Origin of the sequence: Amycolatopsis ponsaeliensis, assembly GCF_030182635.1 — a bacterium.
In the GTDB taxonomy this organism is placed as follows: Bacteria; Actinomycetota; Actinomycetes; order Mycobacteriales; family Pseudonocardiaceae; genus Amycolatopsis; species Amycolatopsis ponsaeliensis.
On the sequence record NZ_JAPZLD010000009.1, the window covers coordinates 1 to 57,671 of the forward strand.

The window sequence follows — 57,671 nt, forward strand, 5'->3', positions numbered from 1 at the left end:
TACGTCTCCACCGTCGGCAAGAACGGCCTCAACGTCATCACCGCACTCCGCGACGCCATCACCGGAAACCCCTGGCTTCCAACCAGCCCCGCAACCACCTGACTAGTTACCCCTGTTTCTCACTCACGACAGTCTTGCGCCGATCGCGCGGCGAGCCAGGGCGTAGGCGTGGGTGCCGCCGTTGAGCACCGCGTCCGCGTTGGCCGCGCGGCCCAGCGCGTGCAGCTCGAACGCCAGGACTTCCGCGTCCGCGTCCAAATGGCCGAGAGTGACGGCTTCGACCGCCGTCTCACGGATGAAGGCCGCGAACGAGCCGCTCGCCGCCGCCACCGCGTCGTGCACCCGGCCCGGGCGGGCGTCGACCTCCGCGCCGACGTTGAAGAAGAAACAGCCGCCCGGGAAAACCCGCTTTTCCGAGTAGTCCAGCCAGCTCTCGCAGACCGCCCGCAGCCGCGGCAGCCCCGGCGCGACGTCGAGAGACGGCGTCACGACGTACGAGCGGAAGATCCCCAAAGCGGCCTCGACCGTCGCGAGCTGCAGCTCTTCTTTGGAGCCGAACAGCGCGAACACGCCGCTCTTGCTCAGCTCCAGCTCGGTGGCCAGCCGGCCGAGCGACAGGCCTTCGAGGCCGTCGACCGACGCGACGTCCACCGCCCGGCGCAGCACCACGCGCCGGGTCGCGTCGCCGCGGGCGACCCGGCCGTCACCCGGCATGCCGCGTCCGCCAGCGGTCCACAGTGGACTGGATGCCGGCGCTCCACTGCTCCGCCAGCGCGGGCGTCGCCAGGACGCGGTCGGCGAAGTCCAGCGCCGCCTCGATCTTCTCCGGCGGCAGCTGACCGTAGTTCGCGAACGAGACCACGTACACCTCGGCGATCGTCGGCGCGTCCGCGCGCTCGACCAGCTCCAGCGCCCCGGCCGTCGGCACGGTGCCCGGCCGCAGCACGCGCAGGTACCACCCGCAGCGCAGGGAGTCGATCATCAGCGGGGCGACGTCCCTGCGGCCGGTCTTCATGGCGAGCTTGTAGCACGGCGACCGCGGTTGGGAGACCTGCACGAGCGCGTCACCCCAGGCCCAGACGTCTCCGATCCGGACGTCGTCCTCGGTGACCCCGGTCAGCGAGATGTTCTCCCCGAAGTCGGCTGCCGAAGCCTCGAAGCCGTCCGCGGCCCAGGCCGGGTAGTGCTCGGCCGGGTAGACGTAGACCGCTTTGTCCGGCCCGCCGTGCACGGTGAGGTCGGCCTGCCGGTCGCCGTCGAGGTTCAGCTCGGTCAGGGTCAGCTCCGGCACCGTGACCGGCGCTTTCGTGATCGCGCTCAGCACCGGCCGCTCCCGCCGGTACCCGAGCACACTCGGTTCGCCCACGTACACACCCGCCAGCTCCATACCCAGAAGATAGCACGACCGTTCGTATTGTTTTCCACCTCTAAGGTGGCGAGCATGGAGCTGCTCGATCAGGCCCGCGCCCACGTCGACTCCGGCGCCTTCTTCACCGAACTGGCCCGGCTGGTCGCCTACCCCACGGTGAGCGACGCACCCGAGGGCCGCGCCGCGATCCAGGCCTACCTCGACGAGGTCCTGACGCCCGCGTTGACCGCGCTCGGCTGCGACGTCACCCAGCACGCCAACCCCGACCCGGCGGGCGGCCCGTTCCTGGTCGGCGTCCGCGCCGAGTCACCCGAGCTGCCGACGCTGCTCTGCTACGGCCACGCCGACGTCGTCGGGGAAGCCGGGCAGTGGAGCGACGGCCTCGACCCGTGGACGCTGACCGCCGTCGGCGACCGCTGGTACGGCCGCGGCACCGCCGACAACAAGGGCCAGCACCTGGTCAACCTCACGGCGTTGCGCCTGCTGCTGGCCGAACGCGGGAAGCTCGGCTTCAACCTCAAGTTCCTCTTCGAGACCGGCGAGGAGATCGGCTCACCAGGCCTCGACGAGTTCGCGTCGCAGCAACGCGAGCTGCTCGGCGCCGACGTCCTCATCGCCTCCGACGGCCCGCGCCTCGACGCGGCCACCCCGACGCTGTTCCTCGGCGCGCGCGGCGGCGTCCGCATCACCCTGGAAGCCGACCTGCGCCCGGACGCCTACCACTCCGGCAACTGGGGCGGCATCCTGCGCAACCCGGCGACGACGCTCACCGGCGCGATCGCGAGCCTGGTCGACGGCCACGGCCGCATCCAGGTACCGGCCCTGCTGCCGCCCGAGCTGCCGGACACCGTGCGGGCCGCGTTGAACGACGTCCTCGTCGGCACCACGCCGGGCGACCCGGCACTGGACGAGAGCTGGGGCGACCCACGGCTGACGCCCGCCGAACGGCTCTACGGCTGGAACACCCTGGAGGTCCTCGCCCTCGGCGCGGCCGACGCCGACCGCCCGGTCAACGCGATCCCCGGCCGGGCCCGCGCGGTGCTGCAGCTGCGATACGTGGCCGGCACCGACGTCGACGGCGTCGCACCGGCCATCCGCGAACACCTTGCCGCACAAGGGTTCTCGATGGTCGAGGTGACCGCCGATGCCAGTTTCCGCGCCAGCCGGACACCCGTCGACAACCCGTGGGTCAGCTGGGCCAAGTCCACTTTGGACGCGGTCGCGGACCGACCCGTCGCGCTCCTGCCCAACTTCGGCGGCGGCCTGCCCAACCACGTCTTCACGGACATCCTGGGACTGGCGACGCTGTGGCTGCCGCACTCCTACCCCGGCTGCCTGCAGCACGCGCCGGACGAGCACCTGCTCGCCCCGGTCGCCCGGGAGGGGCTGGTGCTCGCCACGGCGTTGTTCGGCGCCTTCAGTTCAGCGCCGCCGACTCTTCGTCGGTGAGCAGCCGGGAGCGGATCAGGAAGCGCACGCCTTCGGGCGCCTCCAAGGAAAACCCGCTGCCCCGGCCGGGCACGACGTCGATCGTCAGGTGGGTGTGCTTCCAGTACTCGAACTGCGGACCGGACATCCACACCGGCACGTCCTCGATGCCCTCGACCTCGAGGTCTCCCAACCGGACGTCCGAGACGCCGGTCTTGAACTCGCCTTCCGGGTAACACATCGGGGCACTGCCGTCGCAGCACCCGCCGGACTGGTGGAACATCACCGGCCCGTGGAGCGACACCAGCCGCCGCAGCAGGTCCGCGGCGGCCGGTGTCAGATCGACGCGCTCGGTCATCAGAAGAACCCGAGCGCCTGGTCGGAGTAGGAGACGAGCATGTTCTTCGTCTGCTGGTAGTGGTCCAGCATCATCTTGTGGTTCTCGCGGCCGATGCCGGACGCCTTGTAGCCGCCGAAGGCCGCGTGCGCCGGGTAGGCGTGGTAGTTGTTCACCCAGACGCGGCCCGCCTGGATGTCGCGGCCGGCGCGGTAGGCGGTGTTGCCGTCCCGCGACCAGACGCCGGCGCCGAGGCCGTACAGCGTGTCGTTCGCGATCTTGATCGCGTCGGCGTAGTCGTCGAACTTCGCCACGGACACGACCGGGCCGAAGATCTCCTCCTGGAAGATGCGCATCTTGTTGTCACCGGCGAACACCGTCGGCTCGACGTAGTAGCCGCCCGCCAGGTCGCCGCCGAGGTCGCTGCGCACGCCACCGGTGAGGATCTCGGCGCCCTCCTGCTTGCCGATGTCGATGTAGGACAGGATCTTCTCGAGCTGGTCGTTCGACGCCTGGGCGCCGATCATCGTCTCGGTGTCGAGCGGGTTGCCCTGCTTGATCCGGCGGACCCGCTCGACGCCGTCGCCGAGGAACCGGTCGTAGATGCCCGACTGGACCAGCGCCCGCGACGGGCAGGTGCAGACCTCGCCCTGGTTCAGCGCGAAGAGCGCGAAGCCCTCCTGCGCCTTGTTGTAGAAGTCGTCGTTCTGCGCGGCGACGTCGTCGAAGAAGATGTTCGGGCTCTTGCCGCCGAGCTCGACGGTCACCGGGATGATGTTTTCGCTGGCGTACTGCAGGATCAGCCGGCCGGTGGTGGTCTCGCCGGTGAAGGCGACCTTCCGCACGCGGTTGCTGGACGCCAGCGGCTTGCCGGCCTCGACGCCGAAGCCGTTGACGATGTTGACCACGCCCGGCGGGATCAGGTCGCCGATGATCGAGAACAGCAGGTGGATCGACGCCGGTGTCTGCTCGGCCGGCTTGAGCACGATCGCGTTGCCCGCGGCCAGCGCCGGGGCGAGCTTCCAGACCGCCATCAGGATCGGGAAGTTCCACGGGATGATCTGCGCGACCACGCCGAGCGGCTCGTGGAAGTGGTAGGCGACGGTGTTCTCGTCGATCTGCGAGATGCCGCCCTCCTGGGCGCGCAGCGCGCCGGCGAAGTAGCGGAAGTGGTCGATGGCCAGCGGGATGTCGGCGGCGAGCGTCTCGCGGACGGCCTTGCCGTTCTCCCACGCCTCGGCGACCGCGATCTTCTCGAGGTTCTGTTCCATCCGGTCGGCGATCTTCAGCAGGATGTTCGCCCGTTCCTCGACCGACGTCCGGCCCCAGGCCGGCGCGGCGCCGTGGGCGGCGTCCAGCGCCTTCTCGACGTCTTCGGCGGTGCCGCGGGCGATCTCGCAGAAGGTCTTCCCGGTGACGGGGGTCGGGTTCTCGAAGTACTGCCCGCCGGCCGGTGGCACGTACTCGCCGCCGATGTAGTGGTCGTAGCGCGACTCGTAGCTGACGACGCTGCCTTCGGTGTTCGGTGCGGCGTACTGGACCATCTTCCCTGCCTCGTTGCTCGGAGTGACGGTGTGCTGGTGGCGGCGAACGTAAGCGGGGCGACGTTGCACGAGCGTTGCACCGCCGCCGACCGGCTATCTACGCTGGTGGACGTGGCAGAGGCGCCCGAACCGGAGCTGCTGCGCGACCCCGAGTCGTACGCGCGGCTACTGGAGCATGTCCGCGAGGCGGTGCTCCAGGGCGTTCCCGGGCCCCGGTCACCACGCTCGGTCGTCTCCGACTCGTGGAACCGCTCGCTCGCGGCCCTCGTCGACCCGGACGAGGGCGAGGCACCGTTCGTGTACTCGTCGGCGGATCTTTCGTCGCTGCGGGAAGCCCATCCATTGGCGCCGGTGCTGCCCGTGCTGCGGCAGATGCTGGTGAGCATCGCCGACGACGCCGAGCACGTGATGATCGTGACCGACGCGGACGGCCTGATCCTCTGGCGCGAGGGCGAAACGGCCCAGCTGCTGCGCGGCGACCGCGTCGGCCTCGTCGAGGGCACTCGCTGGAGCGAAGCGGCGATCGGCACGAACGCCATGGGCACGGCGCTCGCGACCGGCGAGCCGGTGCAGATCTACTCGGCCGAACACCTGGTCCGGCGCTACCACACGTGGACGTGCGCGGCGGCACCCGTGCGCGACCCCGAGACCGGCGTGCTGCTCGGCTCGATCGACGTCAGCGGGCCGCTGCGGACGGTCCACCCGGCGATGATTTCGCTGGTCACGGCGACAGCGCAGCTCGCCGAAGGCCAGCTGCGCGCCCACCTCGCGGTCCGCGAGGAACGCCTGCGGCGCGCCAACATGCCGCACCTGGAAGCCCTGCACGGCCGGCCCGGCGCCCTGCTCTCGGCGGGCGGCCGGGTGCTCGCGGCCCAGGCGTGCCTACTTCCGTCCACAGTGGACGTCCGGCGCGGCGGCGGGACGGTCGCCCTGCCCGACGGCCGCCTCGCCACGGTGGAGCCCCTGGAAGAGGGCTACCTGCTCCGGCTCTCTTCTCCGAGTGCCGGCAGCCAGCGCTCCCGGCTTCGGCTCGAATACCTTTCCGACGGCGCGCAGACGACCACTGTGGACGGACGCGAGGTGCCGCTGACGTTGCGCCACGCGGAAATCCTGACACTCCTGGCCCTGCACCCGAACGGCCTCTCCGCGGAACGGCTGGCCCTGCAGCTCTACGGCGAAACGGGCAACCCGGTGACGGTCCGCGCGGAGATCCACCGCCTGCGCTCCCAGCTGGGCGCGCAGGTGGTGCAGACCCGCCCGTACCGCCTGGCGGCCGACGTCGACGCGGACTTCGCCCGCGCGCGAACGGCGTTGCGCGGCGGTTCCCCGGCCGAGGTCCTGCGCGTCTTCCGCGGGCCGCTGCTCCCGGAGTCGGAAGCGCCCGCGATCCGCGAAGAACGCGAGTCCCTCACCGCCCAGGTCCGCCAGGTGGCGTTGAACAGCGACGACCCGGGCGTGCTGTGGTCGTTCTGGGAGACGGCGTGCGGGGTCGACGACTTCGCGGTGCTGGACGCGCTGCTGACGACGCTCCCGGCGGCCGACCCGCGGCGGGCCGCCGTCTCGGCCCACCGCGCCCGGCTCGCCTGAGGCGTCAGGGCCGCAGGTCGGTCACGCCCCGGCCGGTCGCGATGTCGAACGGCACCGAGGCCTGGTCGTGGACGATCTTCCAGGCGCCGCCGAGCTTCCGGAAGCAGAAGGTGGCCCGGACCCACATCCCGTCGACCGCCGTCCCGTCGCGCAGGATCCCGCTGACCCGGCCGAAGCCGTGCCCGACGGCGAGATCGGCGCGCACGGTGAGGGTCAGGTCGCGGAGCTCGTAGTCCACCTTTTCGAAGAAGGTGAACACCTTGGCCCAGTTCGCGAGCTTGGCGTCGAGCCCGACGTGCTGCAGCGGCGGCTCGACGTCGAACGACACGACGTCCTCGGCGTAGATCCCCTTCAGGACCTCGAGATCCTTGGCCCGCAGCCCTTCGATGATCAGGCCCATCTGGGCCCTGATCTCGGCTTCTGCATCCCCGGTCCGCAACGGCGCGAGGGCGGTGCTCCAGGCGACGACGTGGTCCAGCAGCGTGTCGAGCGCGGCGAGCTGGTACTCGCCCGGCTTGAAGACCGTGAAGTTCTCGAACTCCGTGGCGAGCGGCAACGTGACCTGCGGGGAAACGTCGGCCAGCTGCAGCGCACCGCAGACCAGCCGCAGCTGCTCGACGGCGCGGGCGCCCCCGGCACTGCCGTAGGAGACGAAGCCGGCCGCCTTGCCGGCCCACTCCGCGTGGAGGTGGTCGAAGGCGGTCTTGAGCGCGCCGGAGACGGAGTGGTTGTACTCGGGCGTGACGAAGACGAACCCGTCGCACGCGCCGACGGCTTCCGCCCAGCGCTCGGTGTGCTCGTCCGGGAAGCGGCCCGGGTTCGCCATCGGCGGCTCCGCCAAGGGCGGCAGCGGGTGGTCGAGCAGGTCGATCAGCTCGAACTCCACCTCCGCCCGGTCGGCGGCCCGCTCGTGCACCCACCGCGCGACCTGCTCACCCCGGCGGCCGGGACGGGTGCTGCCCAGCACGATTCCGATCTTGATCATCGTTCTCCCCTGTTCGTCGGTTCCGATCAGTTCGACGAAATCGGCCGGTGAGATGTCAGGCGCCCGAGTGCCCGACCGACGAGGTGGCCCCGGCAAACGTCTTGAATGAGTCATTCAGGACCTCCCAAGACCTGAATGACTCATTCAAGACACTCCGCACGGCGATCCCACTCAAGCGCCCGATGTAGACAGCGTCTACAGAAGTTTGATAGACAGTGTCTACAAGGTGAACCGCAGGTTACGGAGATCGGGATGAGCCACCACCGTTTCGTCGTCCTCGGCGACAGCTGCGCCGAAGGTCTCGACGACCCGTACCCGGACCAGCGCGCCTACCGGGGCTGGGCCGACTTCGTCGCGGCTCGCCTCGCTCAGGACGAGCCCGGCTTCCGCTACGCCAACCTCGCCGTCCGCGGGCGGCGGCTCGACCAGATCGTCCCCGAGCAGGTCCCCGCCGCCACGCGCCTCGAACCCGATCTCGTCGCGCTCTTCGGCGGCGGCAACGACGTCATGAGCCGCGGCTGGGACGCGCGGACCGTCGCCCGGCGGGTCGACGCCGCGATCCGGGCCTGCACCGAGATCTCGCCCGTCGTCGTCACCTTCACCCTCAGCGACATCTCCCACCGGATGCCGCTCGGACACCGCATGCGGCCGCGGATCGTCGCGCTCAACGAGGCCATCCGCGAGGCCGCCGTCAGCTACGGCGCGCTGCTCATCGACCTGTGGCCCGACCAGGCCGTCACCGACTCGCGGTACTTCGGCGCCGACCGGCTGCACCTCTCCGCCCACGGCCACCGCCGGCTCGCCGCGTACGTCCTCGGCCGGCTCGGCGTCAGCCACGACCCCGCCTGGCTCGAGCCCCTGCCCGGCGTCGCGGCCGCGGGCGGCTGGCGCGCCGACGCGCACTGGCTGCTGCGCGAGGTCCTGCCGGTCGCCGTGACGCGCACGCGCAACCGGCTGATCGGCCGCCAGCCCGGCGACGGCTTCTTCCCGAAGCGCCCGGACCTGCTCCCCATGACCCGGGACGAGGCATGGGCACCCGGCAACGCCTGATCGACACCGCGTCCGAGCTGCTGGCCGGCGAAGGCGTCGACGCGGTGACGCTGCGCGGGATCGCGAAGGCCGCCGGCGTTTCGCACGGCGCCCCGCTGCGGCACTTCTCCGGCCGCGCCGAACTGCTGTCCGCCGTGGCGACGCGCGGGTACGCCGACCTGCTCGCCCGCCGGGAGACGCTGCCGGGGACCTCGCCGCGAGAGCGGCTGACCGCCGCGTGCCACAGCTACCTCGACTTCGCGCTGACCAACCCCGCGATGTTCGAGCTGATGTTCCGCCGCGACCTGGTCGACGCGGACGACCCGGCGCTCTCGGCGGCGGCGAGCGCGGTGTTCGACACCTTCGCCGTGCTGGTGGCGGCCGTGCCGACGCGGATCGCGCGGTCGGGCGCCGATCTGCGGCTGGTCGCCGCGTCGCTGTGGGCCGCGTTGCACGGCCTCGCGCAGCTGTGGCTGTGGGGCGGATTGGCCGGCGCGAGCTTCGCGCCGTCGCCGGAGTCGGCGCTGGCCGTCACGCTCGACGCGTACCTCGGATAGGAGCCCGGCGAAGAGAGCGCACCAAAGCCCTCCCCCTTGCCTTGGGTTGGGACCCCCTCTCCACCGAGCCGGGTGAGGTTAGCGACGAGCGGCCACGCAGCGGAAGCAACCGGCGACGCAGTGCTGGGTAAACCTTCGCGGTACGCCACGGGCTCCGCCTGCCGCGCCGGGTTGACCAGGTAGCTTCGCAGGCGTGCCGGGACTCCTTCGCGCGCGGCCGCGGCTCGCCGACGCCGTGCTCGCGCTCGTCGTCGCGGCGTACCAGCTCGTCGGCGCGACCGACCTCGGCGGGCACTTCGGCGACCACGCGCGGCCGCTCGGCCTGGTCCTCGCCGTCGTGAGCGCGCTGCCGCTGGCCCTGCGCCGCCGGTTCCCGATCTCCGCGCTGATCGCGTGCGTCGTCCTGATGGGCCTGTTCTACGGCCTCGGCTTCCGGTCGCAGCTCGGCCAGCTCAGCGTGGTCGTGGCCGCGTACACGGTGTGGGCGCACTGCCGGCTCCGCGACGCGCTGCTCGTGACGGTGCCCGGCCTGGCCGCCTACGAGACGTCGATGCTGGTCGGCAGCCCGGTCTCCCCCGTCGGCGACTCGCTCCTGGCGCTGCTGCTCACCACCGGCGTCGCGGCGATCGGGCGTGCCGCCTACGTGCGCAGCCACCGCCTGCGCGACGCCGAGCACGAAGCCGAGCAGGCCGTCGCCGAGGAACGCGTCCGGATCGCGCACGAGCTGCACGACGTCGTCTCGCACCACCTCTCGGTGATCTCGGTGCAGGCCAACCTCGCGCGGTACGTCTTCGAGTCGGCGCCGGACACCGCGCGGACGGCCCTGGACACGATCACCGGCACGACGACCGAAGCGCTCGACGAGCTGCGACGCCTCCTCAGCGTCCTTCGCCCGCCGCAGCACGCGCCGGCGGAGTACCGGCCGCAGCCCGGGCTCGCCGACCTGGACGCGCTCGCCGCGCGGCTCCGCGACGCCGGGATCCCGGTCGACGTGCGCGTGACCGGCGAGCCCCGGACGTTGCCGCCGGGCCAGCAGCTGTGCGCGTACCGCGTCGCGCAGGAGGCACTGACCAACGTGCTCAAGCACGCCGGCTCCCCGGCTTCGCTGCTGCTCGACTACCGGCCGGCCGAGCTGGTGCTCAGCGTGACCGACGCGGGTGGCCGCGCGGTCGTGCCGAACCCGGGCGGGCACGGGCTGGTCGGCATGCGCGAACGCGCCCGGATGTACGGTGGTGTGATCACCATCGGCCCCCGTGACCCGGCCGGGTTCGCCGTCGTGCTGACCCTGCCGTACCCGAGCCGCCCGTCGCCCGAACCGCAGGAGCCCGAGTGACCAGCGTGCTGGTGGTCGACGACCAGGACCTCGTCCGCGCCGGGTTCGCCGCGTTGCTCGGCGCGGTGCCGGGCATCGACGTCATCGGCGAAGCGCGTGACGGGCTCGAGGCCGTCGCGAAGGCGGCGGCGCTGCGTCCCGACGTCGTCCTGATGGACATCCGGCTGCCCGAGCTGGACGGCGTGCGGGCGACCGAGCGGATCCTCGCGTCGGCGCCGCCGCGGCCCAGCGTGCTCATGCTGACGGTGTTCGACCTCGACGAGTACGTCTACGCGGCGTTGCGCGCGGGCGCGTCGGGCTTCCTGCTCAAGGACAGCCCGCCGGAGACACTGATCGCGGGCATCCACGCGGCCGCCCGCGGCGACATGCTGTCCGGCCCGGCGATCACCCGCCGGCTGGTGGAGGCGTTCACCGCGACGCGGCCTGCCGCCGAGCCGGAGCTGCCGGGGCTGACCGACCGCGAGCGGGAGGTGCTGCGGTCCGTCGGCACGGGCGCGACGAACGGCGACATCGCGGCCGAGCTGCGCGTCAGCGAGGCGACGGTGAAGACGCACCTCAACCGGCTGATGGCGAAGCTGGGCATTTCGAGCCGGGCGCAGGCGGTCGTCGTGGCGTACGAAACCGGTCTCGTGTGGCCGGGCGACACGCGCACCCGGTGCACGCGTCCGAACACCTGATCGAATACCCTGCCTCCCATGACCGAGTCAGACCCGCAGCTCGAGCGCATCCGCAAGCTGCTGGCCAAGGCCGAGGACCCGGCGGTGACCGAGGCGGAGGCCGAGGCCTACAACACGAAGGCCGCCGAGCTGGTCGCGCGCTACGGGATCGACCAGGCGATGCTCGCCGCGTCCGGCGCGAGCACCGACGAGATCGGCACGCTGAAGATCCCGATGAACGACCCGTACAGCCGCGACAAGGCGAGCCTGCTGACGTCGGTCGCGTACCCGCTGCGCTGCCGGACGCTGCTGCACCGCTACGGCCAGAAGGTCGAGAGCGTCACGGTGTTCGGCTACCGGTCCGACCTCGGCCGGGTCGAGCTGCTGTTCACGAGCCTGCTGCTGCAGGCGAGCACGCAGCTGACACGCGTGCGCCCGGACGGCTTCTTCCCCGGCGAGTCGCTCGCCGCCTACCGCCGCACGTGGCTGCACGGCTTCGCCCGCGCGGTGCACGAGCGGCTGACTCACGCCGAGCAGGAAGCGGTCCGCACGGCGGCGCCCGGCGAGCGGTCGGCGGAGCTGGTGGTCCGCGACCGCGCCCAGCTGGTGCAGCACGCGTTCGACTCCGAGTACGGCGACCTGCGTTCGGCGGCACCCCGCCGGCTGTCCGGCAGCGGCTACCTCGACGGCCACGACGCCGGCACGCGGGCCAACCTCGACCCGTCCGCCTTGACCCGCCGCCAGAAGGCCCTGCGCTGAGCGTCGCCCGGATGCCGGTGTCCGGGCGGTGATCTTTTCGCTTCACTGGGTCGCATGCGCGTTGTCGATCTTGCCGAGCGCCCCGACCTGCTCGACGCCGCCCTGAACCTCGGCGACGTCGGCGGCCAGTTCATCTACCAGGGCGCGAGCGGCCGGATGATCACCGGTGAGCGCTTCCTGCGCCACTGGGCGCGGTACTTCCTGATCGCGCTGGACGACGACGGCGTGCCGATGGCGCGGGCGCTGTCGGTTCCCCTGACGTTCCCGGCGCACGACCGCACGGAACTGCCGGACCACGGCTGGGACCAGGCGATCGAGTGGGCGGCCCAGGACGTCATGGACGGCCGCGAGCCGAACGCGTTGTGCGCGTTGGAAGTCGTCATCGCGCCACACCTGCGCGGCAGCGGGCTGTCCGCGCCGATGCTCAAAGCGTTGAAGGCACGCGCCGCGGAAGACCGGCTGCGGAAGCTGATCGTGTCGGTCCGCCCGATCGGCAAGGAGGCCGAGCCCGCGGTCCCGATGCCGGAGTACGCGGCCCGCCGCCGCGAAGACGGCCTGCTCGCCGACCGCTGGCTGCGCACCCACGAACGCCTCGGCGCGCGGGTCGTCAAGGTGTGCCCGTTCGCGGTGACGCTGGCCGGTTCGCTCGCCGACTGGCGCGACTGGACCGGCGTGAAACTGCGGGACGGCGAGAACTTCGTCCCGGGCGGCATCGCGCCGGTGTACGCGTCGACGGCCCACGACACGGCCACCTACGTCGAGCCGAACGTCTGGCTGGAGCACCCGATGTGATCTCGGGGATCACCCCGATACCCCCTCGCCCCACCACCTGCTAACTTTTGTTGGCATGTGGACCACGGGCGACGAGCTCCTGCGGCAGCTGGGTGCCCTCGGCAACCCGCACCGGCTGCGGATCGTCGCCGCCCTGCGGGCCGAGCGCACCTACGTCAGCAAGCTCGCGCGCGAGCTGCGGATCAGCCGTGCGCTCCTGCAGGTCCACCTGCGCAAGCTCGAAGCCGCGGGCCTGGTCGAGGCCAGTTTCGAGGTCGGCGAAGACGGCAAGACGCTGCGGTTCTACGAGCTCACGCCGTTTTCCGTCGTCCTGACGCCCGAAACCATCGCGGCCGCCGTGCCGACGCTGACCACACCGGAATCCGTCCAGGGGGACGGCCAGGAGGGACGGACATGAATTGGCACCAGTGGCAGGAGATCATCGGCGTGACCGGGGTCTTCGTCCTGATCACCGTCGTGCTGTCGATCGCGATCGTGCAGCTGGCCTCGACGTGGCGCGCGAAGGCCGCGCTCGCCCGCGAGGACGAATACCGGAGCCTCGCCGAGAAAGCCGTGCGGACACAGGAAGAAACCGAACGGCAGCTGCGGGACGTCCAGGATCGCCTGCGGTCCATCGAACACGTGCTCAAGGAGGTCGACTGACCTGAGGCCCTGGACCGCCGAGCGGCAACTCGGCGGCCCAGGAAGAAGAAGCACCCACTCGCCCGAGGGCGAGCTCTCATCGGATCACTCCTTCACGGAAGGACCTTAGTTCATGCTGCCCGCACCCACGCCCGTGGTCGAACGCGTGACGAACTGGTCGCTGCGCCACCGCGCCGCCGCGATCCTCGGCTGGCTGGCGCTCGTCGCACTCTCCTGGGCCATCGGCACCTTGGTGCCCGGCACGGACGCGCACTCGAGCCCCGCCGGCGACGCCGGCACCGGCCAAGCCGTCCTCGACCGCCAGGCCGCCCGCGAACCGTTCTGGGAGAACGTCCTCGTCCCCCGCGACGCCACCGCCGTCGTCACCGACCTGGTGACGACGTTGACGACGTCCGGTGCGGTCGCGGACATCCGCTCCCCGCTCGACGACCCGGCGCAGGTCTCCGCCGACGGCCGATCCGGCCTCGTCACCTTCCGGATCCTCGGTACCGGCACGGAAATCCGGGCGAACCTCGCGACGGCGACCGCCGCCGTCGCCACGGTCGCCGCCCGCCACCCGGACGCCCGGCTCGCGCAAGCCGGCGACCTCAGCGTGTCCGGCGCGGTCGACCAGAGCATCAAGGAGGACATCAAGCGCTCCGAAACCCGTTCGCTGCCACTGACCCTGCTGATCCTGCTGGCCGTGTTCGGCTCGCTGGTCGCGGCCGCGATCCCGGTGCTGCTCGCGGGCACCACGGTGGTCGCGACCTTCGGGCTGCTGTCCGCGGTGGACAACTGGATTCCGGTCAACAGCGCCACTTCCTCGATGACGTTGCTGATCGGCATGGCGGTGGGCGTCGACTATTCACTGTTCTTCCTGCGCCGGGCCAAGGAAGAACGCGCGCACGGCGTCGACGAGTCGCTCCGGATCGCCGCCCGGACGTCCGGGCACGTCATCGTCGTGTCGGGGCTGACCGTCGTGCTGTGCGTGACCGGCCTGCTGTTCACCGGCCTCGACAACCTCCGCGGCCTGACCGTGAGCACGGTCCTCGTCGTCGGCCTCGCCGTGCTGGCCGCGGTGACCGTGCTGCCCGCGACGCTCTCGCTGCTCGGAACCCGTGTCGACCGCCTCCGGATCCCGTTGCTGGGCAAGCGAAGCACGCGCTCGCGGTGCTGGGCGGCGGTAGCGGGCGTCGTCACCCGGCGGCCCGCGCTGTGGAGCGGGATCGCCGCCGGGCTACTGGTCCTGCTCGCCCTGCCCGCGGCCGGGATCCGGCTGCAGGACCCGGTTCCGACCGAAAGCCTGCCGCGCAGCGTCCCGGTGATCGACGCGGCCGCGCGCGTGCAGGAAGCGTTTCCCGGCGTGACGATGCCCGCGCACGTCGTCGTCTGGAGCGACCGGGGCCCGGTCGACACCCCCGCGGTCCGCCGGGCGATCGGCGAACTCACCGCCGAGACGCCGAAACCGACCGTGGTGGTTCCGGTGGACAACGCACTTGTCGTGCGGATCCCGCTCGGCGGCACCGGAAACGACGAAGCGGCCGACCGGACGTTGACGACGTTGCGGGAAACCCTGCTGCCGCGGACGATCGGCAGGCTGGACGGCGTCCACCTCGCCGTCGCGGGCCGGACCGCGGAGGCGCACGACTTCACCGCGCAGGTGCTCGCGCGAGCGCCGTACGTCTTCGGGTTCATCCTGCTGCTCGCGTTCGTGCTGCTGCTCGTCGTGTTCCGCTCGGTCGCGGTGCCGGCGGTGTCGATCCTGCTCAACCTGCTCTCGGTCGGCGCGGCGTACGGCGTGCTCACGCTGGTCTTCCAGGACGGCTTTCTCGCACCACTACTGGGTTTCACGCCCTACGGCGGCGTGCTGGGCTGGCTGCCGATGTTCCTGTTCGTGCTGTTGTTCGGGCTGAGCACGGACTACCACGTCTTCATCCTCAGCCGGATCCGCGAACGACGGCGGGCCGGCGGCGACGCGCGCGAGGCGATCGTCGAAGGGACCGCGCGCAGCTCCGGCGTCGTGACCAGCGCCGCTCTGATCATGACCGGGGTGTTCAGCATCTTCCTGAGCCTCGCGGCGATCGAGTACAAGATGCTGGGCCTGGGCATGGCCTTCGCGATCCTGCTCGACGCGACGCTCGTGCGCGGGGTGCTGCTGCCCGCGGCGCTGGCCTTGTTCGGCGACCGGCTCTGGCGACCCGAAGCTGTAGCAGACCTTAAAGATCACTCCAGAACTCTTCACTTGTCCTGACAGATCACTTTCGGCACCGTGGACAGCGTGACTGGATGGGTGCGCATCGCCGTACTGGCCCTGCTGTGGGGCTCGGGTTTTCTGTGGATCAAGCTGGCCCTGACCGGGCTGAGCCCGGTCCACCTCACGCTGGTCCGCTGCGCGCTCGGCGCGGTGACGCTGCTGGCCATGGCCTTCGCGACCGGCCAGCGCCTGCCGCGCGACCGCCGGACGTGGGGGCGGCTGGTCGTCGCCGCGTTCTTCTGCAACGCCCTGCCATTCGCGCTCTTCGGGATCGGGGAACGCACGGTGGACTCCGGCGTCGCGGGTGTCATGAACGCCACGACACCGTTGTGGTCACTACTGATCGGCGTCCTGCTCGGCACCGACCGCCGCCTGGGGCCGGCCCGGCTGCTCGGGCTGGCCCTCGGTTTCGCCGGCGTGCTGGTGATCTTCGCGCCGTGGCAGCAGGCCGGCCTGCTGAGCGGGGGCGCGCTCGCGCTGCTCGGGGCCGGACTCAGCTACGCGATCGCGTTCGCTTACATGGCAAGGAAACTGCCACCCGGCGGCGCGCCGCTCGCCCTCTCGGCCGCCCAGCTGACGACGGCCACCGCGTTGACCGCGCTGGCTCTCCCCGTGTCCGGTGCGGCTCCGCACCTGAACCTGACCGCGCTGTCGGCAGTGACGGTCCTCGGCGTCTTCGGGACCGGCATCACCTTCTACCTCAACTACCGGATCCTCACCGAAGAAGGCCCGACGGCCGCCGCGACCGTCGGCTACCTGCTCCCGGTGGTGTCGGTCGCGCTCGGCGCGCTCGTCCTCGGCGAACCGCTGACGCCCCGGGTCGTCGGCGGCATGGTGATCGTGCTCGCCGCCGTCGGCCTGACGCGGTGGCCGGCTCAGGCGAAGGTGGCGGCGAGTTCGCCAGGCGGCATCGCGGCCCCGAAGTAGTCGCCCGTGCCCAGCTCCGCGCCGGCCTTGCCCCACCAGCTCGCCTGGTCCTCGGTGTGGATCCCGTCGACGACGAGCGTGGCGCCGACCTGCCGGACGAGCGGCACCAGCGCGCCGAGGAACGTCGAGTCCGACCACGCCTGCCACTGCGCGAGCCGGCGGTCGACGCGGACGATGTCGACCGGCAGGTCCTCGACCGCCCGCAGGTCGTCCGCCCCGAGCCCGAACTCGTCGAGCATGACGCGGACCCCGAGATCGGCGAGCGCGGTGACGTTCTCGAGGACCCCGGACACCGGCAGCGCGCCGACCGGGACGCCGAGCATCAGCTGCTCCGGCGGCAGGCCGGTGTCCGCGAGCAGCCGCGTCACGCGGGTGCCGAGGGCGTCGTCGGACACCTGGTGCCCGGTGAGCCCGGCGACCACCGGCAGCTCGGAACCCGCGCGCTGCCGCCACCATTCGCCCTGCCGGCTCGCCGCGCGCAGCAGCCAATCCCCGAGCGGCAGCGCGAGCCCGGTCGACTCGGCGAGCTCCGCGCAGCGTTCGTGCGCCAGCGGCTGCGCGCCCGGCCGGTCCCAGTGCAGGCGGGCCTCGAACCCGGCGACCTCGCCGTCGGCCAGCCGCGCCAGCGGCCGGTAGCGCACGCCGATCTCGCCGCGCTCCCAGGCGCCGGCCATCCCGACGGCCAGCGCCTGCGTCCGCCGGTCCTGGGCGTCGGTGTCCCGGTCGAACACCTTCCACTGACCGCGCCGGCGCACCTTGGCGCGCCGCAGCGTCTGGTCGGCCGCGCGCAGCAGTTCCGCCGGGTCGATGCCCTTGTCCGGCCGGTGCACCACGCCCGCGCTGGCCGACAGCGCGAGCCCGTGGCCGCCGACGAAGAACGGCTCGGCGAGCTCGTCGTTGATCGCGCGCACGATGGAGTCGATGTCCGGCGTCGTCGCCGAGTTCTCGACGAGGATGCCGAACTCGTCGGCGTGGAACCGCGCGATCATGGACCGCTCGCGGGCCATGACGGCCTTCAGCCGCTGGGCGAAGTGCACCAGCAGCTGCTCGCCGACGCGGGTGCCGAGGCTGTTGCAGACCATGCCGAACGCGTCGAGGTCGACGTGGAAGAGGGTGACGCCGTACTCCGGGTCGGCGCGCCGCAGCGCCGCCTCGAGGTAGGTGCCGAAGTACTGGCGGTTCGGCAGGCCGGTCAGCACGTCGTGCAGGGCCTGACGGCTCAGTTCACCCTGCAGCAGCATCAGCTCGGTGCCGTCCTCCACCACGACGACGAAGTGACCGGGCCGGTCTTCGGCGTCGCGCAGCAGCGACGCGGAGAGCGAGATGCGGGCGACGTCGCCGTCCTTGCGCAGCAGCCGCTGGGACTGCCGGACCCGCTCCTTGCCGCCGCAGGCCAGCGCGCTCATCGCCTCGCGGAAGACCTCGACGTTGTCCGGGTGCACGTGCTCGTCCACCAGCGTCCCGGTGAGCTCGCCGGCCTGGTGCCCCAGCATCTCGGCCAGCGCGGCGTTCGCGCGCACGATCCGGCCGTCGAGGCCGACCAGCGCGATGCCGCTCGCGGACGACGTCACCACCTCGTCGAAGCGCGCTTCGCTCTGCTTGAGGTTCCACTGCGCGTCCCGCACCGCCTTGAGCAGCGAGAGGTGCATGATCTCCTGCTGGTCGAGGACGCTGCGCTCGTGCGCGACCAAGAAGCCGCAAGAGAGTGTTCCCAGCGCCAGCGCGATCCGCTCGGTGAAGCGGTCCGCCGGCTGCAGTTCGGGCAGCCCCGGCAGGCCCTTCCCGAGGACGTCGAGCGTGCACCGCAGCCCCGGCTCGCCGACGTAGCCGAGCCCGACCAGCCGCCCGCCGATCCGCTCGGCGGGTGCCGTGTCCGCGGCCGCGCCGCCCAGCGAGTCGACCAGCGTGTCGAGCATTCCGCGCAGTTCTTCGTCGAGCAGCTCCCGGCTCAGCGAAACGACGGTCACGCCGCTGAGCAGGTAGGCCCATTTCCGGGCGAGCACGGTCCGCGCGCGTCCGGGGTCCGGACTCGTCGGCTGCTCCGGCAGTTTTTCGATCATCGGCATCCGCGACGTCCGCTCAGCTCTTGCGGCCGATTCCGGCGTAAACGAGCATGTTCATCTCGGCCGCGGCGGCGATGTCCGCCGGCCCGGACGGCCGCCATTCCCCGCAGCCGACCAGCCCCGGTTCGACGATTTCGAAACCGGTGAAGAGTTCGGCCACCTGGGCGTACGTGCGCAGCGTCACTTGATCGGGACTGCGGCTTTCCTTGATCACTTCGGTCGCTTCTCCGAGATTTTCGCCTTGGTGGTCGCCGGTCACATGGGTGATCGCGAGAAAACTTCCCGGCGCCAATACCGAACTGTAGCGCGCCACGAGGTCGAGCGGATCGTATTCGTCCGGGACCCAATGCAGCATCAACAACATCATGAGTCCGACGGGTTTTTCGAAGTCGAGTAAACCGCGCACCGACGGTGCATCGAAAATCTTTTCGGGGTCCCGCATATCGGCCTGCACAATCGCTGCACGATCGTTGCCGGCGAGCAGCAGTTCACTGTGCGCGACCGCCACCGGGTCGCGATCGACGTAGACCACCCGGCAGTCCGGATCCTGGTCCTGGGCGACCTCGTGCACGTTGGCCACGGTGGGGATGCCGGAGCCGATGTCGAGGAACTGCCGGATCCCCTGACCGGTCATGAACCGCACCGCGCGCCCGAGAAACGCGCGGTTGACGCGCGCCGCGTCGCGCAGCCCGGGCATCGCGTGTTCGATCTGCTCGCCCACCGCGCGATCGACGGCGAAGTTGTGGCCGCCGCCGAGCATGAAGTCGTAAGTGCGCGCCATGCTGGGCACGGAGATATCGACGCCCGGCGGAACCCATTCCGGTGATCGAGTCACGGAAAACACCTTCTCAGCCGTTTCGGATCGGAAAGAGCTTAGCGATTCGTGATGGTGCGGTGACTGCGCCATCCGCGTGAGCACACACCACCCGATCGGGCACTGTCCCGTTCGGCCGGACGCGCCTACCGTAGGCCGTCTCCTTGGGAAATCCACACAATGGCGTAACGAGGAGTCCGCATGACCGTGCCGGTGGCCCCGGGTCGGTGGCCTTTTCTCGGGCACAGTCCGGCACTGCTGCGACGACGCTCCGCATTCACCGACGCCTTGCACGAACACGGGGAAATCGTCGAAATCCACCTCGGCCCGATGCCCGCGTACTTCGTCACCAGCCCCCGGCTGGCCCACGAAGTGCTGGTCACGGCCGGGCCGAAGTTCCGCAAGGGCGCCATGTTCGACAAGTTCAAGCCGTTCGTCGGAAATGGCTTGGTGCTTTCGAACGGTGACTTCCACCTCCGGCAGCGCCGACTGATGCAGCCGGCGTTCCACCGCGACCGCCTGGCCGCGTACGCCGGGATCATGACGCGCGCGGCGGCGGAACTGAGCGACTCGTGGCAGCCGGGCGAAGTGCGGCCGCTCGACGAAGACCTGCAGGGGCTCGCGGTGACGATCGTCGGCGAGGCCTTGTTCTCCACGGAAATCGGGAAAGCGGCGGTCGAGGAAGCCCGCCGGTCCATCTACCTCATCATCCAGCAGGGAATGATTCGCGCGCTGTCCCCGAAGTTCGTGGAAAAGCTGCCGGTGCCCGGCAACCGGCGGTTCGACGAGGCCATCAAGCGGATGCAGGACATCGTCGTCGAAGTCATCCGCGACTGGCGCACCGAAAGTGTCGACCGCGGCGACCTGCTGTCGACGCTCCTGCTCGCCGGCATGACCGACGAGCAGGCCCGCGACGAGGTGCTCACCCTGCTCACCGCGGGCATCGAGACGACCGCGCTGGCGCTGTCCTGGACGTTCCACGAGCTCGGCCGGCACCCGGACGTCGAGGCGCGGGTGCACGCCGAGGTCGACGAGGTACTGGACGGGCGTCCCGTCACGATCGACGACATCGCCCGGCTGACCTACGTCCGGCAGGTGGTCGACGAAGTCCTGCGCTGCTACCCGCTGTGGATGCTGATGCGCCGCACGCTCGAGGAGGTCGACCTCGGCGGCACGCGGATCCCGGAGGGCGCCGAGGTGATCGTCAGCCCGCACGCCCTGCACCACGATCCCGCGTCGTTCCCCGACCCGGACCGGTTCGACCCCGGCCGCTGGGCACCGGAGCGGGTGGCGTCGCTGCCCAAGGGCGCGTTCGTCCCGTTCGGCGCGGGCGGGCGGCAGTGCATCGGAAACCGCTTCGCCCAGAACGAAATCGTCATCACGGTGGCCACGGTGGCCGCGCGCTGGCGGCTGGTCCCGGTCCCGGGCCGGCCGGTGCGCGTGAAGTTCACCTCCGCCGCTTACCCGGACAGCCTGCCGATGACGGCTGTCCCCCGTCACCAGTAGGAGGCTTTTCCCCGTGCTACGCCGATTTTGTGCTGTCTTCGTGCTGTTCGCGGCCACGTTGTTGGTGCCCGCCCCGGCCCAGGCGGCCACCGTCTGCGAGGACCTGTACGTCCCGGTCACGGTGGCGCTCCTGCCGCAGACCGTGCACGGCAGGCTGTGCACCCCGGCCGGCGCGTCGACCGTCGTGGTCCTCATTCCCGGCGGCACGTACAACGCGTCCTATTGGGACATCGGCTACACGCCGGAGACCCGGTCGTTCCGCCTGGCGGTGAACGCGGCGGGGATCGCGACGCTCGCCCTCGACCGGCTAGGCACCGGGCAGAGCTCGAAGCCGTTGAGCGCGCTGCTGAGCGCGTCGGTCCAGGCGACCGCGGCGCACCAGGTGGTCCAGGCGGTGCGCCCGCGGTTCGCGAAGGTGGTCATCGGCGGCCACTCGATCGGTTCGGCGATGGCGATGATCGAGGCGGGCCGCTACCGCGACGTCGACGGCGTGCTCGTCACCGGGATGACGCACCGGATGAACCTGGTGTCGGTGATCCCCACACTGGCCCAGATGATCCCGGCCCCGCTGGACCCGGCCGTGCCCGGCCGCGACGCGGGCTACCTGACGACCGACCCGGGCACCCGCTACGCGGCCTTCCACACCCCGGGCCCCTACGACACCGGCGCGATCGCCTACGACGAGTCCACAAAGGACGTCTTCGCGGCGACCGAGGCGGTGGACAGCCTGACGCTGACGACGGTGGTCACCCCGGCGTCCCAGCAGATCACGGCGCCGGTCCTGCTGGTGGTGGGCGACGACCCGAACTTCTGCGGGCTCTTGGGCAGCGACTGTTCGTCCCCGCAGGCGTTGCGGGCCTCCGAAGCGCCGTTCTTCGGCACTTCGCAGCTGCAGACGTACATCCTGAACGGCTACGGCCACGCGATCAACTACGCCCCGAACGCGCCGGTGTACTTCGGCGTGGTGGGAAACTGGCTGAAAACGCTGCCGTAACGGTTGCCCGGACGAGCGCGACCCTCATGCGCCGACGAGGGGAGCGTTCGACATGATCGACTACGCCCACCAGCACCATGTCCTGGACGAACACGTCCGCGGCGAGCACCGCGAGGAGTCGGTGAAGGCCCTCCGCCGCTACTTCGGCCAGCGCCGTTACCCGGGCCGCTGGTTCGAGCGTTTCGCCGGCGGCGGAGACGGCCCATCGGTGGTCAACACGGTGACCGAAGCGGACGTCCTGGCACTGAACTTCCTCAGCATCACAAGCCTGGCGGAGGTCGCGATCGACACGACGATGACCTACGCCCACCAGATCAGGGAGCTGCTGGAACAGATCCCGCCGAACATCCCGATGCACTCGGCCCCGTGGTCGACGTACGAGCCGGGAGCACCGGCCCACCGGCTGTGGGAGCTGTTCAGGCAATGCGGCGGCAACCACCGCCCAGTGACGGCGTCCAAGCTCCTGGCCCGCAAGCGCCCCCGCCTGACCCCGGTGTACGACAGCCGGGTCAAGGCGGTGTTGAAGGCGCCGGCGAGCCCGTGGAACTGCCTGTGGAGCTGGTTCCACACGGATTCGTCGAGAGCATCGGCGCTGGCGGATCTGCGCAAGGAGGCGGGCGGGATCGAGGACATCAGCTTGCTGCGCTGCCTCGACGTCGTGCTGTGGATGCGGGCCGGGAAAGGGCCGTGACACGCGTTCCCGCGTGCCACGGCCCCGAAGCTCACCAGGTGACCGGCAGTTCGTGAACACCGTAGATGTTCATGTCGGTCCGGAGCTTCACCTCTCCGGCGGGGATGGCGAGCCGGAGAGTCGGGAAACGGCGCAGCAGCCCCTCGAACCCCGCGCGCATCTCGATGCGCGCCAGCTGCTGCCCCAAGCACTGGTGCACGCCGTGGCCGAAGGACAACAGACCACGCGCGTTGCGCCGGATGTCCAAGACGTCCGGATCCGGGAAGCGCTGCGGGTCGCGGTTGGCAGCGAGCAGCGAAACGACCACAGTGGACCCCTTCGGAATCGTCTCGCCGCCCAGCGAAAGGTCCTCCGTCGCGTAGCGGAAGAAGATGTCGGCGACGGACAGGTACCGCAGCAGCTCCTCGACCGCACCCGGCATCAACGAAGGATCGGCAGCGAGCGAAGCGAGTTCCGAAGGGTGCTCCAGCAGCGCGAAAGTACCCAGGGACAGCATGTTCGCCGTCGTCTCGTGCCCCGCGATCAGCATCAGGAACGCGGCCCCGGTCAGCTCCTCGATCGTGAGGTCCTCGTGGCCGGCCAGGTCGGAAAGGATGTCTTCACCCGGCGAAGAACGCTTGCGCGTGACCAGCTCGGACAGGTACGTGTTCAGCGCGATGTACGCGCCCATCTTCTCTTCGAGCGTCTGGTCCCGGACCATGAACTGCGCCGAGTTGGCCTGGAAGCTGTCCCGGTCCTCGTACGGGACGCCGAGCAGTTCGCAGATCACCAGCGACGGCACCGGCAGCGCGAACTCCTTGACCAGGTCGACCGGCGGCGCGAGCCGCGCCAGGTGGTCCAGCTGCTGCTCGACGATCTCCGCGATGTGTTCTTCGAGCTGCTTCATCCGCTTCACCGTGAAGGCGCCGGTGAGCCGCTTGCGCAGCCGGCCGTGGTCCGGCGGGTCCATCGCGATGAACATGCCCGGCAGCTGCGGGGACGGTTCGGTCGCCACCGGCATCCCCGGCGTCTCGTACGGCACGTGGACGACGTCGAGGTCCAGCCGCGAGCTGAACCGCGTGTCGGCCATCATCTCGCGCACCGCCTCGTAGCCGGTGACGAGCCAGCCCTCGTGCCCGTCGGGGAACGTCATCGGGCTGACCGGGCGAGCGTCGCGCAGCCGGGTGATCTCGCGAGGCGGGTCGAACGGACCCGCGTCGCGCTCCATCGGGAGTCCCTGCGGGATGTCCATCGGAGGTCCTTTCGTGGTGGGTGTGCCGACCACGATCGCCGGGAGACCTGACATGGCGCTGACACGGCCCGGACACCCCGGGGACCGTGGCATGATCGGCCGCGTGCAGATCGGGATACTGGGGTCATTCGAAGTTCGCGCGGACGACGGCGTCGTGGCCGACGTGCCGGGCGCCCGGCTGCGCGGACTGCTGATCGCTCTCGCGCTCGAGCCGGGTCGCGTGGTGCCGAAGGCGACGCTCGTCGACTGGATCTGGGGCGAGAACCCGCCCGCCGACGCGGCGAACGCGTTGCAGCGCTTGGTTTCCCGGCTGCGGAAGGTGCTGCCGGACGGCGCCGTCGAGGGCCGGCCCGCCGGCTACCGGCTGGCCGTGGACCCCGACGCCGTTGACGCCGTGCGGTTCGAACGCCTCGTCACCCAGGCCCGCGACGAAGACGATCCGGGCCGGCTGCGCGAAGCCCTCGCGTTGTGGCGCGGCGCGGCCATGCAGGACGTCGGCCTGCAGGAGAGCGCGGCGTTCGACGCGGCGGTCACCCGGCTCGAGGGCCTGCGCCTGGCGGCCCTGGAAGACCGGTTCGACGCCGAGATCGACCGCGGCCACGGTGTGAAGCTGGTCACAGAGCTGACCGACCTGGTCGCCGCGAACCCGGTCCGGGAACGGCTGGTCGGCGCGCTGATGCGGGCCCTCGTCGCGAGCGGCCGCGACTCCGAAGCGCTGCTCGTCTACGAACGCCTGCGGGAAACCCTGGCCGACGAGCTGGGCGTCGACCCGTCGCCGGAGCTGTCCGAACTGCACGTCGCGCTGCTGCGGGGCGAGCTGGGCCGTCGCGAAGAGACGCGGAAGACCAACCTGCGGGCCGAGCTGACCAGCTACGTCGGCAAGGACGCCGACGTCACCGCGGTCCGCGAGCTCGTCGCCGGGCACCGGCTCACGACGCTGGTCGGGCCGGGCGGCTCGGGGAAGACCCGGCTGGCCACCGAAACCGCGCGCACGATGCTCGGCGACCTGCCGGACGGCGCCTGGCTCGTCGAACTGGCTCCCATCGGCGCGGACGGCGACGTCGCGCAGGCGACGCTGTCGGCGCTCAAGCTGCGGGACGCGCTGCTCGGCGACGCGCCGGAAGCGGAGCCCACCGACCGGGTCATCGCGGCGATCCGCGACCGGGACCTCGTACTGGTCCTGGACAACTGCGAGCACGTGATCGAGTCGGCGGCGACGTTCGCCCACCGCGTGCTCGGCGAGTGCCGCCGGCTGCGGATCCTCGCGACGAGCCGCGAACCGCTGGGCATCACCGGTGAGTCGCTGTGGCCGGTCGCGCCGCTGGTCCTGCCGACCGACGACGCCGACCCGGCCAAGATCGAGTCCGCGCCGGCCGTCCGGCTACTGCGTGACCGGGCTAGCGCGGTGCGCACGGACCTCGCTTCCGACGCCGCCACGCTGTCGACGCTCGCCCGTGTCTGCCGGGCGCTGGACGGGATGCCGCTGGCCATCGAACTCGCCGCCGCCCGGCTGCGCACCATGTCGCTCGAGCAGCTCGCCAACCGCCTCGACGACCGGTTCCGCCTGCTGACCGGCGGCAGCCGCACCGCGCTGCCGCGGCACCGGACGCTGCGCGCGGTGATCGACTGGAGCTGGGAACTGCTCTCCGACGACGAACGCGGCGTCCTGTGCCGGCTCTCGGTGTTCGCCGGAGGCGCGAGCCTGGAAGCGGCCGAGCGGGTCTGCGCGAGCGACGCGGCCGAGGAGCTGCTGACCGCGCTGGCCGAGAAGTCGCTGGTGGTCACCGAAGGCGATCAGGCACCGCGCTACCGGATGCTCGGCACGATCAAGGAGTACGCCGAGCAGCGGCTCGGCGAAGCCGGGGACACGGATTCGGCGCGTCAGGCGCACCTCGCGTACTTCACCGAGCTCGCCGAAACCGCGGAGCCGCACCTTCGCCGCGCCGACCAGCTGACGTGGCTCGCCACCCTCGACGCCGAACACGACAACATCGCCGCCGCGATGCGCGGGGCCCTCGCGGCCGGCGAAGCGCCCGAGGCGATGCGGCTCGCGGCGGCGGCCGGCTGGTACTGGTGGCTCGCCGGGCACAAGACCGAGGGCAACGAGCTGCTCATGGCGGCCACCGCCGTCCCCGGCGAGGTGCCCGACGAAGTCCGCGCCACGGTCTACGCGTTCGTCACGGGCTTCCTGACGTCCGGCCGGGAAAGCGACCAGTTCCAGGCGGCGGAGTGGATCCACCAGGTCCACGAACTCAGTGGCCGCGTGCAGCACCCGCACCCGGCGGTGTCGTTGGTCGCCGCGCTGGAACGGATGCTGCGGACGCCGGAGGAGTTCCTGCCCGCGTGGGAACCGCTGCTCGCCGACGAGGACCCGTGGGTCCGCGGCCTCGCCCGGCTGCAGCTCGGCAAGATGCGGATCCAGCTCGGCGGCGACGAGCAGGAGGCGGACGGTTTCCTCGAGACGGCGCTGACCGAGTTCCGCGCGCTCGGCGAACGCTGGGGGACGTCGTTCGCGCTGACCGAGCTGGCCGACCGGATCGCCATGCGCGGCGAGTTCGCCGGCGCGTGCGCGCACTACGAGCAGGCGATCGTCGTCGTCACCGAGGTCGGCGCGATCGAGGACGTCGTGCGGATGCGGTCGCGGCAGGCCCAGCTCTACTGGCTGTCAGGGGACGAGGAAGCCAGTGCGTCGGCGATGGCCGAGGCGCAGCGGCTCGCGGAACGGGTCGCCTGGCCGGAGGCGCTGACCGAGCTGGCCCTGGCGAAGGCGGAGCTGGCCCGCTGGAGCGGCGACGCCGTCGAGGCACGCCGTCAGCTCGACGTCGCGACGGCGACGCTGGGCACGGCCGCCGAGCGCCCCAACGTCCAGGTGACGACCGAGGACCTGCTCGGCTACCTCGCCGAGGATCTCGGCGAAGCGCGTGACCACCGGGCCGCGGCTTTCCGGGCGGCGTCGGAGACGGGGACCGCGCCGATGATCGCGCAGGTGCTCATCGGGATCGCGGACCTGGCCCTGCGCCGCGAAGAGTTCGAACAGGCGGCGCGGCTGCTCGCGGCGAGCGCCACCGTGCGCGGCGTCGCGGATCGGTCCCACCCGGACGCGGCCCGGATCGAGCAGGCCACGCGGAATCGCCTCGGTGACCCGAAGTTCACCGAGGCGACTCAGGAGGGGACGGGAGCGAGCTGGCGCGAGCTGGCCGAAGTCACGCTCGCTTCTTGAACGTCGACCGGGCCCACAGGTAGCCGACCAGGGCGATGCCGGCGCACCACGCGATCGCGGCGATCGCATAGCCGGTCGACGGCGTGCCGTTGAGCAGCCCGCGCACGGTTTCGATGATCGGCGTGAAGGGCTGGTACTCCGCGAACTGCCGCAGGCCCGGGCCCATCTTGTCGGCCGGGGCGATCGCGCTGCTGAAGAACGGCAGCATGACCAGCGGCACGGAAGCCAGGCCCGCCGTCTCCGGCGACTTGGCGAACAGTCCCAAAGCGACGGTGAGCCAGCCGGCCGCGAAGGCGAGCAGCAGCACCATGCCGGCCACGCCGAGCCAGTCGAGGAAACTCGCGTGCGGCCGGAAACCCAGCGCGAACGCCACGCCGACGAGAGCCGCGATGGCGACGACGTTCGTCAGGACGCTGGCGACGACGTGCCCGGTCAGCACCGCGCCGCGCGAGACGTCCATGACCTTGAAGCGGTTGATGATGCCCTTGGTCATGTCGGAGTTCACCGACGTCGCGGTGGCCCCGAGGCCGTAGCAGATGGCCAGCAGCATCAGGCCGGGCGTCGCGTAGTCGACGTAGTTCACGCCGACGTCGAAGGCGTCTCCCAGCATGTACACGAACATCAGCATGATCACGATCGGCATCAGGACGGCGTTGAACACCGAGGTCGGGTTCCGGGCGATGTGCTTGAAGTTGCGGCGCAACATGACGGTCTGGGCGCTCATTTCGCTGCTACCTCCGTGGTGTTGTGGCCCGTCAGGGCGAGGAAGACGTCGTCGAGATCGGGTGTGTGGACGGAAAACTCTTCGGCGCTGATGGCGTACTCGTCGAGCCGGTCGAGCAGGTTGCGCAGCGACTTCGTGCCACCGTCGCCGGGAACCCGCAGGGTCAGGGCTTCGTCATCGCGGGTGGAGCCGGCGATGACCCGCGCGGCCGCGTCGAGTTCGCCGACGCTGGTGAACCGCAGCCGGACGTGCGTGCCGGGGATCTGGCGCTTGAGCTCATCGGGCGTGCCCTGGGCGACCAGGCGCCCGCTGTCGAGCACGGCGATCTTGTCGGCGAGCTGGTCGGCCTCGTCGAGGTACTGGGTAGTGAGGAAGATGGTGACGCCGTCGGCCACGAGGTCCTTGACGATGGACCACATGGTGCGCCGGCTGCGCGGGTCCAGCCCGGTGGTCGGCTCGTCGAGGAAGATGATCCGCGGGTCACCGACGAGCGTCATGGCGAGGTCGAGCTTCCGCCGCATGCCACCCGAGTAGGTGGAGGTGGGCTTACCCGCGGACTCGGTCAGTTCGAACCGCTCCAGCAGATCGGCAACGACCCGCTTCCCGTTCTCGACGGGGCTGAGATCGACCATGAGCTGCAGGTTTTCCCGCCCGGTGAGCAGCTCATCGACGGCGGCGAACTGCCCGGTGACCCCGATGGCCTTCCGAACGGCCTTGGCTTCGGAGCCGACGTCATGCCCGTTGACACGCACGCTCCCGCCATCGGCCTGGGCCAGGGTGGTGAGGATGTTGACGGTGGTGGTCTTCCCGGCCCCATTCGGCCCGAGAAGCGAGAAAACGCTCCCGGCGGCAACATCCAGATCGATGCCATCGAGCACGACTTTGTCTTGGTAGGCCTTCCGGAGGCCCGTCGCGGTGATCGCTGAGGTGGTCATGGGGAGAACTCTGAACGCCCGCCCTGACACGGACCTGACCCCGAACTGACACGGTGACCGTCACGACCGCGGACACGAAAAAGGCCCGCACCTTTGCAGGTACAGGCCTAAAACGTGGGCCTGACGTGGCACAACCCGAACTCTTTGCTCCTGGTCGACGGGCCAGAGCTGACGATCCAGCCACCTACTCCTCGGCACCCAGAGTCAGCAGGAGGTACCGAAAGTAACCACCGCTACCGGCTCGACGACGCCCAGACCCAGCAGCTCATCGCCAGCTACCAGGCCGGCTCGACCGTCTACCAGCTCGCCGACGAGTTCGGCATCGAGCGCCGCACCGTCAGCGCCATCCTTCACCGCCACGACGTACCCATGCGGCGGCGCGGCCTCACCGACGACCAGATCGACGACGCCGAGCACCTCTATCAGCAAGGTTGGTCACTCGCCCGCATCGGCAACCACATGGACGTCACCGCAGACACCGTCCGCGCACGGCTCCTTGAACGCGGCGTCGCCATGCGCGACACCCAGGGACGCCCCCCGACCGAGAAGCGCACCGAGGCAGGTGAATTTCGATGACCCGATCCATCGTCGAGCCGTCGACCCGACCAGGTCCAGACACTGCCCCCGTCGTGCAGGCCGTCACCGTGATCATGGGCACCGTTGTCGGCCTCACCTTCCTCTTCGGCTTCGGCAACGTCCTCAACCTCGCCCTCCGCCTCGACGTCCCCACCTGAGTCGCACCACTCGTCGCACCCGCAGTCGACCTCTCCATCCTCGGCCTGCTCCTCGGCACCCGACACCTCGCCCTGCACGACGCCACACCAGAACAACTCCGGCCAGCCCGCCGACTACTCACCTTCGCCAGCCTCACCACCCTCGCCCTCAACATCGCCGACCCACTCCTCACCGGCGCCTACGGTAAAGCCGCCTTCGACGCCGTCGGCCCGCTCCTGCTTATCGGCTGGGCTCAAGTCGGACCAAGCCTGCTGCAGGCCATCAGCACCATCAGCCGCCAGCCGAAGGAGACAACCCACGCGAACGTAGGCGGCACCGATGCCGACACGGACGTCACCATCACAACCACCGACACGGCGGCGGCCACGCCGACCGCCATCACCAGACACAGCGAAGGACCTGCCGGTGATGCCGCCAGCAGTCCAGTGGCCATCGCGCCCGACGACGATCTGATTGACCGCGCCCGGCACGAAGACGCCCGACACTGGGCCACCCATCAGCGCCCCATCTCAGCCGAGGCCCTCCGCAAGAACCTGCGCATCAGCACGGCCCGCTCGCGGATGCTCGTCTCGATCGTCCGAGCGGAACGGTCCGGCGACCGAAACGCCACAATGGTGGCGGCTGGTCAATCACCGTCGGAATGACCGGATTCCGTCCCGGGTGTCATGCTGTTGTCCCGGCGGCGGCTCGTCGCCCATTCGACAATCAAGGTTGCCAACGCACTGACCGCCTGCTCGTACTGCTCGGCAGTCATCGGCACGGTTTCGATCTGGTCGACCACGTAGTCCCGCCGACGGCGCTCGACCCGAGAATCGTCACTCATGCTGCCCATCATCAGCGGCCACCACAGCATCGAGCGGCATTGGCAGATCACTCGTCTGGGCTACTCACCGCTCGAGATCAAGGCCAGATCGGTGACCACCTGACTTGGGCCAGGATTCCAGCCTGATCGGCGCCTCGTCTCGCTGACCTGCAGGTACGTCGCGGCGGGCGGCCCCCTACCGTGCCGAGCAGGCCGATCGCGGCGACCAGGCCACTGGTTCTTGCGCAGCGACCGCCGTAGGCGCACCGCGTGCCAGCCGAGATACCGGGCGCGCGCCCGAGGTTGTTGTACAACAGTGCACGCGCCGCGCCACGGTCGCTAGCGCTAGCGGCGCCGAACACGCCCAACCCCGGTGCCAAAGTCGCACCGGCACCTCAGGCTGGTCGCACCGCGCCCTTAGCGACCGGTGCTGTCGGTCAGCTCCCTACGGACCAGCTCGGCAAACCGCTCGTTACGCACCGCCTCCCCCAACGGCACCCCGGCGGCCCGTTCGGCGTCGATGGCCCGCTGGATCACCGGCAGCAACTCGCGGACGACTAGCTTTTCCGCAGCCTCCGCATTCCAGATTACCTTCAGAATTTTGTCGCACTCCTTCTGCGCAGCTCTACCATTGGGCGGCAGTTTCACCGAACCAACCAGCTTCTGCCGGATCATCGCCATCAAGTGATATTGGGCGGGCCGATAGCCGCGATTGATACGCTGGTTCCGGATCATCCACTCCAATCGGTACCAGGTTGCCGCGGCCGTGTAGTACAGGATCGCCGGCTGGCCAGTGACGAACAGTTCAGTACCGCGTGCCTTGATCAGCTCTTGATAGTGGCCTACGCGGGATGATTCGTTCAGGAACATGGCCAGGTACGCGCGGCTGAGTTGGGCGCGGCTGATGACCCGGGTCTTCTCCACGTCCTTGCGTTCGCTGTACTGTTTCGCGCGACGTTCATAGAACAACTGGTGTGGCTTATCCCAGCCGAGGGTGAAAAAGTCCTCCAGCTCCTTGTGGAAGTCCTCCCTCGCAGCCAGGTCCTCGTCGCTGACAGGGGTCTGCTGGTTGGTTGCGGCCACAATGCCCTGGATCACATCCTCGTCCACCGAGTGAACGATGTGGACGCTGACGAAAACTTGGTCGGTGAGCTGATCACGCTCGTGGAACAGCACGTGACAGGTCTGACAGCCATTCACGATCTGGAAATCGTCCAACACGAAATCGTCGCCGACACGGTCCAGTTTCCGTGTCACGATGGTGACGCCGTTGTTCATCACAGCGAACCTCTGCCGTTTGTCCGGATCCCGCAGGGTGTCCCGAATACCGCTGTTGACCCTGTTGTAGCCCTGGAAGGCTCGCACGTTGCTCTCGAACAGGTTCTCACGCAACTTTCCCGAGCCGTCGTCCAATATGATGCGGACCAGCTCCGGCGCGGCGATCAGCCCGACGAACGACTGTTCAACGCCGGGGGCCGCCGGCACGGCGAACTGTTTCGGCACCGGCAGGGTGACCCGGACGGTGCTGGTCGCCTGCTGGTACAGCGCACGCAACTCCCGCCAGTTCACGCAGCGCACGTCGGTCGTATCGAATCGGTTGAGCTTGTCCAAATGCTTCTCGGCCGACCGCGCCTTGCGGTTGATCATATCCGAGATCTGATCGCCGGTGGTCACATAACGGACGTGCAGTTGCGGCAGTTGACCGGCCAACCGGGCTGAGTTCTCGAACACGACGTCCAAGCAGCCTCGCAGGCTGGCCACGTCGGCGGACACAACGTACGGGATCCCGCCGGACCCACACAGGTGACCAAGATTCTCCGCGAGATCCGAGATCACCTTGGTCTCGAACTTGCTGCTGGTTTTGGCCTGGATGATCACCACCTGCACCTGCGGCCGCTTGCGGCTCATCGCCGCCCGCACTTCCGTTGGGTCCCGGTACAGGTCCCCGTCGATCAGGACCGCGTACGCGTCGATGCCGAGATCATTGCCTCCGCCGGTACGGTACGCGTCCGGGTTGAAGGGGTCGTTGTAGTACGAACTGAGCACGCAATAGGCGGCGAACGCCTCGAATGCCTCGGACTCCTGTAGTTCGGTCAGGTCCTGGTCCTGCTGGAAGCCCTTGACCAGGCTCTCGATCACCTTCTCCACGGCGGGTCCACTCCTTGCACAGGCGTCAGTCCTGCCGAGCGCGGGCGATGACTTCTTCGACGGTCAGCGGGCTCGGCGGGTGGTAGCTCAGGCAGATTGGGGTGCGGATCTTCTGGAACGCCAAACCCTCGGCGACGGCGTAGAACTGGCCTGCGCTCAACCGGGAGATGTCCGGCACCGAACTGGATTTCGCGGCTGCCATTTCCTTGGCTGCAGCGATCTGCGGCGGGCTGTTGAGGAAGCCGAAGAACTGCGTGGCGGCGTTGCCGGAAATCCGGTTGTGGATACCGCGTGGCGCCTGCGTGGCGAACACCAGGCCGAGCCCGTACTTGCGGGCCTGCGAGGCCAACGCAAGGGTGCTGTACGTGCTTGCGGTCAGCGAACCGGACGGAGCGATGGTCTGCGCCTCATCCATGACCAGCAGCCCGCCGAGTGGCCGGTCGCCGGCGGGATGCTGCTTGATCCAGGCGAACAGGGCCATCTGGAGTTGGTTGACGAAGCTCTGCCGTTGTTCCTCAGCGGGCAAGCCAATCAGGCTGATCACCGAGATCCGGGCGCGTTTGCCAGCCGCCGGGGTGAGCAGCACGCCCGGGTCCACCGGCTCGCCAACGCCGCCGAACAACGGATCGTTGATCATGGCCGCGCGTAGTGTCTGCGCCATGTCCGCGGCCATTTCATGTGCTTTGGCCAGTGGTGTTACGTCATCGGGCAGGTCACCGAGCAGGTCCAAGAAATGGCTGAGCCCGCCGCCGGCCTCGTACGCGAAGTACTGCAACGCCTGGTTGAGAACGGCGCGGGACCGCTCGGCCTTCGCGGTTGCGCCGTCGGCGCGGGCGCGTGGTGCGAGCGCGGCGACAGCCGTGTCGATGGCCTGGCGGAACTCGTCCGGGTCGTCGGCGACCGCGGCGAAGTCGGGCAGCGGACGGAACGTCAACGGCCGGCCCGTTTCCCGACGGGGCGTCCAGAGCACGACGTCGGTGTTGCGAAGGTAGTCGTCGGCGCGGACCGCGTCGTTGGGCCCCCAGGCATCCGGTGGCTGCGGCCACGAGTCGCCGAGCCGGGCCAGATCGTTGTTGGGGTCGAGCACGATCGCGGACACGCCACGCAGCGCACATTCCTCGACCAACCGGCGGATCAACACCGTCTTACCCGACCCGGACCCGGCAAAAATCGCCGTGTGCTTCCGCAACGATTCCAACGCGATCGTCACCGCCGCGCCGGTGTCCATCCGGTCGCCAACGTGCAGTGTCACCGGGTCCACCGTCACCCCACCTGATATGGCCGTGGCAGGGTTGGTGGTGTCCGGGTCGGCCATCGGCCAGGACACATCGGACGGTTGCGGCTCAGGGGTCGGTTCGGGTTCGGGACCCGGTGGCTCCGCGTCATCCGGCGGGTCGCCGAACACCTCGCGCAGCAAGGCGGTGTGGCTGGCCGGGCGGCGACTGAGCAACCATGCGTTGAACTGGGCCGGTGGCTGGGTCGCAGCTAGTCGCTCCAATGCCGCGAACGTGCGGAAGTCAATCTCCAATGTCTCCCTTGGCAGTCGGATCACGACTCCGCCCGCCGTCTCGAATTCCTGGACCTTCTGTCGGGTCTTGCGACCGTTCGACCAATCGCCGGTGCGCAATAGGTAGACTTTACGTTTCGGCGCCACCACGTCCAGGCCGGTGGTATTCAGGACTCGGTCAATCCGGTTGATCACCGCTCGCCCGTCACTCCACGCGATCGCCCGAAACGACCAATAAATCTTGTCCTCGGTGCTCTCGTCCAAGGTCCGTCGCAGTTCGGCGTGCAGGGCCGGATTGCCGGCGGCCATCGTTTCCGTAGGCACCTCGTACTGGAAGCGTTCTTCGCCCTGTTCGGCAACCCACCGATTCAAGGCGGGACACAAGAGGTCCGGTATGCGCTGATCCTCCTGGTACGGGTCGAGCGCCTTGTCGATCTCCGCGATCATGTTGACATCGTTCACCAGGGCCGCCAGCTGTCGGTCTATCTCGGTGAGCGCGCCATGATCGACCGGAACCATTGCAGGCCCCGGTCGCGGCGCGGCTGCGTCAGCGCGGCTCGACTCGGCGAGGCTGCTCAGTTCGGTGACCTCATTCGCGTCCAGACACACCTGGACGTGGGTGTCGACCCGGCGAATGAGGCCGCGAGCGGTGAACCGGACCGCGTCGGCGAACGCCTCCAACCTTATTGGCCAACTCGGATAGGGCGGAACGAAGCCGACCTTTTCGAATTTGAGCGCGAACCGTCTTTCTATAAGCGCCTGCCCGACCGCCGCCGCCGGGATGGTGTCCAATTGCTCGGCACGGCGGAACCGTTGCTCGACAGAGCCCGGCGCATAGTCCCGGATGCCCTGCCAGACCAAGTCCATACAGGCTACCAGAACCAGTGACCGGCGGGTGGCTTCGCGCAACTCCATGAGCCCGCTGCCGACATCCTCGAACAGCCGCCGCCTAGGCAATCCTATCGAGTCCGAAATAGCGTCGGACGCGGCTTCAGATGTGGCGCTGTCGGCTCCTCGTTCCGACTGTTTGATCAGGGTATCGATTTGATCCAGCGCGATCACACTTGGCCCGGTGAGCGCGATCAACTTGAACAGTTCACCGACCATTTCGTGCGATGTCCTAGCATTGGCGCGAAGGCCCCATTCGGCTCGTTCGCCAACTACCGCTTCGCTTTCCGACGAAAGGTAGGCGATGCCGACCTCCCTGGTCGTCACCGAATCGCTGGCCAGCAACGCCAAGGCTCGCAGGGTGTGCCCGCATTCGAATGCGAGCCGCCGATCAACCTGATCCAGCGCCCCTACCATGTCATCAAGTCCGGCCCGGGTTGGTTTGCCCAGTCCCACGAGTTGCCGATGCAAGGGTTCGGGCAAATTGAGTTTCCGGGACAGCTCCCGCCGCAGGATGACGCCCTGTTCCAAACCGTCACTGCCGAACTGGAGCAGACCGCTGAGCACGTCGAGCACGACCTTCTGCCAGAAAGATCGTTCGTGCCGTAGTTCAAGAGCGAAGAAGTAGCCGCCTGCCGCGCTGACTCGCTTCCGCACGGTGGCGACGAGATGGGTCTTGCCCGAACCGGGCCGTCCGGTGACGACCACGCCGATCGGGCTCTCCGCATCACTAGCCTTGGCGTCAGCGAAGCCAGCCATAACCGTCCGCAACGCCCGATCGTTGAGACCGTCGACGTGCGCTTCGGGCTCCGTCCACACGCTTTCCCTGGTGGGCGCCCAGTTGGTCTTGGCCAGTTCCGCCAGTGCGTCGCGTTCGATCGCCTTCATGACTGTTCAATGGACAGCAGGTGCACGTCCTCTCCGCCGGTGCGCAGCGCGGCGGCCCGGTCGGCCGGGGTGAGGGTTTTCTGATTGAACTCAGGATTGAGCCGCACTGACGGTTCCAGGGCTAGCCGCAGAAGGGCGGCGTCCAGGTCGGAACGCGCCACGTCGGCGAAGGCGCGCCGCAGCCGAGTCAGGCTGACACCGGCACCAGGGGCGGTAGCCAATTCGGTGTACGCGGCGCGGATTCGGTCCGTGATGTCAGCGACCGGGGCGGTCGACTCGTCGTCGAGGACAAAGATGTCCGCGATACGCAGGTCGGATCGTGCCATGAAAGCGGCGAACCGGCGGGTCAGCGAGTATTGCAGCCGGGTGGCTTTTGGTGCGCCCTTCGGGGTGGGGCTGCCCAGTTCGTCACCGCAGCGCCGCCAACCCTCGTCGGTCAGTTCGTGCACCCATGCCCGGTATCGACCGGTCTGCCACGCCTTGATGTAGCCCAATTCGACCAGGTGTTGCCTCTCCTCTTTTTTGATCTTGATGCCCAGTTCGTCGGTGAGGTTGGCATTCGACGCCTCGCGGATCAGGGTCATCAGCGCGAGCAGCGCGGATCGTTCCGGCAGGGTGAGGTGCGGGTCCGCCATGGGTCCGAACCTACCTGGATACCGACATGACGGGGAGAGTCGTCGCCGGAATGACGCATTGATCCCGATGGGCCTTGATGCTGGGCATTGACACGAAAGGAGTAACTGGGGACGGGCCGGCGCACGAGCCAACGCCCGGAAGTACACGAACCCGGTCGGCGTTGTCATCGGTCAAGACGGCCTCCCATGCTCCGGGGCCATGCGGGTGGAAGCTCCGTGGCGCCGCACCGTCCTCGGTTGGCTCACCACCCTTCACCGCGACGACGAAGGAGGCGCGGCCTCACCGACGACTAGAGTGACGACGCCGAGCACCTCTACCGCCAAGGCTGGTCACTCGCCCGCATCGGCAACCGCATGCACGTCACCGCCGACACCGTGCGTACGCGGCTCCTCGAACGCGACGTCACCATGCGCGACACCCAGGCGCCCCGCACCACGGTGACCACCGAGGCAAGTGATGTCCGATGACCCGGCCCGCCGCTGCGCCGCCGACTCTAAAGCCGCCTTCGACACCGTCGCGACCAGGCCGAACGAAGGACCGGCCAGCGATACCGGCAGCCGACCGGCGGCCATCACGTCCAACGACGACCTGGTTGATCGCACCTGGCAAGAAACCGCCCGCCACTGGACCGCCCACCAGCGACCCACCTCCGCAGAGACCCTCCGCAAGAACCTTCATCAGCACAGCACGCTCACGGACGCTCGTCTCGATCATCCGAGCCGGATGGTCCAGCGACCGCACCCCGCGCACGTAGTAGCAGTTGGTCACTCCACGTCGGAATGACCTGACGTCATGCTGGCAGGCCGACGGGGCTCCCGCCGAGGACGGCGCCTGACGCCGGAATCGTCACTCATACCGCAGAGCCAGGGGCGTCAACACGAACATCGGGCCAGCGCTAGCAGATCACTCGCGGGGCTACAGGCTGCGACTTGCCGCAGCCGTGATCACGTCGTTGTCGCTTTGGACACCGTCCAAACGCCTCCTTGGGCGCGACGTCACCAGTGCAACGGCCAAGGCTGACCCGCCTGCCGATGTAGGTGAGTCTCGACGCTCCCAAATCCACAGTCCAACTGTCACCTCGCCCCGGAGGTAGTACTACGCCAGCCGGCAAGCCGTCGCCACGGTCAAGGACGTCGTCGGCTGCGCCGTATCGGCTCAGGCAGTTCGACCCACCACCGGTGACCATATAACAGCGATTCGGCAACTAATGGTAACGCTGACCGGCGCACGGACGTTGTTCACCGTGACCCCTCCGGCGGACGCAACTAGGACCGCACTGAGACAAACTCGATCGGCGGGTCACCGACTGTGACATAGGTCGGACGGGCTAGGGAGATGCGTTCATGAAAATAGGCGGAGTGGTCCGCGCCGACGCCGCCCCGACGCCGAGCGGTCACAGTGATGCGTCGATGCCGCAGTACCAATCTCGCGAGCCTGTCGAGCAGGTCCGCAACCATGACTGGTACCACACGGCAAGACCGGCTGGGGACTGGCATGACGGGCGTTAGCGCAGGCGGCACAAGGTCCGCGCAGGAGTACCTATCCGATCTTGACCTCAACTGGCGACGACGGCTGAGCCTCGTGTCGCTGGTCGCCGAGGCGCTTGACTCGATCTCCTCGCGCGACTGCGCGACAGCGCTGGAGCTGATCGGCGGTCGGTACTCGGGCCTGGACGGGGCAGACCGACAGCGGCTCCTACGACGGTGGCCGGCCGTGCATGTCGTGACCACCGCGTTCGTCGCTGCCGAACGATATGACCACGCAGGTCTTTGGCCGCACCTTAGATCGTTCCTCGATCGCGACATTGGCCAAGCGTTCAACCCTGAATGGGGTGGAGCGTTCTTGCGCAACCTCGAGCGACTTGGGATGCCGACTTTCGTCGCACAAGGCGAGGAAGCGGGGCAACGATACGTGGGCCGGATGCTGTTGCACTGCGGCGTTCCGACCAACTGTCTGGAGAACTACTTCCGGATGGTCACCGAGCGTCGGACCGCGTCGCCGGGGTCAACAGCGGCAGAGTTGCTGGCATGGGTCGCCTCGCGGGCGACGGATCGTCACCTCCACAACGTGGACAAGCCTGTCGAACGTTTCCTGCGCTACGGCGGCGAGTTCGCAGCCGATGTCACTGATCGAGTTTTCGATCTGCTTGATGCAGTATCGGCCGGCGGCGACGGCCTCGATGTGCAACTGCCCGAAAGATTCCGCCTCAAGGCCCTCGAACTCAACGAACGCGGAGAGATTGCACCTGCGGACGTCAGTGTGCCAACGAAGGTACCTGAGGTGCAGCCCCACCTCGTGATCGACCCGTTCGGCCGTGGCGTCCTCCTGAGACTGCCACCAGTCGGTGATGCGCCCGACGGAACCGCGGTCTGGAACGTCGGGCTTGACGCAGACGTTCAGCGTGTTGCGACGAAAGCTCTGTGGCCTGGCGCGAACGAACCGGCACCACAGACCGATGTCGTCATTCCAAAGCCCGTTCGGTTGGCGACGGCAGCGCTGTTGGGGAAGGAGCATCTCCAGGCGAACCTTTCCGTCGTTGATGACAACGACCCGGCAATTTTCTTCGGGGAAGATGGCGCCCGCCTGTCTCCTGTCCGCCCCCTCCCAGCGGGGCTCGTGTGGGTCCTGTTCCCGGGCGATGAACCGGACAAGCTCGAAGTCACCGGTGACGTATCCAGACTCTCGGAAAGTCCTCTCCCCCCGGGCTGGTCCGGTTGGTGCCTGCTGCTGGTCGATCTCGCTCGCGCCCAGAGTGTCCGGCTCGCTGGATCCGACGCCGTCCACACTGTTCGCAACCACACTGGGGCTCGGGTCGCAGCGATGGAGTTGACGCTCGGCGTCCGCACGACAACGGGAATGCCGGTGTACGCCGGCGTCCCGTCGATCGAGTTGCCGGACGATCTCCGACACGCTGGTTGGCGAGTTGACATCCGCGACTGCGACGGCGAGACGCTCGCACAGTGGAGCACCGAGGACGACAGCTGGAACCCGAACGAGATCTGGGCTCGGCTGCCGCGGCCGCTGTTGGGAACTTTCACCGTGCGTGTTCGAGGCCCATGGGGCCGGGGCGTTACCCGTACGCTCGCCATCGCTGAGGGCCTGTCCGTCAACTTCGACCCGAGCTGGCGTCGACTCACCGCAGCGGGGTTACAACCGGTGGCGGTCACCGTCGATGCACCGCCTGACCTAACCGTAAGCAGGTCACGAACCGACCTAGGCGAGCGGCAACGTGGTGCCACGGTCCTACTGTCGGCGGGCACTACTGCATGTCGCGTTCAGCTCACACCGCCACATATGTCGGTCGCCTATGAATCGAAAGCTGGCGCGTCGATGGCGTCCATCCGGCCGGTGACGCTATTCGGCGAGGATATCCGCGAATCTCCCGGTACATTCATTGTGAATGTCGGCGTCTCGGCCGACCCGACGCTGCACGTGCTGGGAACGACCGGGCTGCTTCAAACCCTCGCTCCAAGCGTCGGTCGTAACGGTGTCTACCGGTTCAATCTCGCCCAGCTCGCAGACACGATCGCCGCCCACCCACACGTCCGGCTGTGTCTCAGTGCGGACGGTGCACTGCAGGTCGCGGTAATCCGACCGAAGCGGCTGTATCGCGAGATCACCGCCCATGAAGGAACCCTGATCCTGAGCCAATCCGTCGAGGTCGACGGTCTCATGGCACTCGTCTACTCCTTGCGTGCCCCGTGGCGCGAGGCCGAGGTTCTTCCCGTCGTCCACGGCCGGGCTGCACTTCCCCGCTGGCTGTGCGACGCGGGCCCGGTGATCGTCACCGTCCGGATTGACGACGCGTGGGTGCCGGAGCCCGTGCCGGACTGGCCAGCACGAGGAACAGCTTCGTTCGTCGACGCTGACGGTTGGCTCGCGGAGGACGATCCGGAGGAGAACGCCCTTTCGGCATACCTCGCCGGCGTGCGCCCGTTCCCTGAACGCATCACTGACTTCAGCCGACTGTGGTCGGTACGCGGACTCATCGGCGCCCTCGCCTTAGGTGATCGCGTGACAGCCGTCAGCAGAGCCATCGATGCGGCCGTCTACTCCTCCCCTCGCGACGCCCTTCTCTCGCTCACCGCGTCGAAAGCGCCGGGGTCATCAATCTCGTCTCTGCTCATCGAATCCGGCTTGGTGCGGGCAAACCTCATCGCGGCGCATGACGACCGGGCTCCCGAGTGGTCGGTCCGTGGTGCACTGCCTGCCGCCTTGCTCTCAGCCGCCGACGCAGGGTGGTCTCGAGAAGAAATCGACGCGGCAGCCACCGTGTGCGGCGCTCGGGTAACCGAGATCCTCGCAGGCAAAGATCCCGTCGCTACCGCGGGACGGCTGGACGCGGCAGCCGATCTGTACGACGAAGCCTCGGCCATGCGAGAAGCGTTCGTGCGTCAAGCAGGACTTGTGCCGCACGGCTTGCTCAGCGGCGACTCCCGTGTGATCGGAACGATGGACCTGGTGAGGGAACGCAAGGACCCACGGCTGCATTGGCTCATCGCCAACTCGCGAAGAATCTACGAAGAGATGACTCGGCTGCTCCGGATAATCAATGACCCGACCACCACGGCTGCCTTCGACGCACGCCGCCACGCCACGGCGATCTCGGGATGGCGCGTGGTGCCGTCCCTGTCTTTGGGATGCGCGCTCGCCGCGCGGCACGCCGCCCGGGGCCACGGAGTTGCTTCAAGTTGGCTTGAGCGGCAACGGCGCTGGTGGAGCGACCTAGGCGAGGTCGTACCCCAGCTGGTGGCAACTGACCTGATCCTTGCCGAATTGCTCGTCGCCAGCATCTCCGCCCGGAACTCTGAGGTAGCCAAATGACGCGAAGCATCGACGCCGTCGCAACATCAGCACAGATCAAGGCGACATACCGACGCTATCTGCAGTCACTTCTGGCAGTCCGAGACCCGCTGCTCGACGCAGCGCTACGGCGGGCGATCGACACAACTAGTCTCCTCGACAAGGGCCCCTATCTCGAGGCGACCCCGCCGTATGCTCCCGGAGCCACGGCTCACGAGCTGATCGACGAGGGCGTTCTCGCATCCGGCTTCACGCGGCTCGCCAGCAACGCGATGCCAATGGATCGACCGCTCTACGTGCATCAGGAGCGCGCCATCCGCAAGGTTGCAGCTGGGCGCAATGTGGTCGTCGCAACGGGAACGGGTTCGGGCAAGACGGAATCGTTCCTGCTCCCCATCCTGGATCGGCTCGTGCGGGAAGACGCAGAGGGAACCTTAGGCCCAGGCGTCCGCGCGCTGCTGCTCTACCCGATGAACGCCCTGGCCAATGACCAGCTGAAACGTCTGCGCCAGCTCCTGGCTACCTACCCGGCAATCACGTTCGGGCGCTATACCGGCGACACCGAGCACGACCCGGTCAAAGCTCGCGAGCGCTTCGGCGAGCTGAACATCGGTGAGCCGATCCTCCCGAACGAACTCTTGAGCCGTACAGAGATGCGAGCGACGCCGCCACACTTGCTGCTGACGAACTATGCGATGTTGGAGTACCTGCTCCTGCGCCCGAGCGACCTGCAGCTGTTCGGCTCCGGGGGCACCTCTACATGGCGCTTCATCGTTGTCGACGAAGCGCACGTCTACGACGGTACGCAGGGCGCCGAGATCGCGATGCTTCTGCGCCGCGTCCGAGACCGAGTCGCTCCGGGTTCCGCCCTTCAATGCATCGCGACATCCGCGACCGTCGGCGGCGATTCCGAGCCGTCAACAGTGACCAAATTCGCGTCCAGCCTGTTCGACCAACCATTTGAGTCGGTCGACGGCGACCCGTCGAGGCAAGACTTGATCACCGCCGAGCGGCTCCCAGCTCCGGAAGGCCCATATTGGGGACCGCTCACGGCAGCCGACTACATCCAACTCCTCGACGAGCCAGACCACGATGCGGCTATCGGCGCGCTCGCGAGCAAAGCTGGATTCTCTTCGAGCCCCGGTGCGGGTGCCACTGTCGCGCTGAGCCACGAACAGGCTCTCGCGACGCTCCGGTCGACGCTGGCCAGCGGTCCGAAGAGGTTCGATTCGGTTGTAGAAGCTGTATTCGGCGAAGATCCGCACGGGCCTGCCGGGCTCGCCGCCGCGGTCAAAGTCGCGAGCAGCCTCAGGAACCAGGACGGCACCGCAGTTCTTTCCGCTCGATATCACCTGTTCCTGCGCGCAACTGAGGGCGCCTTCACCTGCCTGAGCCCCAATGGCCCTCACGTGCATCTCGCGCGTCACGACCTGTGTCCCGAATGCGACACCCGAGTATTCGAGCTGGGGTCCTGCAAGCGATGCGGCGCCGTGCACATCGTGGGCTCACCGGAGATCGTCGACGGCGTCGTCCGCCTCCGTCCTCGCAAGGCCACCGAAAAGGGCACATGGCTCGTACTCGGTGATCAGCCTGAGCTGATCGACGAAGACGAAGAAGCAGTAGCTGACGAGGGTAGAGGGGTCACGGGAAACAACGCCAAACTCTGCGCCAAATGCGGTTCGCTCAACGACTCGCGCGCTACCGCTTGCGCTGACCGAAGCTGCAGAGCCAGCGACCTAAGGCCGGTGCGGCGCCTCAACCAAAAGGGTGACGAAATCGCCGGCTGCCTCGTCTGCGGAGCACGGGGGGCTGGCACCGTACGTATCTTCGAGACTGGCGCAGACGCCAGCGGAGCCGTAATCACAACGTCGCTTTATCAATGCCTTCCACCGGGATCGGACCCGAGGGAAGCGGATCTCCCGGGCGAGGGGCGCAAGCTGCTCGCGTTCAGCGACAGTCGCCAGGCGGCCGCCTACTTCGCCCCCTACCTCGAAGACTCCTACCTGCGCCTCCAGCGCCGGCGGCTGATCTCGCAGGGATTGATTGCTTCCGGCGCAGATGAAGAACCGGTCGGCATCGAGGACCTGAGTTTCGAAACGAGGAAGGCAGCCAAGCGCACCCGAGTCTTCCCTGGTCGACTGACCGCCCAGCAGGAACTCCGCCAAGTCGCACCATGGGTCATGGCTGAGATCCTCGCCACCGACGACCGTCAGTCGCTAGAGGGGCTTGGCTTGGCAAGCATCGCCCTGTACCGCGACAGGTCTTGGCAAGTCCCGAAACCCCTACTGGATCTTGGCCTTGGGCCCGGTGAGGCATGGGCCTTCCTGCAGGAACTCGTCCGAACACTCCGTCAACAGGGCGCGGTCAGCATGCCCGAGGACGTACCGCCCAACCACGAAATATTCGCACCTCGCCTCGGGCCGATCCGCGCCCGCCTGTCTGGACCTGAATCAGTTCGCAAGGTTTTGTCCTGGCTGCCAGGGAAAGGAACCAACCGTCGCGTTGACTACACCCGCCGAGTTCTCACAGCCCTGAACGTGGACACCGACGCGATCGCTCTCTTGAAGGGCATTTGGGCGTTCTTAACCAATCCGAATTCGCCGGTGGACTGGCTTCGGTCATCAACGGAACATGCGCTGGGCGTCGCCTACCAGGTAGACCACGAGTTGCTGAGACTAACGTGGGTTTCCGAACGAAATCCAGTCCATCAGTGCACCACCTGCCGGCGCATTTCCCCATTCACCGTGCGTGGCGTCTGCCCGGCATTGAGCTGCGACGGCACGCTGGCGCCGTTCGTTTCACTAGATCTGGACGACGATATCGACCACTATCGATCGATCTACAGGTCGATGAACGCCGTACCGCTGTCCGCAAAAGAACACACCGCGCAGTGGTCGAACGTCGAGGCGGCTTCCATCCAGCAAGACTTTATCCGCGGCCGCGTCAACGCACTATCATGCTCGACGACGTTCGAGCTCGGTGTCGACGTAGGCGAGCTTCAGGCAGTGATGCTAAGGAACATGCCGCCGAACACCGCCAACTACATCCAGCGGGCTGGCCGAGCAGGCCGACGCGCCGGGTCAGCTGCGCTCGTGGTGACATATGCGAATCGACGTAGCCATGACCTGACGCATTTTGCCGAACCGGAGGTGATGATGTCCGGTGTGATTCGAGCACCATACGTACCGCTCGTCAACGCCCGGATCAATCGTCGGCACGCACACTCGGTGGCGCTGGCCGAATTCTTCCGCTGGCACTTCGCGTCGACGAACAAGATCGAGCGCACTGCTGGCGGATTCTTTTTGCCTGACGAGGAGAGTGCGCCCACGGTCAGTCTGATCAAGGGATTTCTCTCCCCGGTGCCAACTGAGATCACCAAGTCCCTGATGCGGATCCTGCCAGCGCAGATCGCGCACGAGCTCGGCGTCGAGAGCGGGATCTGGGCGTCGCACCTCATTGATCTTCTGGAGGACGTCCGCCGTGAGCTCGCTGCGGACGTGTCGGAACTCGAACACCTGCGTGATGAGGCAGCGGAAGCCAAGAATTTCCAATTGGCCGAGCGATACCAGCAAGTCGGCAACACGCTACGTCGACGAGACTTGCTCGGCTTCTTGGCCAACCACAACGTCCTTCCCAAGTACGGCTTCCCCACCGACAGCGTCGAGCTTCGAACTGCCTTCGGCCTAGGCAAGCATCTCGGGTCGAGCCTCGACCTGACTCGCGACCTTTCAGCCGCCATCCATGAGTACGCACCCGACGCTACCCTTGTCGCCGGAGGAAAACTCTGGACATCACGCGGAATCTACCGACTTCCTGGCCGAGATCTCGAAGAGTTCAACTACTACGTCTGCAAACGATGCGGCGGATTCCGACAAGCGGTCGCGGATGTCGACACGACCTGCTCCTACTGCGGAGCTGCCGCAGAGGCGACCCCCCGGAAGCTCACGATTCCCGAGTTCGGATTTGTCGCTGACAAGGAGCCGAAGAACCCTGGACCGCGGCCGCCAATGCGCTCGTGGAGCGGGGCTACTCACATCCTTAAGCATCCGCCCGAGGGCAAGACCCGACAGCTCCGGCTCCCGGGCGGATCCGCGAATGTTCGAGTCGGTCCCCGGGGACGGCTGATCGCTGTTGCCGACGGGCCAGGAGGCCGTGGGTTCTGGATCTGCGACTGGTGCGGTCACGGTTCCGCTCGCGTCGCCAGCCCGCAAAAAGGTCCGGCGCACAAGCATCTCCTCCGAGACATCGACTGCAACGGGCCCCAGCACCCGCTCGATCTCGCTCACTCCTACGAAACAGACCTCCTGACGCTGGATCTCCGGGTCGCTGGATTCGTCGGCAACCAGGCCGCATGGCACTCAGTGCTCTACGCGATCGTCGAAGCTGCATGCGAAACGCTCGAGATTGGTCGCGACGACATAGGCGGCTCACTCACTCCGACTGGGATCGATCGCTGGGAGATCGTCCTTTTCGACGCCGTGCCCGGCGGAGCAGGCCATGTCCTCATGATCGAGCAACGCCTCGAAAGTGTTTTCAACGCCGCCCTTCGACGTGTTAGCCTCTGCGACTGCGGGCCCGAGACTTCGTGCTATGGCTGCCTGCGCAGCTACAGCAACCAGCGGGAGCACGATGTTCTGTCACGGGGAGCTGCCGAGCAGATACTTCGCCGACTGATCGATGACACCGGTCAGATTGACGCAAAATTCGCCCTCCGTCCTATCTGAGGGGTCGTGAAACCCGAATTGGCTCATAGATTCGGGTGGCATGCTTGCCGCGTCAGGTCCACTCCGAGTCCTCGCGCAGGTGCAACCCTGGCTTGTGTCGCACCCTGCACGGCACGCCAGCACCGCCTCCCCGACACGGCAGGCGCATAGACGTCGGCTGACCACAGATGACGTGCCAACCACCGGTGTATTCGTTGCGGGCCAAGAACACTCGTTCCCCGCTGTCCGCGGTGGCCTGAACCGTCCGGTTGGCGTAGGTAAGCTCGACAGTGTATCGGTCGGCAACATCGGATGTCGCCTGATCAGCAAGCATCCAGCGCTTGACTTCTAGCACCGCGCCGAGAGTCGGCGGCGTGGCCATCTCGCGCTGCCACTGTTCGGCAGCCTCCGCTTCCTCGCGCGACTTTCGGGCCGCCGCATCAGCCTGCTCGATCTCCCATCGCGAACGCCCCTGAGACCGCTTGTTGTGTGTTCCGCACGGCTGCTTCTTCTTGTTCACACACTGCTCGCCGGGCGCAGCCTGGCAGACCGGGCACTCGTAATTGTCCCGAGTGGGGTCGTGCACGACGACAACAGTGTCGTCATACAGACCCGTGCCTCGCGGATCCAGGAACCGGGAGACGAATTTGGTCACGCCGTAGGTGACGGACTCAAAGCCGCCGTTGCGGCCAACCACCAGCTCAGTGATGGGACCGTACTTACGAAGCGCCTCAGCTGGGGACAACCGACTAGTCACGGCCACCGAGCCATGCTCGGTCCACTCTTGCCCGATAACGGGATCACCGAGTCGGGCCCACGCAATAGGCTCGCCGCACCAGCCGTCATATAAAATCGCGCCGCTCATGTTCCTATCCTGCCCTGACGACCCCGGCAGGGCGTTGCACTGGCGGACCGTGACAGCGTGCATCACCGATCGAGCTTGGCCACCTACGTGTCCTTGCGGCTCAGGAATGCCGCGCAGCGTCCGGCGCCCCGCTGGTGCAGGTAGGCAGGCGGGGCCGGCGAGGCTATCGATCTCGGTGACCGGGGCGCGCTCGGGGAGGTCGGCTGAGACGGATCCTCGGAGGCCGCCTTCTGGCCCCGCGACCACGCCTCGGCATCCTCGTCGATGAGAACACTAACGTGAGCCAACTTGGGACCGGAGAGTTGCGTGATCAGTACCGCGAGCACAGACGCATCTACCCACCACATGACTGATCAACTCATGCATCGGCGCGGCCCACAAGACCACATATAACAAAATGGACACGAACCACTGGTTCGTGTCCAACAACCCGAGAGTTCGGGTTGTGAAACGTTGTGGGCCTGACGGAGGCCCTTTCAAGGTCTCCCCGGCCGGTGCGACACATGCTCGGGCTGGTCCAGACGTGGCCAGACCTGCCGATTTGTGACGCAAATCACAAACCTGTCCATCGGACTGCCCGCCAGCTGCGCCCCGCCGAGATCGATGAGCTCGTAGCCGCCTACCAGGCCGGAGACCGGGTCCGCGAGCTCGCCACCCGCTTTGGCGTCAGCCGGGACACGGTCGGCAAGCATCTGCGCTCCCGAGGTATCGACACCAAGCCGCCCGGACTCCATCCGGACGATGTACCCGAAGCCGCCAGGCTCTACCGATCTGGCTGGCCGCTCGCACGCGTCGCCGAGAAGTTCAACACGACGGCAAGCACGGTGCAGCGGAGACTCTTGGAGCTTGAAGTGCGGATGCGGGACACAAACGGGCGGGAGCGGCAGGAATGCCCATAGGCTCTTCGTTCAAACGTAGCGTTCACCAGCGGTGTCGGCGATCTCGTATCGGAGAATGGATCTAGCCACTAACCCAATGTGCCAACCACTTGCCAATAGGGCCGGAACGACACGACCTTAAGGTGCCTTCAAGTAGCGAGGTAGTTCCGTCAACGGCATTGCGGGCAGCACCATCAGCGCCTACGACGGGCAGCATTAATCACATTGATGGAGCGGCCGAGTTCCGATGGACCATTGGCCGGAAGCCAATAGCGTCCCACAATAACAATTCCGCCTTGAGTCGGAACTGGTGACTCAACATAGACCTTGAGGTGTCCTCCAACGGACTGCCCCAGGTAGATTCGACGGTCAACCTCCCAGATTAGATGAGGAACTGGTCGATCATCCATCTGCATCTTGTCAAACCAAATAGAAAGATTGGGAGCTGCAGGAGTGCCGGATACGTCCTGTTCACTACGCCTTGCTTTCATGTGCTGAGATCCGCTACCACTCCGAGAACTATACTCTCTAGCCGCCTTTTCCTCGCGCCTGGCTGTATACTCGGCCAGGACTTCCATAAGCGTTCCTTCAATCAGTTCCGCGTGTTCAATTTCCGATCTCCATTCATCAAGGGCACCCAATCCATATAATCGTTCAGCCTCCTTCCTGCACTTTTTGCTGCCCTTTTCATGGATCCTCTTGACATCCCGAAGCTCATCCCAACTATGAAACTGAAACCGTCGGCCAGTCATCTGCTCCACCCTTTCCCGATTGATGCTTCCGGCGCCCCAAAAAACAGCCCCGACGCCCCACGCCAACGCCGTGGATCAGCGGCCGCCCGAACAGATCAGTGAAACCATGCGCCGAAGATTGAGTTCCGAGCCACACTTCTTCCCGTGAGACGTTCGTAAAGATCGACAGTTTGATCCTCGGTCAAGCCGCAGATATAGTCGCAGACTGCGCGCGCTCGAATCTCTTCCTCGGAGCCGTAGTCGATACCAGAATCAATAATACGCCTATATATCTCTTGGAGTGTTATAGGTACAGGTGCCCTCGATTTTGTTTGAATTCTTTCTGCATTGTCCTGAACAAGAGCGAATAGCGCCTGAAAGAGGCGTCTCATGATACGCTTCTGGCCATGCTGAGCCACGGCCAGCGCGGGCTTATTGATCACATGATACCAATTTAGAGTCTTCAGCACTTCCACCTCATATTGACTGCTCTCATCTACCCTCAGATACGCGCCATCTTCCGAGCAGTCGCACTCCACCGATCTAACATACTTTTTGATGCGATCCGAGATCCATTGATTGATTCGGACGCGCTGATCGCGAGTATCTTCAAATCTCTCCCTAGGAGGGTCGGACCTTAAGAGTCTTTCATACGCAGCCATGAACTCATTGTGGTTATAGCCGTCCAGGGGGTGTTCTCCGGAGCTGTTCCGCACCCGAGCAAAGTCAAGAAACTCCTTGTCGTCACGACGCAAGGTATTGAGCGGAATCAAACCACCCCGATAGTAGTCATCGAGATCGTGTGTCGCGAAAGATACATCATCCGCCCAGTCCATGAGAATTGCCGCAACGCTCCGCACCTCCACACGGGGAGCACCACTAAGCTGTTCGCGCGCATGATCGAAGTCCCGCTCCTCCGACAGATATGCCCCCCATTTCCGACCACGACTTCGATCAGACCATTTCACGTGCGGCAGCGGTCGGGACGACGCATCCTTACGGTACTGCGGATACTTTAAGATTGAATTCAGACTAGCCCGGGTCAAGTTGAGTCCATAAGGGTTCAATTTACGAGACGCGAGCTTTGTTACTATACGGAACGACTGCGCATTGCCTTCAAACCCACCATAGTCTTCCATCTCAACATTCAAGACCTTCTCAGCAATATGACCAAATGGCGGGTGCCCGAGATCGTGGGCAAGGCCGGCTGTTTCGGCTATGTCCGGCAGGTATGGATGACACTCCTGCTCAAGGTCGCTCGTGAAATTTTCATTCGTCAGAAGACGCTGCGCCATGCTTCTAGCTAGTTGGGCAACCTTGAGGCTATGGGTCAAGCGGTTATGCAACAAGGCCTGCTCTCGAACGGCAGCGACTTGCGTCACGCCAGCTAACCGACGAAATGCCGAGGAGTACAACACTCGGTCCCGGTCACGCTGAAACGGATTTCTGTATTCGTCCGCATCACTCTCTTCTGCATGGAGCGGTTTAGCATCGAAGCTCTGGTAGGCGTTTCCCAACGTGGCCACGTGCAGCTCCCCGTGAAATATTTAACCCTCTGGACCGGTGGCCCAGAGGGTTAAGCTCAGGCCGGTTTCCCGGCATCGTGAATCTGACTCATAACCGCAGATCCTATCCTCACCTGAACTAGGACCCTGCTCACTTTGAGCTCGCTCAACACAAATTCCGCAACCCTGCTCGCCACCTGAAATTCTTTCATGATCCAGGTCTCAAGTGCATCCAATTCCCAAGGGCCTTGTTCGCGGCGCAGCATGGCTTTTGTACCATCTTTTGCACGCTCAAAGTCGCGCCGCCACTGCGCCTCCTCCTCCATCGACGGCAAACTTGCGCCGGTCAATCCAAGACCACCAGGCATGTTGGTCGTTCCTTTCATATGGTCGCAAGCTGGCCGCGCAGTGTTACGCCTGTAGCATCAACGTTGCGCAATCGCGCTGAGGCTAGCGGAGGCTGTTCAAGCGCTTGCCGCCGCCGCAGTTTGAACATGCGACAGCTCTCGCGAGATAGGTGCGAACGAAACTTAATCAGCTCGTCTGTGGCAAATATGATAGATAATCACTAACATGTCAAGAAGTGGGACACAGTTCTAGTAGCGAACCGACGTTCGTGACACATGTGCCGATCCGCCAAGATTTATTTGCTCTCCGACACCTAACGAGTCCCGCATGCCCTTAGACGTTTCGGCTAGGGTCTGGCACCTTGAGAGCCTCGATGGGAACTTCAACTCTCTTGCCGGGCCGAACGCCGAAACAGTCGTACTCCGACCGTCGACGGCTGGCATGCGGATGCGGATGCGGGATACGAACGGGCGTGAGCGGTAGCCCTACTGGTCGCCCGGGCCTTCGACCGCCGTCAGTACAAAAGACTCATAGCGCCACTGCTGAGCCGTCGCGTGGGCGTGCATAACCACCTCGACGATCTCTGGCACGGGAGCATCCTCCTCAACTCGGCACCTATCGATCTTGCGCTTCAGCGCTGGCCACAGCTGCTTGGCCAAGTCAACCTTGCTGGGCTTGTAGGTCCACTGGCTCCAGACGTGCTTGATATCTACCCGCTTTTGCCCCTTTCGCGAACGCTCGCGCAGGTTCGCGAGGTCCCGAATCAGCTCGTCGCGGGTTAGGCTGTTCACCGTCTCGTGCACGGCGATCAAGGCATCAGCCAGCTCGTCATCGTCGAAGTGAGCGAACTCGTAGCAGGACGCCGACCACGTCTGCACGTCCACGAGCAGGGCGAGTTCTTCTTCAGTAGTCTTGGCACCCTGCGCGCGAAGCACATTCCTGATCTCGTCAAGGATGTCTTCGCGCGTCTTCGCCGCCCTGTCTGGAGACCACTTGCCTTCGGGATCAACGGCGATCATCAAGCAGGTGGGCGGCTTGAGCAGGTCCCAGCTACCTTGAACCCGCCGGCCGCCGATCAAGGGCGCAGCGGCCAGCGCGGCCACCTTCTGCAAGTCTTTGTCCACGCCATCGAGACGCAGCACTCGCATAAGTTCAGGTGCCTCGCGGAAGCCCAGCTCCGTCCAGACCTTCGGCACGTGCACTGCTTCGCTTTCGCCCTCCACGGCCAGCACAACACGAGGATGAGGCGATATGCCGAGCCTCATCAGGTCTTGATCCAATGTGCTGTCGCGGTAGCTCAAGCGGTCGTGCATGGGATGCACTGTCATCACCGGCGGCTCCGGAAGCGGGTCAGCTACGCCGCGGCCGGCCAAGTCTTCGTAGAAGAGAAGCAGGATCTCAGCCGTCTGCCGCATATCCATGGCGGCCAGGGCTGGCCCTTTGAGGTCATCCCATGCCTTCTTCGGCGCTCGCCGCGCGAGCTTGCCCCATGACCGCCCAAGTGGGTCAATCCTCTGCGCCAGCTCAAGCAGGTCTTCGGCGTCATCCCTCGCTTGAGCTGCGGAGTAGCCAAGAGCACGACTCGCGACGACTGGATCGAAGCCGTCTCTGTAGCCCTTCCACTCTTCGACACCCGCACCCGACAGGCGAACCCACTCCGGATCGAGTGCTGGGTTGTACCTCGCCTCAAGAGCGGTCGCCGCAACGGCAAGTCTCCTGAACTCGGCCGCCTGCTCGATCAAGTGCTCATGAGGCACTGGCAGCGTTACGCGCAGTTCCCGACCTCGCCACTTGTTCCGACGCCCTTCGAGTATCCACGGCATGACCGACAAGACGTGCAGCTGATGCCACGAGTAGATGAAGCCATTCCACCAGCGCCGGTTGAACCGCGCCTGCCGAGCAAATGGCAGGTGCGGCCGGAAGGTCGTCGTAGCAAGGTCACGCAACCTGCCTGTCTCGCGAGCGAGACGCAGTTCCATAAGCAAGGTCCCCGCTCGACCTGGCTCATCATCGACGGAGACCGCCAGCGACGGGTCCGGCTCGTTTTGCGCCCACACGAACGGGATAAGCAACCGATGCCGGTAGAGCTCGCGCATAACCTGAGTGTTGAGATCGAACCCGCGTCGCTTCGCCTCTGAGATAAATCCATCTGAGCTCAAGGGCGAGCGCTGGGTGAAGACCCAGGGCATCGATGCAACGATCAGCGGCGAAGGTGAATCACCTGAGCTCGTGCTACCAGCAGAAGAGACTTGCGTCATCGATCGATCCTACCTCATTCTGGCCATTCAGCCTGCTCACTGCTTAGACGTCTTCCACTCCCAAGGATCCCGGGTCACGGGATCGTAAGCAATACAGGTCGACACGTTACGGGAGATGTCGAACTGATATGCACTCTGCTATTATTCACAGTAACGAAAGGTCAGGATGATGACAGACGCCCGCACCCCTTCCAACGCAGGGGAATACACTCCTCCAACGAGTGAGATTATTTCCCGAGAGCAGAATACTATTGAAGCAGCCCGCCTCCTCCTCGCCCAACGGCGTCTGTACTCCAAATCAAAGCGTTGGCTGGCATTTCGTACAATCGGCGTCCTTCTGATCGCGATTGTCACACCGATAGCCTGCCTAGTTTGGCCAAAGTCCGCCATAGTCTGGGGTGCCATAGCCACCTTATGGACTTTTGCTGGCCGAACTACGCTTATTCAGCTGGAGAAAAAGACTTCGGCGAAGGCTGCGGCTGTGCAAGAAATATTCGACACGCTGATTTTTGGGATGCCGTCCCAAGGTAAGCGCACGCCAAGCCCGTCGCTGGAAGAAATTTCCGCAATTGCCGGAGTGGACGAGAGCATCTTGTCTCAAGCAAAGGAGGCCAGGCTTCTCGACTGGTACGACATCGACGAGGCGCAGGATGGCTTAGTCACGGTCGCGATATGTCAGCGAGCAAACGCCTCTTACTCTGACCGGCTTCTGCGTACCTATGCCAATACCTGGCTGGGTATCGTAATTGTCTGGACGGCCCTCTTGGTTACATTCGGAGTCGTACAGAAGCTCAGCTTCACCACGTTCTTGCTTGGCGTTCTCCTGCCGCTACTTCCGGCCTTCTTGAACGCTTTTGAGTACTGGTTCGGCATCCGCCGCGCAGCGGCGGACCGCAGCGACCTCACGGCCACAATCGAGGCGAAACTGGAAGACAACGCCAAAGAACTTGAGAGCGAAGACCTGCTTGTCTGGCAGAGTCGCCTATACACTCTACGCCGAGACGTTCCCCAGGTTCCCGACTTCATCTACAAGCTCAAGCGAAAGAAGAACGAGGCAACGATGAAGAGCGTCGCGCGCCTACTATCTTCGCGCGTCAAGCATTCAATTGAGTCGGAAAACGATGAGAGCTAGAACACCTTTTCAGCGGGCCTAGTAGTAAGCCGGAAATTCACCATTGAATAGTAGGTCCCACCACTCGAACGCCTTGCGCTCATTGCCGCTCTTGTGTTCATCGAGCGCCTTGGTGGCCCGAGTTGCAGCGGTGTCAAGCTTCGACAATGCGTCCGCTCGCTTTACGTCACTTGAACATGCATGGATTCGACCCGTATACCCAGTCGGATCATTCATCGACGCGAGCTCATGACCCTGCAATCGCTCAAGGAATCTCTTGAGGTCCTGGGCATAGTCAATAAAGGTCTCGCCATCCATATATTGAGCCGCTCGCATCTCCAGGTAAAAAGATGAGATCGGCACGTTACGATAGTACTTCCACGCCTTGGCTAGACGAGCAAGCTCCTTCGCGCCGCCCTGCGGGTTGGAGTTGCAGCTGTTGACGTAACTCAGGTGGGCCTCTGGCGTGGACTCCATCCACTCGTCCACAACGCCGGGGATATTGAACTTCATGACCTCTTTGTCAGTCACGCGCTCCTTCGCGTAGGCCGGGATGACCTCGACGCGCTCATATCCCTGACCGAACTCAAGCACGACAGCAGGCCGCGAGACGTGGATATGCGTATACGGGAATCTCTCCTGCAACGCACTCCGCACAGCCGAGAGCGTACTGTCCGACAAGCTCGGTCGGTTCGACTTAAGCGACACGAAGAAGTCAACATCGCTGTGACCGCTTACTCCGGTGCCATGCTTGAACGAGCCACTCTCAAACATGCGATAGACGCCGAACTTCGCGTCGAGTTTTGAACTAATGCTTTCGCGATGCGAGGAGGCCTTCGAACGCTCGCTGTCACTCGGCGTGAGTCCGTTAAGAAAGATGCTGAAAGCCACTGCCGCCGTCTTTGCCATGCTGCCTGCCATTTACGATTGTATGTCACGAACACGACGGAGATATGATCATGGTAATAATTCAACCCCAGTCGTGATTTTTTTTGCTAAATTGATCAAGAAACAACATATATTCTCGCCCATTAGCGAGCTGAAGGCAAGTACTCAAATGGGTGGCGCATTGCCTGCGGGTGGTAGTTGAGCGATCGCAAAGAGTCAACGTACAAGCAGAAGCCTGCTTATTGGGTATCGCTCGGAACGAACTACCCACACGAGCCAACTCTCCGACCGGACGCCCCCGACCGTAAGCTTGGAATATGACCGCACGTAGCACCGGGACCACGGTCCGCACGCCAGACGGCCTCAACCTGATCGGCACGCTGGTCCAGCCGGACGGGCCGAGCCGCCATGCCGCTGTGCTGGTGCACGGCGGCGGTGTCACGCGGCATGAGGCGGGCTTCTTCACCCGACTGGCCGCCGGCCTGGCTGAGAGCGGCGTAGCCTCGCTCCGCTTCGATCTCCCTGGTCACGGCGAGAGCGAAGGCCGTCAGGAGGAGTTATCGCTCGCCGGGGTCCTCAACGCTATTCGTGCAGCTGGGGCCCACCTCTGCCGGGAGACCAGCCTGGCGACGGCGTCGCTCGTGGCGGCCAGCTTCTCCGGTGGCCTGGCCGCCTACTACGCCGCCCGACGTCCGGCCGACGTCGAACGGCTGGTCTTGTTCAACCCGTTGCTCGACTACAAGCAGCGGTTTGTGGATCAGAAGGACTTCTGGCGAGGCGACTACCTGACCGACGAGGCCGCGCGCGACCTGAGCGAGCAGGGCTTCTTGCCGCACTCGCCGAGTTTCAAGCTGAGTCGGGCCCTGCTCAACGAGGTGTTCTGGCTCGATGCCCGCGGGGCTTTGGCCGACATCGGGGCGCCCACGCTCATCGTGCATGGCACCAAGGACACCTTCATCCCGGTGGAGTCGTCGCGGGATGCAGATCGCCGGCTGACCGCCCCGCACCGACTGCTTGAGCTCGAGGGCGCGCAGCATGGCCTTGCCGTCCACAATGACCCGACGTACGCCGACCCGCAGTCTCAGGCCTGGCAGGCCGAGGTCATCACCGCCGTCCGCGACTGGCTGACAGCCAAGTAGTACCCGCTGGGCTAGCTGGCGATGACCTCGCGCAGCTGCGTGACGGCCGGACGGTTCGTCCAGGGCCGGAGGTGCTCCAGTACGCGGACCAGCTCCTGTTTCGTGCGCCGGGAGCTGGTGCTGTCGGCCCGGGCCGCCGACTCGACACCGGTCCGGGCGGCCTCGTCGGGTTCGCCCGCCAGTGCCAGCGAACCAGCCCGCAGCGACAGGAAGAACCCGTAATCGCGAGGCGAGAACCGGTCTTCCACCAGCGACTCGTCGTACAGCTCCACCGCCCGTCGTGGTGCCCCAGCCTCGGTGTAGCAGATCGCCGTCTGCATGGTCAGCAGCGTGTCGTTGTAGTGCGCTCCCAGCGTGGACGCCCCGTCATCGCGAGCGCCCAGCAGTTGGCGGGCCCGGTCCAGCTTCGTCGCCACGGCGTCGGCAGTCGCCCCGAGCATGACTTCCGCCCGCGCCTCCTGCTGCACCGACTCGGCCTGGACGCGGGTCGGCAAGGACCACGGTCCACGCTGGACGGCCTGCGCCAGCGTCAGCATCCGTAGCGGTTCGCGTTCGTCAAAGGCCAGCTGGGCCTTTTTGAGCAGCACGTAGCCCTGCATGGCTGGGTCGTCTGCTTCTTGCGCCCACTCAATCGCCCGGTCGTACCAGTACAACGTCCGGCCGAAATCACGTACGTCGCGGTAGAGCCAGCCCGCGAACTCGGCCCCCTCGGCCCCGAGCCTGAGCAGATCGCGGCGGATGTCCGGCTTCACGTCGCGGGCGTGCTCTTCAATCGCGCCGACCACCCCAAGCACGAGGGGCAACGTTTTCGCCGGTCCGAGCGTGCCGTCATCAGCCTTGCAGGCCGCCAGCTGGCGGCCGAAGTAGTCGAGGACCGGACCGTCGAAGTAGCGGCGGGCATCGGCCATGGCCTCGGCGACGCGCCCGAGTTCATCAAGGCCGAGGGCCGGAAGCGCCGAAGCTGCTAAGCCGTGTGTGAGCAGCGAACGGCGAGTAAGCGGACTCATGGCGTCCCATTCCGCGGCTTGAGCCGCTGGAAGGCTGGCCTCGTCTCCGGCGACGAGAGCGGGCGACAGAAACGGCCCGAGTTCACTGGCGCTCGCGGTAGCGGCGTCCAGCGGGATAAGTACGGGCCTCCCGTTCACCATAACCGGCAGGAGCAGACCGCCGCGCGGCGTGGACGGCGCTGGACTCGGCGCGGCGGGCTCGACGGCCGCTGCCGGCTCCGCGAGAACGCCAGAGGTGCCCTCCGCTAGCAGTTCTTCCAGCTGCGCCAGCGAGATACCCAGGAGCTTGGCCAGCTTCGGTCGCTTGTACGGCACGGGCTCAGCCTCGCCACGCTCCCACGTGCCCACCGTCTTGGTGTCCATGTTCAGGGCGTGGGCTAACGACTCCTGGGTGTAGATGGCGGCCTTGCGCGCCCGGATCAGGCCCGTGCGACGCCCACCCATGATCGTCTCCCCTCGGTGACAGCGCGAGATCGCCACATTACCGCAGGTCAGACCGCCCACCACCCCATTGGCCCGACATTCGCCGGGTTTCGTCCCCCTGGTGGACCAGGGGCGGCCTGCTCCATGGTCATTTCGGCACCCCGGTGACCGGTTGAACCGTCCACGGGTCATGTCCTCCATGCCCGTTCCGACGCGGGTCCTGGTCGCCGGGGTGCTCCCAGACCCACGAGGAAGCAGGGATGACATGGCGGCTCGCATAACCCATCACAACCGGAGGCGACCGCTGGCGCTCGTGCCTCGGTGCTGGCGGCGCGGCCAGCCGCTCACTCCCGTAGCTGAACTGCGGGTGCCGGAACCGGCCCAGCTGTACTCGCTCATCACCCTGACGCTGCTCGTCCACGAGCCGGGCGTGAGCGGCTGCGTTTGGTGCGGCCGCGTGTGGCCGTGCCCCTCTGCGCTGCAGGCGTACCGGCTGCGGGAGGGGTTCTAGTGCGTCCGAACATGCCGCCCCGGCTCGACGCCCTGGCCGATGTGCTGCTGGCTCGCCCCTTTGTGGCCGTGCCGGCCGTGGACCCGCTCATGGCCTACGGCTACATCGCCACGCCTGGGGAGGACCGGCAGGCCGTCCAGTCTTGCACCGCTCTGCTCGAGCTGTGGTGCTTCACCGAGGGGTGGTGCTTCGGGGCCATGTTCGTGGACATCGGCAGTGGGCCGGACGAAGTCGTGGAGCCCGGCTTCACCGGTCTGGTGGACGTGCTGCCGGTCTACCCCCGCACGGCCGTGCTGCTGGTGGAGTCGGGCGACCTCTCACCCCACATCGGGGCCGCTCTTGTGAAACGAGCTTCCATCCGGCGGACCGGGGCCCAGCTGCACGTGCTCTCAGACGAGCTGGCTGAGACGCTGGCATGAAGCGCCAAACCACCGACCTGGTACGCGCGCTCGCCGCCGTCAACAAGCATATGCCGCGCATCTCCACCGAACTCCTGACTGAAGCAATGGCCGCCGAAAAGCAGCGCGAGTTCGCCGGGTTG

At 66.8% G+C, this 57,671-nt stretch carries 47 protein-coding genes and 1 pseudogene (1 of these 48 running past the window's edge); 26 read left to right on the forward strand and 22 right to left on the reverse strand.

Annotation, left to right across the window (positions count from 1 at the left end; genetic code table 11):
* Positions 1 to 123: 123 nt before the first annotated feature.
* Positions 124 to 714: a TetR/AcrR family transcriptional regulator gene (locus tag QQ657_RS15080; RefSeq protein ID WP_284742757.1), complete on the reverse strand. Its 591-nt coding sequence runs from the start codon at positions 712 to 714 to the stop codon at positions 124 to 126.
* Complete coding sequence (locus QQ657_RS15085) at positions 704 to 1,387, reverse strand: MOSC domain-containing protein (RefSeq protein WP_284742758.1); 684 nt, start codon at positions 1,385 to 1,387, stop codon at positions 704 to 706. The genes QQ657_RS15080 and QQ657_RS15085 overlap by 11 nt, the downstream gene beginning before the upstream one ends.
* 54 nt (positions 1,388 to 1,441) lie before the next feature.
* On the opposite strand from QQ657_RS15085, the gene QQ657_RS15090 reads away from it, so the two are divergent.
* Positions 1,442 to 2,818, forward strand: a complete 1,377-nt coding sequence (locus tag QQ657_RS15090) for a M20 family metallopeptidase (protein ID WP_284742759.1) — start codon at positions 1,442 to 1,444, stop codon at positions 2,816 to 2,818.
* On the opposite strand, the gene QQ657_RS15095 is transcribed toward QQ657_RS15090, so the two are convergent.
* Together QQ657_RS15095 and exaC are read right to left on the reverse strand one after the other, a co-directional pair.
* Complete coding sequence (locus QQ657_RS15095; protein WP_284742760.1) at positions 2,787 to 3,155, reverse strand: DUF779 domain-containing protein; 369 nt, start codon at positions 3,153 to 3,155, stop codon at positions 2,787 to 2,789. The two genes, QQ657_RS15090 and QQ657_RS15095, sit on opposite strands and share 32 nt — an antisense overlap.
* Positions 3,155 to 4,678, reverse strand: coding sequence for an acetaldehyde dehydrogenase ExaC (gene exaC / locus QQ657_RS15100; RefSeq protein WP_284742761.1), 1,524 nt, complete (start codon positions 4,676 to 4,678; stop codon positions 3,155 to 3,157). Before exaC ends, QQ657_RS15095 begins: the two co-directional genes overlap by 1 nt.
* A 111-nt stretch (positions 4,679 to 4,789) precedes the next feature.
* On the opposite strand from exaC, the gene QQ657_RS15105 reads away from it, so the two are divergent.
* Positions 4,790 to 6,265: a helix-turn-helix domain-containing protein gene (locus QQ657_RS15105; RefSeq protein WP_434056740.1), complete on the forward strand. Its 1,476-nt coding sequence runs from the start codon at positions 4,790 to 4,792 to the stop codon at positions 6,263 to 6,265.
* Between the two features lie 4 nt (positions 6,266 to 6,269).
* Here QQ657_RS15105 and QQ657_RS15110 read toward each other — a convergent pair whose 3' ends face one another.
* On the reverse strand, positions 6,270 to 7,250 hold the full coding sequence (locus QQ657_RS15110; protein ID WP_284742763.1) for an NAD(P)H-dependent oxidoreductase: 981 nt from the start codon (positions 7,248 to 7,250) through the stop codon (positions 6,270 to 6,272).
* Between the two features lie 252 nt (positions 7,251 to 7,502).
* Here QQ657_RS15110 and QQ657_RS15115 point away from each other — a divergent pair, with 252 nt between their 5' ends.
* The 10 genes from QQ657_RS15115 (at position 7,503) to QQ657_RS15160 (ending at position 16,178) form a co-directional block, all read left to right on the forward strand.
* Positions 7,503 to 8,300, forward strand: a complete 798-nt coding sequence (locus QQ657_RS15115; RefSeq protein WP_284742764.1) for an SGNH/GDSL hydrolase family protein — start codon at positions 7,503 to 7,505, stop codon at positions 8,298 to 8,300.
* On the forward strand, positions 8,279 to 8,836 hold the full coding sequence (locus QQ657_RS15120) for a TetR/AcrR family transcriptional regulator (protein ID WP_284742765.1): 558 nt from the start codon (positions 8,279 to 8,281) through the stop codon (positions 8,834 to 8,836). Before QQ657_RS15115 ends, QQ657_RS15120 begins: the two co-directional genes overlap by 22 nt.
* A gap of 193 nt (positions 8,837 to 9,029) precedes the next feature.
* Positions 9,030 to 10,169, forward strand: a complete 1,140-nt coding sequence (locus QQ657_RS15125; RefSeq protein ID WP_284742766.1) for a sensor histidine kinase — start codon at positions 9,030 to 9,032, stop codon at positions 10,167 to 10,169.
* Complete coding sequence (locus QQ657_RS15130) at positions 10,166 to 10,846, forward strand: response regulator (protein WP_284742767.1); 681 nt, start codon at positions 10,166 to 10,168, stop codon at positions 10,844 to 10,846. Before QQ657_RS15125 ends, QQ657_RS15130 begins: the two co-directional genes overlap by 4 nt.
* 18 nt (positions 10,847 to 10,864) lie before the next feature.
* Entirely contained in the window at positions 10,865 to 11,584 is a 720-nt protein-coding gene (locus QQ657_RS15135) for a DUF2786 domain-containing protein (protein ID WP_284742768.1), read from the forward strand.
* 54 nt (positions 11,585 to 11,638) lie between these two features.
* The gene (locus QQ657_RS15140) at positions 11,639 to 12,376 is read left to right on the forward strand and encodes a Long-chain-fatty-acid--CoA ligase (protein WP_284742769.1); all 738 of its coding nucleotides are present in this window, start codon (positions 11,639 to 11,641) and stop codon (positions 12,374 to 12,376) included.
* A gap of 55 nt (positions 12,377 to 12,431) precedes the next feature.
* On the forward strand, positions 12,432 to 12,773 hold the full coding sequence (locus tag QQ657_RS15145) for an ArsR/SmtB family transcription factor (RefSeq protein WP_284742770.1): 342 nt from the start codon (positions 12,432 to 12,434) through the stop codon (positions 12,771 to 12,773).
* Positions 12,770 to 13,018, forward strand: coding sequence for a hypothetical protein (locus tag QQ657_RS15150; protein WP_284742771.1), 249 nt, complete (start codon positions 12,770 to 12,772; stop codon positions 13,016 to 13,018). Before QQ657_RS15145 ends, QQ657_RS15150 begins: the two co-directional genes overlap by 4 nt.
* 112 nt (positions 13,019 to 13,130) lie before the next feature.
* Positions 13,131 to 15,248 carry an MMPL family transporter gene (locus QQ657_RS15155; protein ID WP_284742772.1) on the forward strand — a complete coding sequence of 706 codons (2,118 nt, stop codon included), beginning with the start codon at positions 13,131 to 13,133 and terminating at the stop codon, positions 15,246 to 15,248.
* Positions 15,249 to 15,275: 27 nt separating this feature from the next.
* Positions 15,276 to 16,178 carry a DMT family transporter gene (locus QQ657_RS15160; RefSeq protein ID WP_284742773.1) on the forward strand — a complete coding sequence of 301 codons (903 nt, stop codon included), beginning with the start codon at positions 15,276 to 15,278 and terminating at the stop codon, positions 16,176 to 16,178.
* Here the strand turns inward: QQ657_RS15160 and QQ657_RS15165 are convergent.
* Both QQ657_RS15165 and QQ657_RS15170 read right to left on the reverse strand, forming a co-directional pair.
* Positions 16,127 to 18,238, reverse strand: a complete 2,112-nt coding sequence (locus QQ657_RS15165) for a putative bifunctional diguanylate cyclase/phosphodiesterase (protein ID WP_284742774.1) — start codon at positions 18,236 to 18,238, stop codon at positions 16,127 to 16,129. The two genes, QQ657_RS15160 and QQ657_RS15165, sit on opposite strands and share 52 nt — an antisense overlap.
* 19 nt (positions 18,239 to 18,257) lie before the next feature.
* Positions 18,258 to 19,076: an SAM-dependent methyltransferase gene (locus QQ657_RS15170; RefSeq protein ID WP_284742775.1), complete on the reverse strand. Its 819-nt coding sequence runs from the start codon at positions 19,074 to 19,076 to the stop codon at positions 18,258 to 18,260.
* Positions 19,077 to 19,256: 180 nt separating this feature from the next.
* Between QQ657_RS15170 and QQ657_RS15175 the strand changes: the two genes are divergently transcribed.
* From QQ657_RS15175 to QQ657_RS15185, 3 genes are read left to right on the forward strand one after another with little or no spacing between them, the layout of a single operon-like run.
* On the forward strand, positions 19,257 to 20,561 hold the full coding sequence (locus tag QQ657_RS15175; RefSeq protein WP_284742776.1) for a cytochrome P450: 1,305 nt from the start codon (positions 19,257 to 19,259) through the stop codon (positions 20,559 to 20,561).
* A 40-nt stretch (positions 20,562 to 20,601) separates the two neighbouring features.
* Entirely contained in the window at positions 20,602 to 21,555 is a 954-nt protein-coding gene (locus QQ657_RS15180; RefSeq protein WP_284742777.1) for an alpha/beta fold hydrolase, read from the forward strand.
* A 52-nt stretch (positions 21,556 to 21,607) separates the two neighbouring features.
* The gene (locus QQ657_RS15185; RefSeq protein ID WP_284742778.1) at positions 21,608 to 22,246 is read left to right on the forward strand and encodes a DUF6308 family protein; all 639 of its coding nucleotides are present in this window, start codon (positions 21,608 to 21,610) and stop codon (positions 22,244 to 22,246) included.
* A gap of 31 nt (positions 22,247 to 22,277) precedes the next feature.
* On the opposite strand, the gene QQ657_RS15190 is transcribed toward QQ657_RS15185, so the two are convergent.
* Positions 22,278 to 23,477, reverse strand: coding sequence for a cytochrome P450 (locus QQ657_RS15190; RefSeq protein WP_284742779.1), 1,200 nt, complete (start codon positions 23,475 to 23,477; stop codon positions 22,278 to 22,280).
* Positions 23,478 to 23,580: 103 nt separating this feature from the next.
* On the opposite strand from QQ657_RS15190, the gene QQ657_RS15195 reads away from it, so the two are divergent.
* Positions 23,581 to 26,697: an ATP-binding protein gene (locus QQ657_RS15195; RefSeq protein WP_284743014.1), complete on the forward strand. Its 3,117-nt coding sequence runs from the start codon at positions 23,581 to 23,583 to the stop codon at positions 26,695 to 26,697.
* On the opposite strand, the gene QQ657_RS15200 is transcribed toward QQ657_RS15195, so the two are convergent.
* Together QQ657_RS15200 and QQ657_RS15205 are read right to left on the reverse strand one after the other, a co-directional pair.
* A complete protein-coding gene (locus tag QQ657_RS15200) occupies positions 26,681 to 27,421 on the reverse strand; it encodes an ABC transporter permease (protein ID WP_284742780.1) in 741 nt (246 codons plus the stop codon). The genes QQ657_RS15195 and QQ657_RS15200 overlap by 17 nt on opposite strands.
* A complete protein-coding gene (locus QQ657_RS15205; protein WP_284742781.1) occupies positions 27,418 to 28,356 on the reverse strand; it encodes an ATP-binding cassette domain-containing protein in 939 nt (312 codons plus the stop codon). The genes QQ657_RS15200 and QQ657_RS15205 overlap by 4 nt, the downstream gene beginning before the upstream one ends.
* A 114-nt stretch (positions 28,357 to 28,470) precedes the next feature.
* Here QQ657_RS15205 and QQ657_RS15210 point away from each other — a divergent pair, with 114 nt between their 5' ends.
* Together QQ657_RS15210 and QQ657_RS56955 are read left to right on the forward strand one after the other, a co-directional pair.
* Complete coding sequence (locus tag QQ657_RS15210; RefSeq protein WP_284742782.1) at positions 28,471 to 28,932, forward strand: helix-turn-helix domain-containing protein; 462 nt, start codon at positions 28,471 to 28,473, stop codon at positions 28,930 to 28,932.
* A 74-nt stretch (positions 28,933 to 29,006) separates the two neighbouring features.
* Positions 29,007 to 29,735 (forward strand): annotated as a pseudogene (locus QQ657_RS56955) (hypothetical protein).
* On the opposite strand, the gene QQ657_RS15225 reads toward QQ657_RS56955, so the two are convergent.
* From QQ657_RS15225 to QQ657_RS15245, 5 genes are all read right to left on the reverse strand, one after another.
* Positions 29,717 to 29,914, reverse strand: coding sequence for a hypothetical protein (locus tag QQ657_RS15225; RefSeq protein ID WP_284742785.1), 198 nt, complete (start codon positions 29,912 to 29,914; stop codon positions 29,717 to 29,719). The pseudogene QQ657_RS56955 and the gene QQ657_RS15225 overlap by 19 nt on opposite strands.
* Positions 29,915 to 30,310: 396 nt before the next feature.
* On the reverse strand, positions 30,311 to 32,041 hold the full coding sequence (locus tag QQ657_RS15230; protein ID WP_284742786.1) for an AIPR family protein: 1,731 nt from the start codon (positions 32,039 to 32,041) through the stop codon (positions 30,311 to 30,313).
* A gap of 25 nt (positions 32,042 to 32,066) precedes the next feature.
* Positions 32,067 to 35,324: an ATP-binding protein gene (locus QQ657_RS15235; RefSeq protein ID WP_284742787.1), complete on the reverse strand. Its 3,258-nt coding sequence runs from the start codon at positions 35,322 to 35,324 to the stop codon at positions 32,067 to 32,069.
* Entirely contained in the window at positions 35,321 to 35,959 is a 639-nt protein-coding gene (locus QQ657_RS15240) for a hypothetical protein (protein WP_284742788.1), read from the reverse strand. Before QQ657_RS15240 ends, QQ657_RS15235 begins: the two co-directional genes overlap by 4 nt.
* 330 nt (positions 35,960 to 36,289) lie before the next feature.
* Positions 36,290 to 36,541 (reverse strand): hypothetical protein, encoded by a 252-nt coding sequence (locus tag QQ657_RS15245; RefSeq protein WP_284742789.1) that lies wholly within the window; start codon positions 36,539 to 36,541, stop codon positions 36,290 to 36,292.
* A gap of 1,000 nt (positions 36,542 to 37,541) precedes the next feature.
* Between QQ657_RS15245 and QQ657_RS15250 the strand changes: the two genes are divergently transcribed.
* Both QQ657_RS15250 and QQ657_RS15255 read left to right on the forward strand, forming a co-directional pair.
* Complete coding sequence (locus QQ657_RS15250) at positions 37,542 to 40,784, forward strand: hypothetical protein (protein ID WP_284742790.1); 3,243 nt, start codon at positions 37,542 to 37,544, stop codon at positions 40,782 to 40,784.
* Positions 40,781 to 45,487: a DEAD/DEAH box helicase gene (locus QQ657_RS15255; protein WP_284742791.1), complete on the forward strand. Its 4,707-nt coding sequence runs from the start codon at positions 40,781 to 40,783 to the stop codon at positions 45,485 to 45,487. Before QQ657_RS15250 ends, QQ657_RS15255 begins: the two co-directional genes overlap by 4 nt.
* A 52-nt stretch (positions 45,488 to 45,539) precedes the next feature.
* Here QQ657_RS15255 and QQ657_RS15260 read toward each other — a convergent pair whose 3' ends face one another.
* On the reverse strand, positions 45,540 to 46,331 hold the full coding sequence (locus QQ657_RS15260) for a hypothetical protein (protein WP_284742792.1): 792 nt from the start codon (positions 46,329 to 46,331) through the stop codon (positions 45,540 to 45,542).
* Positions 46,332 to 46,834: 503 nt separating this feature from the next.
* Between QQ657_RS15260 and QQ657_RS15265 the strand changes: the two genes are divergently transcribed.
* On the forward strand, positions 46,835 to 47,230 hold the full coding sequence (locus tag QQ657_RS15265; protein ID WP_284742793.1) for a helix-turn-helix domain-containing protein: 396 nt from the start codon (positions 46,835 to 46,837) through the stop codon (positions 47,228 to 47,230).
* A gap of 173 nt (positions 47,231 to 47,403) precedes the next feature.
* Here the strand turns inward: QQ657_RS15265 and QQ657_RS15270 are convergent, their stop codons facing one another.
* From QQ657_RS15270 to QQ657_RS15285, 4 genes are all read right to left on the reverse strand, one after another.
* Positions 47,404 to 47,961, reverse strand: coding sequence for a hypothetical protein (locus tag QQ657_RS15270; protein ID WP_284742794.1), 558 nt, complete (start codon positions 47,959 to 47,961; stop codon positions 47,404 to 47,406).
* A gap of 95 nt (positions 47,962 to 48,056) precedes the next feature.
* On the reverse strand, positions 48,057 to 49,466 hold the full coding sequence (locus tag QQ657_RS15275) for a deoxyguanosinetriphosphate triphosphohydrolase family protein (RefSeq protein ID WP_284742795.1): 1,410 nt from the start codon (positions 49,464 to 49,466) through the stop codon (positions 48,057 to 48,059).
* Between the two features lie 56 nt (positions 49,467 to 49,522).
* The gene (locus tag QQ657_RS15280; protein ID WP_284742796.1) at positions 49,523 to 49,831 is read right to left on the reverse strand and encodes a hypothetical protein; all 309 of its coding nucleotides are present in this window, start codon (positions 49,829 to 49,831) and stop codon (positions 49,523 to 49,525) included.
* 447 nt (positions 49,832 to 50,278) lie between these two features.
* The gene (locus QQ657_RS15285; protein ID WP_284742797.1) at positions 50,279 to 52,051 is read right to left on the reverse strand and encodes a hypothetical protein; all 1,773 of its coding nucleotides are present in this window, start codon (positions 52,049 to 52,051) and stop codon (positions 50,279 to 50,281) included.
* 169 nt (positions 52,052 to 52,220) lie between these two features.
* Between QQ657_RS15285 and QQ657_RS15290 the strand changes: the two genes are divergently transcribed.
* Positions 52,221 to 53,183, forward strand: coding sequence for an S-4TM family putative pore-forming effector (locus QQ657_RS15290; RefSeq protein ID WP_284742798.1), 963 nt, complete (start codon positions 52,221 to 52,223; stop codon positions 53,181 to 53,183).
* A gap of 18 nt (positions 53,184 to 53,201) precedes the next feature.
* On the opposite strand, the gene QQ657_RS15295 is transcribed toward QQ657_RS15290, so the two are convergent.
* Positions 53,202 to 54,083, reverse strand: a complete 882-nt coding sequence (locus QQ657_RS15295) for a nucleotidyltransferase domain-containing protein (protein WP_284742799.1) — start codon at positions 54,081 to 54,083, stop codon at positions 53,202 to 53,204.
* 284 nt (positions 54,084 to 54,367) lie between these two features.
* On the opposite strand from QQ657_RS15295, the gene QQ657_RS15300 reads away from it, so the two are divergent.
* On the forward strand, positions 54,368 to 55,189 hold the full coding sequence (locus QQ657_RS15300) for an alpha/beta hydrolase (RefSeq protein WP_284742800.1): 822 nt from the start codon (positions 54,368 to 54,370) through the stop codon (positions 55,187 to 55,189).
* An 11-nt stretch (positions 55,190 to 55,200) separates the two neighbouring features.
* Here the strand turns inward: QQ657_RS15300 and QQ657_RS15305 are convergent, their stop codons facing one another.
* Positions 55,201 to 56,640, reverse strand: a complete 1,440-nt coding sequence (locus QQ657_RS15305) for a helix-turn-helix domain-containing protein (RefSeq protein ID WP_284742801.1) — start codon at positions 56,638 to 56,640, stop codon at positions 55,201 to 55,203.
* Between the two features lie 346 nt (positions 56,641 to 56,986).
* Between QQ657_RS15305 and QQ657_RS15310 the strand changes: the two genes are divergently transcribed.
* The 3 genes in view from QQ657_RS15310 to QQ657_RS15320 are tightly spaced (each overlapping or abutting the next) and all read left to right on the forward strand, a layout consistent with a single transcriptional unit that may run on beyond the window.
* Entirely contained in the window at positions 56,987 to 57,130 is a 144-nt protein-coding gene (locus QQ657_RS15310) for a hypothetical protein (RefSeq protein ID WP_284742802.1), read from the forward strand.
* Positions 57,130 to 57,549, forward strand: a complete 420-nt coding sequence (locus QQ657_RS15315) for a hypothetical protein (protein WP_284742803.1) — start codon at positions 57,130 to 57,132, stop codon at positions 57,547 to 57,549. Before QQ657_RS15310 ends, QQ657_RS15315 begins: the two co-directional genes overlap by 1 nt.
* Positions 57,546 to 57,671 carry the start of a hypothetical protein gene (locus tag QQ657_RS15320; protein WP_284742804.1) on the forward strand. Its footprint extends 273 nt past the window's final position, so 126 of the gene's 399 nt are visible here — the first part of the coding sequence; it begins with the start codon at positions 57,546 to 57,548; its stop codon lies beyond the right edge, outside the window. The genes QQ657_RS15315 and QQ657_RS15320 overlap by 4 nt, the downstream gene beginning before the upstream one ends.

Bases quoted from the DNA above. Each gene is read 5' to 3' on its own strand.
- QQ657_RS15080 (WP_284742757.1), bottom strand. From the start codon at position 714: ATGCCGGGTGACGGCCGGGTCGCCCGCGGCGACGCGACCCGGCGCGTG.
- QQ657_RS15085 (WP_284742758.1), bottom strand. From the start codon at position 1,387: ATGGAGCTGGCGGGTGTGTACGTGGGCGAACCGAGTGTGCTCGGGTAC.
- QQ657_RS15090 (WP_284742759.1), top strand. From the start codon at position 1,442: ATGGAGCTGCTCGATCAGGCCCGCGCCCACGTCGACTCCGGCGCCTTC.
- QQ657_RS15095 (WP_284742760.1), bottom strand. From the start codon at position 3,155: ATGACCGAGCGCGTCGATCTGACACCGGCCGCCGCGGACCTGCTGCGG.
- exaC (WP_284742761.1), bottom strand. From the start codon at position 4,678: ATGGTCCAGTACGCCGCACCGAACACCGAAGGCAGCGTCGTCAGCTAC.
- QQ657_RS15110 (WP_284742763.1), bottom strand. From the start codon at position 7,250: ATGATCAAGATCGGAATCGTGCTGGGCAGCACCCGTCCCGGCCGCCGG.
- QQ657_RS15115 (WP_284742764.1), top strand. From the start codon at position 7,503: ATGAGCCACCACCGTTTCGTCGTCCTCGGCGACAGCTGCGCCGAAGGT.
- QQ657_RS15120 (WP_284742765.1), top strand. From the start codon at position 8,279: ATGGGCACCCGGCAACGCCTGATCGACACCGCGTCCGAGCTGCTGGCC.
- QQ657_RS15135 (WP_284742768.1), top strand. From the start codon at position 10,865: ATGACCGAGTCAGACCCGCAGCTCGAGCGCATCCGCAAGCTGCTGGCC.
- QQ657_RS15140 (WP_284742769.1), top strand. From the start codon at position 11,639: ATGCGCGTTGTCGATCTTGCCGAGCGCCCCGACCTGCTCGACGCCGCC.
- QQ657_RS15145 (WP_284742770.1), top strand. From the start codon at position 12,432: ATGTGGACCACGGGCGACGAGCTCCTGCGGCAGCTGGGTGCCCTCGGC.
- QQ657_RS15150 (WP_284742771.1), top strand. From the start codon at position 12,770: ATGAATTGGCACCAGTGGCAGGAGATCATCGGCGTGACCGGGGTCTTC.
- QQ657_RS15155 (WP_284742772.1), top strand. From the start codon at position 13,131: ATGCTGCCCGCACCCACGCCCGTGGTCGAACGCGTGACGAACTGGTCG.
- QQ657_RS15165 (WP_284742774.1), bottom strand. From the start codon at position 18,238: ATGATCGAAAAACTGCCGGAGCAGCCGACGAGTCCGGACCCCGGACGC.
- QQ657_RS15175 (WP_284742776.1), top strand. From the start codon at position 19,257: ATGACCGTGCCGGTGGCCCCGGGTCGGTGGCCTTTTCTCGGGCACAGT.
- QQ657_RS15185 (WP_284742778.1), top strand. From the start codon at position 21,608: ATGATCGACTACGCCCACCAGCACCATGTCCTGGACGAACACGTCCGC.
- QQ657_RS15190 (WP_284742779.1), bottom strand. From the start codon at position 23,477: ATGGACATCCCGCAGGGACTCCCGATGGAGCGCGACGCGGGTCCGTTC.
- QQ657_RS15200 (WP_284742780.1), bottom strand. From the start codon at position 27,421: ATGAGCGCCCAGACCGTCATGTTGCGCCGCAACTTCAAGCACATCGCC.
- QQ657_RS15205 (WP_284742781.1), bottom strand. From the start codon at position 28,356: ATGACCACCTCAGCGATCACCGCGACGGGCCTCCGGAAGGCCTACCAA.
- QQ657_RS15225 (WP_284742785.1), bottom strand. From the start codon at position 29,914: ATGAGTGACGATTCTCGGGTCGAGCGCCGTCGGCGGGACTACGTGGTC.
- QQ657_RS15235 (WP_284742787.1), bottom strand. From the start codon at position 35,324: ATGAAGGCGATCGAACGCGACGCACTGGCGGAACTGGCCAAGACCAAC.
- QQ657_RS15240 (WP_284742788.1), bottom strand. From the start codon at position 35,959: ATGGCGGACCCGCACCTCACCCTGCCGGAACGATCCGCGCTGCTCGCG.
- QQ657_RS15255 (WP_284742791.1), top strand. From the start codon at position 40,781: ATGACGCGAAGCATCGACGCCGTCGCAACATCAGCACAGATCAAGGCG.
- QQ657_RS15260 (WP_284742792.1), bottom strand. From the start codon at position 46,331: ATGAGCGGCGCGATTTTATATGACGGCTGGTGCGGCGAGCCTATTGCG.
- QQ657_RS15265 (WP_284742793.1), top strand. From the start codon at position 46,835: ATGCTCGGGCTGGTCCAGACGTGGCCAGACCTGCCGATTTGTGACGCA.
- QQ657_RS15270 (WP_284742794.1), bottom strand. From the start codon at position 47,961: ATGACTGGCCGACGGTTTCAGTTTCATAGTTGGGATGAGCTTCGGGAT.
- QQ657_RS15280 (WP_284742796.1), bottom strand. From the start codon at position 49,831: ATGAAAGGAACGACCAACATGCCTGGTGGTCTTGGATTGACCGGCGCA.
- QQ657_RS15285 (WP_284742797.1), bottom strand. From the start codon at position 52,051: ATGACGCAAGTCTCTTCTGCTGGTAGCACGAGCTCAGGTGATTCACCT.
- QQ657_RS15290 (WP_284742798.1), top strand. From the start codon at position 52,221: ATGACAGACGCCCGCACCCCTTCCAACGCAGGGGAATACACTCCTCCA.
- QQ657_RS15295 (WP_284742799.1), bottom strand. From the start codon at position 54,083: ATGGCAGGCAGCATGGCAAAGACGGCGGCAGTGGCTTTCAGCATCTTT.
- QQ657_RS15300 (WP_284742800.1), top strand. From the start codon at position 54,368: ATGACCGCACGTAGCACCGGGACCACGGTCCGCACGCCAGACGGCCTC.
- QQ657_RS15305 (WP_284742801.1), bottom strand. From the start codon at position 56,640: ATGGGTGGGCGTCGCACGGGCCTGATCCGGGCGCGCAAGGCCGCCATC.